Annotated in this window: 55 protein-coding genes and 1 pseudogene (2 of these 56 running past the window's edge); 34 read left to right on the plus strand and 22 right to left on the minus strand. The window is 73.5% G+C overall.

All coding sequences use genetic code 11. The annotated features are described in order from the left end of the window. Nucleotides 1–161, plus strand: the end of a protein-coding gene (locus ABD944_RS01130; protein ID WP_345171356.1) for an NYN domain-containing protein. Its footprint begins 1,174 nt before the window's first position; 161 of the gene's 1,335 nt are visible here — the last part of the coding sequence; its start codon lies beyond the left edge, outside the window; it ends in the stop codon at nt 159–161. Nucleotides 162–242: 81 nt separating this feature from the next. Next, a complete protein-coding gene (locus tag ABD944_RS01135; RefSeq protein ID WP_345171358.1) occupies nt 243–890 on the plus strand; it encodes a tetratricopeptide repeat protein in 648 nt (215 codons plus the stop codon). A gap of 38 nt (nt 891–928) precedes the next feature. Here the strand turns inward: ABD944_RS01135 and ABD944_RS01140 are convergent, their stop codons facing one another. Further along, nucleotides 929–1,453, minus strand: a complete 525-nt coding sequence (locus ABD944_RS01140; protein WP_345171360.1) for a lipase family protein — start codon at nt 1,451–1,453, stop codon at nt 929–931. 59 nt (nt 1,454–1,512) lie between these two features. On the opposite strand from ABD944_RS01140, the gene pyrE reads away from it, so the two are divergent. Continuing rightward, nucleotides 1,513–2,049 (plus strand): orotate phosphoribosyltransferase, encoded by a 537-nt coding sequence (gene pyrE / locus ABD944_RS01145; protein ID WP_345171362.1) that lies wholly within the window; start codon nt 1,513–1,515, stop codon nt 2,047–2,049. Here pyrE and ABD944_RS01150 read toward each other — a convergent pair. Continuing rightward, on the minus strand, nt 2,046–2,447 hold the full coding sequence (locus tag ABD944_RS01150) for a RodZ domain-containing protein (RefSeq protein ID WP_345171829.1): 402 nt from the start codon (nt 2,445–2,447) through the stop codon (nt 2,046–2,048). The two genes, pyrE and ABD944_RS01150, sit on opposite strands and share 4 nt — an antisense overlap. A 72-nt stretch (nt 2,448–2,519) precedes the next feature. After that, nucleotides 2,520–3,245: a DedA family protein gene (locus ABD944_RS01155; RefSeq protein ID WP_345171364.1), complete on the minus strand. Its 726-nt coding sequence runs from the start codon at nt 3,243–3,245 to the stop codon at nt 2,520–2,522. Between the two features lie 169 nt (nt 3,246–3,414). On the opposite strand from ABD944_RS01155, the gene fbaA reads away from it, so the two are divergent. The 7 genes from fbaA (at nt 3,415) to ABD944_RS01190 (ending at nt 8,911) form a co-directional block, all read left to right on the plus strand. Beyond that, nucleotides 3,415–4,437, plus strand: a complete 1,023-nt coding sequence (gene fbaA / locus ABD944_RS01160; RefSeq protein WP_345171366.1) for a class II fructose-bisphosphate aldolase — start codon at nt 3,415–3,417, stop codon at nt 4,435–4,437. A gap of 72 nt (nt 4,438–4,509) precedes the next feature. Beyond that, nucleotides 4,510–4,959: a winged helix-turn-helix transcriptional regulator gene (locus tag ABD944_RS01165; RefSeq protein ID WP_345171368.1), complete on the plus strand. Its 450-nt coding sequence runs from the start codon at nt 4,510–4,512 to the stop codon at nt 4,957–4,959. Nucleotides 4,960–5,171: 212 nt separating this feature from the next. Beyond that, nucleotides 5,172–6,206 (plus strand): carboxymuconolactone decarboxylase family protein, encoded by a 1,035-nt coding sequence (locus tag ABD944_RS01170; protein ID WP_345171370.1) that lies wholly within the window; start codon nt 5,172–5,174, stop codon nt 6,204–6,206. Nucleotides 6,207–6,298: 92 nt separating this feature from the next. Then, entirely contained in the window at nt 6,299–7,150 is an 852-nt protein-coding gene (locus ABD944_RS01175) for a maleylpyruvate isomerase N-terminal domain-containing protein (RefSeq protein WP_345171371.1), read from the plus strand. Nucleotides 7,151–7,267: 117 nt separating this feature from the next. Further along, the gene (locus tag ABD944_RS01180; protein WP_345171373.1) at nt 7,268–7,873 is read left to right on the plus strand and encodes a TIGR03086 family metal-binding protein; all 606 of its coding nucleotides are present in this window, start codon (nt 7,268–7,270) and stop codon (nt 7,871–7,873) included. Between the two features lie 51 nt (nt 7,874–7,924). Beyond that, nucleotides 7,925–8,449 (plus strand): GNAT family N-acetyltransferase, encoded by a 525-nt coding sequence (locus tag ABD944_RS01185; RefSeq protein WP_378188085.1) that lies wholly within the window; start codon nt 7,925–7,927, stop codon nt 8,447–8,449. Between the two features lie 39 nt (nt 8,450–8,488). Continuing rightward, nucleotides 8,489–8,911: a DUF3151 domain-containing protein gene (locus ABD944_RS01190; protein WP_345171377.1), complete on the plus strand. Its 423-nt coding sequence runs from the start codon at nt 8,489–8,491 to the stop codon at nt 8,909–8,911. On the opposite strand, the gene ABD944_RS01195 is transcribed toward ABD944_RS01190, so the two are convergent. After that, on the minus strand, nt 8,898–10,334 hold the full coding sequence (locus ABD944_RS01195) for an FAD/NAD(P)-binding protein (RefSeq protein WP_345171379.1): 1,437 nt from the start codon (nt 10,332–10,334) through the stop codon (nt 8,898–8,900). The two genes, ABD944_RS01190 and ABD944_RS01195, sit on opposite strands and share 14 nt — an antisense overlap. A gap of 121 nt (nt 10,335–10,455) precedes the next feature. Here ABD944_RS01195 and ABD944_RS01200 point away from each other — a divergent pair, with 121 nt between their 5' ends. From ABD944_RS01200 to ABD944_RS01210, 3 genes are all read left to right on the plus strand, one after another. After that, entirely contained in the window at nt 10,456–11,547 is a 1,092-nt protein-coding gene (locus ABD944_RS01200) for a response regulator transcription factor (RefSeq protein WP_345171381.1), read from the plus strand. 119 nt (nt 11,548–11,666) lie between these two features. Then, a complete protein-coding gene (locus ABD944_RS01205; protein ID WP_345171383.1) occupies nt 11,667–12,950 on the plus strand; it encodes an adenylosuccinate synthase in 1,284 nt (427 codons plus the stop codon). 68 nt (nt 12,951–13,018) lie between these two features. After that, a complete protein-coding gene (locus tag ABD944_RS01210) occupies nt 13,019–13,861 on the plus strand; it encodes a glycerophosphodiester phosphodiesterase family protein (RefSeq protein WP_345171385.1) in 843 nt (280 codons plus the stop codon). 1 nt (nt 13,862) lies between these two features. Here the strand turns inward: ABD944_RS01210 and ABD944_RS01215 are convergent, their stop codons facing one another. Then, nucleotides 13,863–14,948 (minus strand): magnesium and cobalt transport protein CorA, encoded by a 1,086-nt coding sequence (locus ABD944_RS01215; protein ID WP_345171387.1) that lies wholly within the window; start codon nt 14,946–14,948, stop codon nt 13,863–13,865. A 369-nt stretch (nt 14,949–15,317) separates the two neighbouring features. Between ABD944_RS01215 and purD the strand changes: the two genes are divergently transcribed. The 6 genes from purD (at nt 15,318) to ABD944_RS01245 (ending at nt 23,610) form a co-directional block, all read left to right on the plus strand. Next, nucleotides 15,318–16,568: a phosphoribosylamine--glycine ligase gene (gene purD, locus ABD944_RS01220; protein WP_345171389.1), complete on the plus strand. Its 1,251-nt coding sequence runs from the start codon at nt 15,318–15,320 to the stop codon at nt 16,566–16,568. Between the two features lie 34 nt (nt 16,569–16,602). Then, nucleotides 16,603–17,745: a low temperature requirement protein A gene (locus tag ABD944_RS01225; protein WP_345171391.1), complete on the plus strand. Its 1,143-nt coding sequence runs from the start codon at nt 16,603–16,605 to the stop codon at nt 17,743–17,745. Then, entirely contained in the window at nt 17,738–19,048 is a 1,311-nt protein-coding gene (purB, locus tag ABD944_RS01230; RefSeq protein ID WP_345171393.1) for an adenylosuccinate lyase, read from the plus strand. Before ABD944_RS01225 ends, purB begins: the two co-directional genes overlap by 8 nt. A gap of 8 nt (nt 19,049–19,056) precedes the next feature. Beyond that, nucleotides 19,057–19,845: an MOSC domain-containing protein gene (locus ABD944_RS01235; protein ID WP_345171395.1), complete on the plus strand. Its 789-nt coding sequence runs from the start codon at nt 19,057–19,059 to the stop codon at nt 19,843–19,845. A 269-nt stretch (nt 19,846–20,114) separates the two neighbouring features. Next, complete coding sequence (murA, locus tag ABD944_RS01240; RefSeq protein ID WP_345171831.1) at nt 20,115–21,401, plus strand: UDP-N-acetylglucosamine 1-carboxyvinyltransferase; 1,287 nt, start codon at nt 20,115–20,117, stop codon at nt 21,399–21,401. A gap of 880 nt (nt 21,402–22,281) precedes the next feature. Next, a complete protein-coding gene (locus tag ABD944_RS01245; protein WP_345171397.1) occupies nt 22,282–23,610 on the plus strand; it encodes a transcriptional regulator in 1,329 nt (442 codons plus the stop codon). A gap of 55 nt (nt 23,611–23,665) precedes the next feature. Here the strand turns inward: ABD944_RS01245 and ABD944_RS01250 are convergent, their stop codons facing one another. Next, nucleotides 23,666–24,469: an SDR family NAD(P)-dependent oxidoreductase gene (locus ABD944_RS01250; RefSeq protein ID WP_345171399.1), complete on the minus strand. Its 804-nt coding sequence runs from the start codon at nt 24,467–24,469 to the stop codon at nt 23,666–23,668. Between the two features lie 101 nt (nt 24,470–24,570). Between ABD944_RS01250 and ABD944_RS01255 the strand changes: the two are divergent. Both ABD944_RS01255 and ABD944_RS01260 read left to right on the plus strand, forming a co-directional pair. Next, nucleotides 24,571–24,693 (plus strand): annotated as a pseudogene (locus tag ABD944_RS01255) (helix-turn-helix domain-containing protein); the annotation flags it as partial. 36 nt (nt 24,694–24,729) lie between these two features. Further along, nucleotides 24,730–25,179 (plus strand): hypothetical protein, encoded by a 450-nt coding sequence (locus tag ABD944_RS01260; RefSeq protein ID WP_345171401.1) that lies wholly within the window; start codon nt 24,730–24,732, stop codon nt 25,177–25,179. Between the two features lie 60 nt (nt 25,180–25,239). Here ABD944_RS01260 and hisC read toward each other — a convergent pair whose 3' ends face one another. The 7 genes from hisC to ABD944_RS01295 form a co-directional block, all read right to left on the minus strand. Beyond that, nucleotides 25,240–26,319: a histidinol-phosphate transaminase gene (gene hisC / locus ABD944_RS01265; protein WP_345171403.1), complete on the minus strand. Its 1,080-nt coding sequence runs from the start codon at nt 26,317–26,319 to the stop codon at nt 25,240–25,242. 38 nt (nt 26,320–26,357) lie between these two features. Continuing rightward, nucleotides 26,358–26,651 (minus strand): DUF6401 family natural product biosynthesis protein, encoded by a 294-nt coding sequence (locus ABD944_RS01270; RefSeq protein WP_345171405.1) that lies wholly within the window; start codon nt 26,649–26,651, stop codon nt 26,358–26,360. 57 nt (nt 26,652–26,708) lie between these two features. Continuing rightward, on the minus strand, nt 26,709–27,383 hold the full coding sequence (locus tag ABD944_RS01275) for an NUDIX hydrolase (protein WP_179831702.1): 675 nt from the start codon (nt 27,381–27,383) through the stop codon (nt 26,709–26,711). Between the two features lie 77 nt (nt 27,384–27,460). Beyond that, nucleotides 27,461–28,807 carry an SPFH domain-containing protein gene (locus tag ABD944_RS01280; protein ID WP_345171408.1) on the minus strand — a complete coding sequence of 449 codons (1,347 nt, stop codon included), beginning with the start codon at nt 28,805–28,807 and terminating at the stop codon, nt 27,461–27,463. A 141-nt stretch (nt 28,808–28,948) separates the two neighbouring features. Next, on the minus strand, nt 28,949–29,131 hold the full coding sequence (locus ABD944_RS01285) for a hypothetical protein (RefSeq protein WP_345171410.1): 183 nt from the start codon (nt 29,129–29,131) through the stop codon (nt 28,949–28,951). 115 nt (nt 29,132–29,246) lie between these two features. Then, nucleotides 29,247–29,945, minus strand: a complete 699-nt coding sequence (locus tag ABD944_RS01290; RefSeq protein WP_345171412.1) for a hypothetical protein — start codon at nt 29,943–29,945, stop codon at nt 29,247–29,249. 52 nt (nt 29,946–29,997) lie between these two features. Continuing rightward, a complete protein-coding gene (locus ABD944_RS01295) occupies nt 29,998–30,669 on the minus strand; it encodes a lysophospholipid acyltransferase family protein (RefSeq protein WP_345171414.1) in 672 nt (223 codons plus the stop codon). A gap of 411 nt (nt 30,670–31,080) precedes the next feature. Between ABD944_RS01295 and ABD944_RS01300 the strand changes: the two genes are divergently transcribed. Beyond that, nucleotides 31,081–31,431, plus strand: coding sequence for an STAS domain-containing protein (locus tag ABD944_RS01300; RefSeq protein WP_345171416.1), 351 nt, complete (start codon nt 31,081–31,083; stop codon nt 31,429–31,431). A gap of 15 nt (nt 31,432–31,446) precedes the next feature. Here ABD944_RS01300 and ABD944_RS01305 read toward each other — a convergent pair whose 3' ends face one another. Genes ABD944_RS01305 through ABD944_RS01330 form a run of 6 tightly spaced genes read right to left on the minus strand, consistent with a single transcriptional unit; the run spans nt 31,447 to nt 39,095 of the window. After that, on the minus strand, nt 31,447–32,274 hold the full coding sequence (locus ABD944_RS01305) for a glutamate ABC transporter substrate-binding protein (RefSeq protein WP_345171418.1): 828 nt from the start codon (nt 32,272–32,274) through the stop codon (nt 31,447–31,449). Nucleotides 32,275–32,304: 30 nt separating this feature from the next. Next, entirely contained in the window at nt 32,305–33,819 is a 1,515-nt protein-coding gene (locus ABD944_RS01310; RefSeq protein ID WP_345171420.1) for a hypothetical protein, read from the minus strand. Next, nucleotides 33,816–34,592: an FHA domain-containing protein gene (locus tag ABD944_RS01315; protein ID WP_345171422.1), complete on the minus strand. Its 777-nt coding sequence runs from the start codon at nt 34,590–34,592 to the stop codon at nt 33,816–33,818. The genes ABD944_RS01310 and ABD944_RS01315 overlap by 4 nt, the downstream gene beginning before the upstream one ends. Nucleotides 34,593–34,597: 5 nt before the next feature. Then, nucleotides 34,598–35,917, minus strand: a complete 1,320-nt coding sequence (locus ABD944_RS01320) for a VWA domain-containing protein (protein ID WP_345171424.1) — start codon at nt 35,915–35,917, stop codon at nt 34,598–34,600. Further along, nucleotides 35,914–37,044, minus strand: coding sequence for a PP2C family protein-serine/threonine phosphatase (locus ABD944_RS01325; protein ID WP_345171426.1), 1,131 nt, complete (start codon nt 37,042–37,044; stop codon nt 35,914–35,916). Before ABD944_RS01325 ends, ABD944_RS01320 begins: the two co-directional genes overlap by 4 nt. Nucleotides 37,045–37,046: 2 nt before the next feature. Continuing rightward, nucleotides 37,047–39,095 carry a serine/threonine-protein kinase gene (locus tag ABD944_RS01330; protein ID WP_345171833.1) on the minus strand — a complete coding sequence of 683 codons (2,049 nt, stop codon included), beginning with the start codon at nt 39,093–39,095 and terminating at the stop codon, nt 37,047–37,049. Between ABD944_RS01330 and ABD944_RS01335 the strand changes: the two genes are divergently transcribed. After that, nucleotides 39,031–39,348 carry a hypothetical protein gene (locus ABD944_RS01335; protein WP_345171837.1) on the plus strand — a complete coding sequence of 106 codons (318 nt, stop codon included), beginning with the start codon at nt 39,031–39,033 and terminating at the stop codon, nt 39,346–39,348. The two genes, ABD944_RS01330 and ABD944_RS01335, sit on opposite strands and share 65 nt — an antisense overlap. A gap of 325 nt (nt 39,349–39,673) precedes the next feature. On the opposite strand, the gene ABD944_RS01340 is transcribed toward ABD944_RS01335, so the two are convergent. Continuing rightward, nucleotides 39,674–40,888, minus strand: a complete 1,215-nt coding sequence (locus tag ABD944_RS01340; RefSeq protein ID WP_345171427.1) for a hypothetical protein — start codon at nt 40,886–40,888, stop codon at nt 39,674–39,676. 343 nt (nt 40,889–41,231) lie between these two features. Between ABD944_RS01340 and ABD944_RS01345 the strand changes: the two genes are divergently transcribed. The 4 genes from ABD944_RS01345 to ABD944_RS01360 all read left to right on the plus strand — a co-directional run bounded on the left by ABD944_RS01345 (nt 41,232) and on the right by ABD944_RS01360 (nt 47,707). After that, on the plus strand, nt 41,232–42,581 hold the full coding sequence (locus ABD944_RS01345) for a hemolysin family protein (RefSeq protein WP_345171429.1): 1,350 nt from the start codon (nt 41,232–41,234) through the stop codon (nt 42,579–42,581). Then, nucleotides 42,569–43,585, plus strand: coding sequence for a hemolysin family protein (locus ABD944_RS01350; RefSeq protein ID WP_345171431.1), 1,017 nt, complete (start codon nt 42,569–42,571; stop codon nt 43,583–43,585). Before ABD944_RS01345 ends, ABD944_RS01350 begins: the two co-directional genes overlap by 13 nt. Before the next feature lie 74 nt (nt 43,586–43,659). Continuing rightward, nucleotides 43,660–44,676: a cation diffusion facilitator family transporter gene (locus ABD944_RS01355; protein WP_345171433.1), complete on the plus strand. Its 1,017-nt coding sequence runs from the start codon at nt 43,660–43,662 to the stop codon at nt 44,674–44,676. 82 nt (nt 44,677–44,758) lie between these two features. Next, entirely contained in the window at nt 44,759–47,707 is a 2,949-nt protein-coding gene (locus tag ABD944_RS01360; protein ID WP_345171435.1) for a hypothetical protein, read from the plus strand. On the opposite strand, the gene ABD944_RS01365 is transcribed toward ABD944_RS01360, so the two are convergent. Both ABD944_RS01365 and ABD944_RS01370 read right to left on the minus strand, forming a co-directional pair. After that, nucleotides 47,704–48,087 carry a phage holin family protein gene (locus ABD944_RS01365; protein ID WP_345171437.1) on the minus strand — a complete coding sequence of 128 codons (384 nt, stop codon included), beginning with the start codon at nt 48,085–48,087 and terminating at the stop codon, nt 47,704–47,706. The genes ABD944_RS01360 and ABD944_RS01365 overlap by 4 nt on opposite strands. A 102-nt stretch (nt 48,088–48,189) precedes the next feature. Further along, on the minus strand, nt 48,190–48,639 hold the full coding sequence (locus ABD944_RS01370) for a hypothetical protein (RefSeq protein ID WP_345171439.1): 450 nt from the start codon (nt 48,637–48,639) through the stop codon (nt 48,190–48,192). 191 nt (nt 48,640–48,830) lie between these two features. Between ABD944_RS01370 and ABD944_RS01375 the strand changes: the two genes are divergently transcribed. The 7 genes from ABD944_RS01375 to ABD944_RS01405 form a co-directional block, all read left to right on the plus strand. Beyond that, complete coding sequence (locus tag ABD944_RS01375) at nt 48,831–49,493, plus strand: HAD family hydrolase (protein ID WP_345171441.1); 663 nt, start codon at nt 48,831–48,833, stop codon at nt 49,491–49,493. Nucleotides 49,494–49,537: 44 nt separating this feature from the next. Further along, the gene (gene recQ, locus ABD944_RS01380) at nt 49,538–51,364 is read left to right on the plus strand and encodes a DNA helicase RecQ (protein ID WP_345171442.1); all 1,827 of its coding nucleotides are present in this window, start codon (nt 49,538–49,540) and stop codon (nt 51,362–51,364) included. A 102-nt stretch (nt 51,365–51,466) separates the two neighbouring features. Further along, nucleotides 51,467–51,931, plus strand: coding sequence for a hypothetical protein (locus ABD944_RS01385; protein WP_345171443.1), 465 nt, complete (start codon nt 51,467–51,469; stop codon nt 51,929–51,931). 781 nt (nt 51,932–52,712) lie between these two features. Next, entirely contained in the window at nt 52,713–53,174 is a 462-nt protein-coding gene (locus tag ABD944_RS01390; RefSeq protein ID WP_345171444.1) for a hypothetical protein, read from the plus strand. An 80-nt stretch (nt 53,175–53,254) separates the two neighbouring features. Continuing rightward, nucleotides 53,255–53,938 carry a response regulator transcription factor gene (locus tag ABD944_RS01395; RefSeq protein ID WP_345171446.1) on the plus strand — a complete coding sequence of 228 codons (684 nt, stop codon included), beginning with the start codon at nt 53,255–53,257 and terminating at the stop codon, nt 53,936–53,938. Then, a complete protein-coding gene (locus tag ABD944_RS01400; RefSeq protein ID WP_345171448.1) occupies nt 53,935–55,263 on the plus strand; it encodes a sensor histidine kinase in 1,329 nt (442 codons plus the stop codon). The genes ABD944_RS01395 and ABD944_RS01400 overlap by 4 nt, the downstream gene beginning before the upstream one ends. Before the next feature lie 78 nt (nt 55,264–55,341). Beyond that, nucleotides 55,342–55,745, plus strand: the start of a protein-coding gene (locus ABD944_RS01405; RefSeq protein ID WP_345171450.1) for an alpha/beta hydrolase. Its footprint extends 565 nt past the window's final position; the window shows 404 of its 969 coding nt (coding positions 1–404); it begins with the start codon at nt 55,342–55,344; the stop codon falls past the right edge of the window.

The raw sequence follows: 55,745 nt of genomic DNA on the forward strand, positions 1-55,745 counted from the left end.
GGCTGGAGGCGGTCCTCGCCCGCAAGCCGCGCATGCCGTCCGACCTCGAGGCCCGGCTCCTGCAGGGCTCCTCGCTGCCCATAGACTTCCTGCTGCACGACGAGGTCCGCCACGCCCTGCGCCGCGGCTTCTGGGACGCGCTCGAACGTTCCCGCAGGTGACCTGACGTCGTTAGCCCCGGTATTCCACGATCATCATCGATTCGCCCGCTTCGGCCGGGCGGCGCCGGGTAGCGTTGAACCGTGACGCATGTGACGGAAGACGATCTCGACGACCTGGAGTTCGACACCCTGCGCACCGGCGATCACATCTCGGCGGCCCGCAGGCTGTCCGAGCTGGCCGAGTCGGTGTCCGGCGGAGTCTCACGCGCCAACGTCCTGCTGCGGGCGGGCGAGCAGTGGCAGCACGCCGGCGACCACGCCCGGGCCGCCGACCTGTACCGCCGGGCCATGGAGGACGGCGGCGAGACCTACGGCGACCCGCGCGCCTACCTCGCCGACGCGCTCTTCGAGCTGGGCCGCGGGGACGAGGCCCGCGCCCTGGTCGACCAGATCCGCGCCGACAAGCCGCGCGACCCCGAGGTGTACCGCGCCGTAGCCGAGGTGCTCTACGCCCAGGGCGACGCCACCGGTGCCCACGAGTGGGCCACCAGCGGGGCCGACGTCGTCCTCGAACTCCGCGACCGCGCCGTGGGCACGGGCATGGGCGGCGGCCCCGACGAGGCGCCGTCCCCGGACGCCGACTCCCTCACCCCCGGCCCGGACGACGTCGCCTTGGCCGAGGACAGTCTTGAGGCCCTCCTGCGCCTCCGCTACCGAGCCCGCATCGACCTGGGCCGAAGCGAAGACGACTACGACGCCCTCCTCGACGACCTTCTGAAGAACGGGTAACTCAGGGCCCTGTCACGAGCCGCCCCGTTCAGGCTTCCTCACAAGCGGGCTATGAGTTCGCTCAGGGATTGGGCGGCGGCGGTGGGGGGTTCGTGTTCGGTCACGGGCCAGCCGCGTAGCCGAGCCTCTCTGACGGCCTGGTCGTGCTCCGGGGAGGCGGAGCGGTCCGCATGGGTCCGGAGGTACCCGCAGGGCGCCTCCGGCCAATCTGGGGCCGTGGGGAGGTCGTCCTGCGGGGCGTCGTGGTCGTGCCGGGCCGGGCGGGGCAGATCGGCGTCGACGAACACGTAGCCGCCCACGGCGCGGTGGGCGGCGCGCTGCGCCAGGCCGATGCCGGGCAGCAGGGGGCCGGCGGCCCCGTGCGCCACGAGGACGAGCGGCGGCACCGGGGCGGTCGCGGTGATGGTGAGCGAGACGCGGGCGATGTAGCGGGGGCCGGAGTCGTCCGGGACGTCCGGCGCCACGACGTCCAGGCCGTACGAGCGGAGCATCTCGGGAAGGTCGCCCCAGGAGGCCGCGGTGGCGCCGGGGGCGTGCAGCAGGACGACGGTTCCGGGTGTCACCCCGCGAACCGTACACGGCGGGGACGGAGCGCGTACGCAGGGTCAATAGGGTTCTGCACGTGAGCGATCGTGATGAGCTGCTGCAGAAGATCAAGGACAAGGCCGTGGTGCACGGCGACTTCGTGCTGTCCTCCGGGAAGCGGGCGTCCTGGTACGTGGACCTGCGCCGGGTGACGCTGGACGGGGCCGCGGCCCCGCTCGTGGGACGGGTCATGCTGGACGCGACCGCGGACCTCGACTACGAGGCCGTGGGCGGGCTGACGCTCGGGGCGGACCCGGTGGCCGCCGCGATGCTGCACGCGGCGGCGGCCCGCGGCCGGGCCCTGGACGCGTTCGTCGTCCGCAAGGCGGGCAAGGCCCACGGGCTGCAGCGCCGGATCGAGGGGCCGGACGTGGCGGGGCGCCGGGTCCTCGCCGTGGAGGACACCTCGACCACCGGAGGCTCCGTCCTCACGGCGGTGGAGGCGCTGCGCGAGGCGGGGGCGGAGGTGGTGGCGGTCGCGACGATCCTGGAGCGCGGCGCGGCCGGCCGGATCGCCGAGGAGGGCCTGGAGTACCGGCACCCCTACGAGGTCGCCGACCTCGGTCTCGGCTAGCGGGCCTTGACGAGCCACTGGGCGCGCTGGCCGTTCGGCTCGCGCGGCTGGACCTTGCCGTAGATCGCGACCTGCAGGGAGCCGCCGTTGAGGGCGACGACCTGCAGGGGCGCCTCCTTGAACTGGAGGGTGTCGCCGGTGTTGAGCGTGCTGTTGGCGAGCACCTTGCCGCCGGCGTCGGCCACCCGGACCACGACGGTCGTCGGCTGGCCGGTCACGCGGATCACCAGGGGGAGCGGCGCCGTCGGCGAGGTCGTGGTCTCGTTGCTGCTCGGCGTCGTCCGCCCGCCGTCACCCGATGGCGATGCACCCGTCGCGGGTCCCTTCTTGTCGGGCTCGCTCATGATCGCGTTGACCAGGGCCATGCCCCCGACGATGAGCAGGGCCAAGGCGGCCATCACGGCCAAGGCCGCGATCAGTATGCGCGCGAGACCCCTAGGGTCCGACCGGTGACGTCCCACATGGGGAGGTTAGCGATAACTGTCACCGCTGAGCGACGGACGGGACTCTTCCGGACCATTCTTATTCGGACCGTGGTCCGCTTTGCGCCCCTTCAGGACCTCCCGAATGATCGGAATGACCGAGAGAACCAGGATGACCGCTACGCCCGGGAGGATGTATTTCTCAACGTCGGGCACTTCGGACCCGAGGAAGTGGCCGAGGAGGAACAGCGCGTCCGTCCAGACGATGCCGCCGATCGCGTTCCAGACGAAGAACTTCTTCGCGTCCATGCCCAGCATCCCGGCGAGCGGGTTGAGGAACGTCCGGACAATCGGGATGAACCGGGCAAGGACCACCGCCTTCGCGGGGCCGAACCGGTTGAAGTAGTACTCGGCCTTCTCCACCCACTCCTGTTTGAAGATGCGCGAGTCCGGCCGGTCGAAGAGCTTGCGGCCGTAGCGGGCGCCGAGGAAGTGGCCGAGCTGGGCGCCGGCGATCGCCGCCACCGGCCCGCCGATCAGCAGCCAGGGCAGCGACAGCGGCTGGAAGTCCTGGCCGTTGACGGTCGAGACCGCCGTGAGGATCCCCGCCGTGAACAGCAGCGAGTCGCCCGGAAGGATGCAGCCGATCAGCAGGCCGGTCTCCGCGAAGATGATGGCGAGCACGCCGATCGTCGCGAATGTGCCGAAAAGCTGCAGCCATGCGGTCGGGTGCAGCCACTCGGTGATGTCAAGGGGAAGGGCAGTGAGATCCACACAGCGAGCGTACCTTTCCCCACGCTCCGATTAGGCGAGATACTGGGCGCGGACGGCATGCCCGACCCGGAAACCGCGTGACCTGGGCAGTCACTGGGTACGCGGACGTCCGGGAGCTACCGCCCGGCCGGATGCCCGGCGGCACCCTGCGTATGAAAGGACGCTGACAATGCCCATCGCAACGCCCGAGGTCTACGCGGAGATGCTCGACCGTGCGAAGCGCGACGGCTTCGCCTTCCCCGCGATCAACGTGACGTCCAGCCAGACGCTGAACGCCGCGCTGCGCGGTTTCGCGGAGGCCGAGAGCGACGGCATCGTGCAGGTGTCCACCGGAGGAGCCGAGTACCTGTCCGGCTCCACGGTGAAGGACATGGTCACGGGCGCGACCGCGCTGGCGGAGTACGCCCGGGTCGTGGCGGCCAAGTACCCGGTGAACATCGCCCTGCACACCGACCACTGCCCGAAGGACAAGCTGGACGGCTTCATGCGGCCGCTGGTGAAGATCTCGCAGGAGCGGGTGGCGCGCGGCGAGGAGCCGCTGTTCCAGTCGCACATGTGGGACGGGTCCGCCGTCGAGCTGCACGAGAACCTGCGGATCGCCGCCGAACTCCTGGAGGAGTGCGCCAAGGCCCGGATCATCATGGAGATGGAGATCGGGGTCGTGGGCGGCGAGGAGGACGGCGTCGCCAACGAGATCAACGAGAAGCTCTACACGACGCCCGGCGACGCGCTCGCGACCGCCGAGGCCGTCGGCGTGGGCGAGAAGGGCCGCTACATCCTGGCCGCGACGTTCGGGAACGTGCACGGCGTCTACAAGCCGGGCTCGGTCAAGCTGCGTCCCGCGGTGCTCAAGGAGATCCAGGACGCGGTCGCCGCCAAGTACGGCAAGGACAAGCCGTTCGACCTGGTGTTCCACGGCGGCTCGGGCTCCACGCTGGAGGAGATCCGGGAGGCGGTGTCGTACGGCGTCGTCAAGATGAACATCGACACCGACACCCAGTACGCCTTCACCCGCCCGGTCGCCGATCACATGTTCCGCAACTACGACGGCGTGCTGAAGGTCGACGGCGAGGTCGGCAACAAGAAGCAGTACGACCCGCGCTCGTGGGGCAAGGCGGCGGAGGCCGCGATGGCCGCCCGCATCGTCCAGGCCGCCGAGAACCTCCAGTCCGCCGGCCAGAAGCTGAAGTAGCGGAGCGGGCCGGGGGCCGCAGGGCCCCCGGCCATGCCCGTTGCCTGACGAAACGCGGGTAGGCTCCGAAGCGTGGCACTGCCCCGCACGTACGACTCGCAGAACTGCTCGGTCGCCCGCTCGCTGGAGGTCGTCGGCGACCGCTGGACGATGCTGGTGATCCGCAGCGCGTTCCAGGGCGTGCGGCGCTTCGACGACTTCCAGCAGGCCCTGGGCGTGGCCCGCAACGTCCTCACCGACCGGCTCAACCGGCTCTGCGACGAGGGCATCATGCGCCGCGTCCCGTACCAGCAGCGGCCGGAGCGGCACGAGTACCGGCTGACCCGCAAGGGCGTGGAGCTGTGGCCCGCGGTCATGACCCTGATGATGTGGGGCGACCGCCACTACGCGCCGGAGGGCCCGCCGCTGATCATCGGGCACCGGGGCTGCGACGGCGCGCTGACCCCCGCGTTCACGTGCGGCTCCTGCGGCGCGCACCTCGGCCCCGCCGACGTCGCCCCCCGCCCCGGCCCGAGCGCCTAGGCCGTGTTCCGGAGTCCGGGCCCCCTTCGAGCCGGGCCCTAGTTCCGCCGGACGCCCCCGAGCCGGTCTCCCGTCATGGCGGTCCCTTTCCGGACGGCCCGAGATGCTCCCGGAGTGCTCGCGGCGGTCGCGGGAGCGGCTGTGCTTCCCGGTCTCCGTCGGTACCATCCGAGCCCAGGCGCGCACCGAGGACGGCAGGGCGTGGTTCGGCGATGAACAGCAGTCTGGTCCGGGCGGCGCGGCGCGGGGCGGAAGCGCAGGTCGCGCACGTCTCAGTCGTCCGGCACGCGGCCGCCCGGGGGCTGGTCGCGCGGGTCTACGGCCAGCTCGAACGGGACTTCGGCATCCTCGCGCCGCCGGTGATCCTGCACTCCCCCGTCCCCGACCTGCTCGCCGCCGTGTGGACGATGCTGCGCGAGACCCTGGTCGTGCCGGGGGAGGCCGACCGCGCGGCCAAGGAGGCCGCCGCCGCGGCGGTGTCGCTCGGCAACTCCTGCCCCTACTGCGTGGCGGCGCACAGCACCACGCTGCACGGGCTCGTGCGCGGGCGCGACGCCGCCGCGATCGCCGCGGGCAGGCTCGGCGAGGTGCGCGACCCGCGCATCCGCGCGATCGCCGAGTGGGGCGAGCGGTTCGGCACGCCCGGGGCGCCCGGGCGCCCGTTCCCGCCCGAGCAGGCGCCCGAGATCGTCGGCACCGCCTTCGCCTTCCACTACTACAACCGGATGGTCAACATCTTCCTGGGCGACTCGCCGTTCCCCCCGAAGGCCCCGGCACGGGCGCACGGCGCGATCAGCCGGGTGGTGGGCCGCCTGATGGCCGCGAGCTCGCGCGCCCGGCACGCGCCGGGCGACTCCCTCGGCCTGCTGCCGGCCGCGCCGGCGTCCGGCGCGCCGCCCTGGACGGCGGGCAACGAGGTGATCGCCGATGCGCTCGCGCGCGCGTCGGCCGTCATCGACCGGGCGGGCGAGCGGGTGGTGCCGGCGCCCGTCCGGGACCTGCTGGCCGCCGAGCTCGCCGGGTGGGACGGGCGCACGGCCGAGCCCGCGCGGATCGACGCGGCCGTGGCCGGGCTTCCGGCGGCGCACCGTCCCGCCGGACGGCTCGTGCTGCTGACCGCGCTCGCCTCGCACCGGGTCGGCCCGGCGGTCATCGCGGAGTTCCGCCGCGACGACGGTGCGGACGCCCGCCTGCTGGAATGCCTGGCATGGGCCGCGTTCACCGCCGCGCGGGCGGCGGCGGCCTGAGCCGGGCCGCCGGAGTTACGGGCCGTTTCGCGGAATTCGGTCCCCCTTTTTGAAAGCTTGCCGGGCTCGATGGAAATTGCGACCATCTGGCCATGGTGGTTCGGCTTACGGAAGAGAACTGGGCGGCGACCCGGACGTTTCTGCGCGAGACCGGCGACCGGTTCGCCGAGCTGCTGACCTCGCCCGGTTCGGACGCGAATGCCACCGCCACCTGGACCGTCACCGATACGGCGGCGCACGTCGCCACTCTCGCGCGGTTCTATCACCAGATGGTCGATCCCGCCGGGTGCGACGATCCCCTGGCCGTGCCCGATGAACTCGTCCGGAGCACGATCGTCGATACGGTCGACGCCGCGAACGAGGAATTGCTGCGCCTTTTCCCCGAGCGCGATCCGCGGGCGCTCGCCGACCTCCTGGTCCGCGATGTCGACCGGATCCTGACGGCGACGCGGGACGCGGATCCGACGACGGCGCTGCCCTGGCTGGGCGGCTCGCGCGTCCCGCTCGGCGGGCTGCTGGCGCACCTCCTCAACGAGCTCCAGATCCACGGACGGGACATGGCCCGGCCCCTGCGCAGGCCCTGGCACGTCCCGTCACGGGAGGCGGCCCCCTTCTTCGAGATGTTCCTCGTCGGGGTGACCGAGTACGGGTACGGACGGCTGCTGGACGGCCACGGCCCCGCGCCCGCCGGGCGGATCTCCGTCGAGTTCCGCTCCGACCACACCGCCCCCGTGGTGATGGCGATGACCGACGGGTTCGTCACCGTGGAGGAGCCGGACGGCCGCCCCGACGTGCGGCTCTTCTTCGATCCGACGGCGCTCAACCTGATGCTGTTCGGACGGATCGGCAGGGCGCGGGCGGTGCTGAGCCGCAAGGTCGTCATCCGGGGCCGGCGGCCCTGGGTCCTCCCCGCATTCCTGCGGATCGTGCGTCTTCCCTCGTAAACGGCGACGCCGCGCTTTTCACCGCCCCTCACGAGGTGGACCGGCAACGGCCGCCGATGATTTCTCGCCGCCGCGCGGGTCTGTACATGTGATCATCCCGGCGAGGTGAGGAGCCGAATGCGTGAGGCGACCGGCGCATCGGCGCCCCTGCGATCCGACGCGTGCATCCTGGAGCGCTCGATCGGTTATCTCCTGACCACCGTCCAGCACGTCGCGCGGCCGATGCTCACGCACCCGACGCCGTGCGCGGCATGGAATCTCAACACGCTGCTGCTGCACATCGGCGACTCCCTTGCGGCGGTGCACGAGGGCTTGGCCGCGGGCCGGGTCGGCATCCGTCCGGCCCCGGTCGAACCGGCCGGCGACCCGGTCTCGGCGCTGCGCGTCCACGCCGTCCGGGTGCTGCGCCACACCATGGCCTCCTCCCGCCGCCCCGACGGCGCCGCGGGGACGGCGGCGATCGGCGACCGCTGCCTCCCCGTGGAGGCGGTGGTCGGCGCGGGGGCTCTGGAGGCGGCCGTGCACGGCTGGGACGTGGCGCAGGCGACCGGCGCGGCGCGGCCCATTCCTCCGGACCTGGCCACCGATCTCCTGGACGTGTGGCGGACCCTGGCGCCGCCCTGCGGCCGCCTGCCGCTGTTCGGCGACCCGGTGGACCCCGGCCCGCACGCGATGCCCGGCGACCGTCTCGTCGCCTTCCTCGGCCGCCGTCCGGCGACCTGAGAACGCGCGCCGAGGTTGCTTCACACAACTTTCTGCGATCCAATGAGTTGTGTGAAGCAACTCGATGGGCGCACCGTCGCCCGGATGGACACCGTGCTCGACGACGTCCGGATCCGCCCGTACGGCGTCACCGACCGCGACCGCGTCCGGCGCATGTCCGACCGCCTGTCGGCCGCGAGCCTCTACATGCGCTTCTTCTCCGGCACGCCCCGCCTGCCCGACCACTACGTCGGCCTCCTGGAGGGCCTCGACCACTGGGACCGCGAGGCCCTCGTCGCGCTGGACGGGGACGAGATCCTCGGCATCGCCGAATACGTCCGCGACGCGACGCGGGCCTGGCGCGCCGACCTCGCCGTCCTGGTCGCCGACCCCTGGCAGCGCCGGGGCCTCGGCCGCGCCCTCGTCGGCTGCCTGTCCGAGCTCGCCGGACGGCGCGGCGTCACCGAGTTCGGCGCGGACGTCATCCTCACCAACCGGCAGGCGCTCATGTTCGTCCGGAGCGGCTGGCCGGCGGCCCGCTCCTCCAGGGACGGCGGCTCCGCCCGCTTCCGCCTGCCGCTTTCCGTGCCCGCCTGACCCCGGCCGGTTGAATCCGGTGGGGGGCGCCCGCTTACCATGACCGGCATGACCCAGAACCTGCTCGGCGGCCCCGCTCCGACCGAACTTCCGGACAACCCCGAAGCCCGGACGGCCCTGGAGGAGGGCGTCGACCCGTTCGAGGTCGCCGCGCGCCACCCGGACCACCCGGGCGCGTGGGCCGAGCTGGCCGACCGCTCCTTCGCCAAGGGCAGCGTCATCGACTCCTACGCGTTCGCCCGCACCGGCTACCACCGCGGGCTGGACCAGCTGCGCCGGGCGGGCTGGAAGGGCCACGGCCCCATCCCGTGGGAGCACGAGCCGAACCGCGGCTTCCTGCGCGCCCTGCACGCCCTCGCCCGGGCCGCCGCCGCCATCGGGGAAGACTCCGAGGCCGAGCGCTGCAGGACGTTCCTCCGCGACAGCAGCGCCGAGGCCGCCGACGCCCTCAACGGCTCCTGACCCCACCGATCGAGCGCGCCGCCCGGGACGCCTGGGCGGCGACGCCGGGGATGCCCGACACCAGGAAGGGTCCGCCGCCGGCGAGGTCGCCGGCCACGTGCAGGCGGTGATCGGGCCGTCCGCCGACGAGGACCCGTCCCGTACCGGGGTCGACGGCGAGGCCGCCGTCCGGGTCCAGCACCGCGCCCTGGGCCAGGAGCGACGAGACGAGCGGCTCGGCCGCCCGGGGGATCGCGTGCGGCGGCGGGTTGACCGCGTTGATCACGATGTCGGCGGTGCGGACGCCCGCCGCATGCGTGATCTCGAACGCGGACCCCGCCTCGATCTTCTCGACCCCGGACAGCGCCTCCAGCGTCCCCGCCTCGAACAGCTCCAGCAGCAGCGCGGCATTGCGGGGCACCATCGGCGAGGCCGCGCTCGTGATCGTCCGGAAGTGGCGGCCGCGGAGCCGCTCCCGGTCACTCGCCGGGAGCAGCCGCCACGCGACCGGACCGGCGGTGTGCGCGGCCTCCTGCACGATCCGCCGGCCGAGCCGCGGCGCGTCCACCATGGCGAGCTGCTCGCGCAGGCTCGCAGCCGGGTCCCGTCCCGGCGCCTCGGCGATCCAGGCCGCGAGGGCGTCCCAGCTCTCGCCGTGAGCCGCCAGTTCCATGCGGATCAGCTCGGTGAACTCCGCCAGCCGGACCGGCCCCTCCAGGGACCGCAGGCGGTCGGGCGCCAGGTACCGGAGGTCGGTCGGAAGGGGACGCTGCCAGACGAACGGGAGGGTCCCGCTCCGCGAGACCATGCTGATCCTGCCGGCGTGCCCGCGCGCGGCCAGTGACGCCACGATGTCGACCGCGGTCAGGCCGGTCCCGATGACCGCCACGTTCTTTCGGGGCGGGACGCCGGCGAGGGTCCGCCGCAGGGGATACGGGTCGGCGACGAAGCCGGGCGCGCCCGCCAGCCCGTAGCCGTCCCGAGGGACGCCCCCGCCGACGCACAGGACGACCTGGTCGGCGGGGTGGCTGCGTCCGTCCGCCGTTCGCACGACCGGGCGGCCCGCGAGGGACACCCCGGTCACCACCGCGCCGACGAGCTCCGTCCGGGCGAACCGGGCGAGCGCGGCCTCCGCCGTGTCCGCCAGGTACCGCCCGTACACGGCGCGCGGCGGGATCGGGCGGCCGAGCCGCTCGTCGGTGTGGGCTCCGGCGTGCGCGTCCCCGTCCAGCCAGCGCGCGTAGTGCTCCCGGTCCCCGTGCCGGATCGACATGATCTCGGGTGGGGCGTTGACGAGCACGGAGTCCAGGTCCGGCTGGTAGGGACGGCCGCGCCAGGGCGACGGCGAGGGGTCGAACACGGTGACGGAGCGGATGTCCGAGGGGTCGAGGGCGTCCAGCAGCGCGACGGCCGCCGCACCCGCCCCGATGATCGCGATGTCCATGCCGCCGAGCCTCGCCGCCTGGCCGAGCCCGCCCCATCCCCCGCCGGCAGGGGATCGCTCCGGACCGCGATCCCCCATCTGAGGGGGTCCGCCCGCCGCGCACGGCGGGCAGACTGGAGCGGTGATCGACCAGCGGGAACGGCGGGCCCTCCTCGACCGGGCCGCACGCGCACGGGACGCGGGCGGCCTGTTCGCGGGCGCCTCGTCGCGGCTCGGACGGCTGCTGGGCTTCCAGGCCGCCGCGTGGTCGGCCACCGACCCGGAGACCGGGCTGATCACCGCGCCGATGCTGGTCGAGAACCTCGGACGGGGCGAGCAGTGCTTCGCCTACTGGGAGTGCGCGCTCCTGGAGGAGACCGTGCTGCCCTACCGCGACCTGGCCCGCGCCCCCGTCCCGGCCGCCGGGCTCGTGGCGAGCACCGGCGGACTGCCCGCCCGCAGCGCGCAGTACCGCAGGCTGCTCGGCCGCCAGGGGATCGGGGACGAGCTGCGCGCCGTCCTGCGGACCGGCGGCCGGCCCTGGGGCGTCGTCAGCCTGTTCCGCGAGAAGGGCCGGGAGCCGTTCGGCCCCGCGGAGGTCTCCCTCGTCGCGGGCCTCTCCGCGCCCCTCGCCGACCGCCTTCGCGAGCTGGCCCGGCCCGTCCGGCCGCCGGCCGGGGCCGCCGGGCAGGACCCGGGGCTCATCCTGTTCGACCCGGCCGGCACGCCCTTCTCGATCAACGACGAGGCGCGCGACCTCCTCTCCCGGCTCCCGGACGGCCCGTCCGTCCCGTCCCCGCTGGGCCCGCCCCTGCCGGTCTGGCTCGCCGCGACGGCCGCGCAGGCCCGCGCCGTCGCCGCCGGCCGCGACCGCGGAGCGGCCCGCGTACGGATCCGCACCCGCGACGGCCAGTGGCTCGTCGTCCACGCCTCCTGCATGGACGGGGTCCCCGGCTCGCCCGGCCCCACCGCCGTGGTCGTCCAGCCGGCCGCCGGCTCCGACATGGCGCCGGTCATCGCGGAGGCGTACGGCCTGTCCGCCCGCGAGCTGGAGATCACCCAGCTGATCGCGCGCGGGCTGACCACCGGCGGCATCGCCGCCGAACTGGTCATCTCCCCGCACACCGTCCGCGACCACGTCAAGGCGGTGTTCGCCAAGACGCGCGTGTCGAGCCGCGGCGAGCTGGTCGCGAAGCTGTTCGCAGAGAACTACTGGCCGCGCCGAGGCCGGTGACCGGCGGCCATCGGCCGCCTCCGGTTTCTTTGTCGCCCGCCTGCGGGTACGCTTTGATCGCAAGAGGCCCCTTCGCGCTTGCGGCGACCGGGGCCTTCGTCGTGGGAAGGGAAAGTGGCATGCCTGCCATCGTTCTTGTCGGTGCCCAGTGGGGAGATGAGGGCAAGGGCAAGGCGACAGACCTGCTCGGTGGGGACGTCGACTACGTCGTCCGCTACCAGGGCGGCAACAACGCGGGCCACACCGTGGTCATCGGCGACAAGAGCTACGCGCTGCACCTGCTGCCGTCCGGAGTGCTGTCGCCCGACGTTGTCCCCGTGATCGGCAACGGCGTGGTGATCGACCCCGCCGTGCTGCTGCAGGAGATCGACGGCCTGCGGGACCGCGGCATCGGCTGCGAGCGGCTGCTGATCTCGGCGAACGCGCACCTGATCATGCCGCACCACCGCGCCCTCGACAAGGTCACCGAGCGCTACCTCGGCAAGGCCCGGATCGGCACCACCGGCCGCGGCATCGGCCCCACCTACGCCGACAAGATCAACCGGATGGGCATCCGCGTCCAGGACCTGTTCGACCCGAACATCCTCACGCAGAAGCTCGACCTGGCCCTGCGCGAGAAGAACCAGGTCCTGACGAAGGTCTACAACCGCCGCCGCATCGAGACCGGGCCGATCGTCCAGGAGTACCTGGCCTACGGCGAGCGCCTCAAGCCGTTCGTCGCCGACACCACCCTCGTCCTGAACAAGGCGCTGGACGACGGCAAGGTCGTCCTGCTGGAGGGCGCGCAGGGCACGCTGCTGGACATCGACCACGGGACGTACCCGTTCGTGACGTCGTCCAGCCCCACGGCCGGCGGCGCCTGCGCGGGCTCCGGAGTCGGCCCCACCAAGATCACCCGCGTGATCGGCATCCTCAAGGCCTACACGACCCGGGTCGGGTCCGGCCCGTTCCCCACCGAGCTGCTGGACGAGCAGGGCGAGTACCTGCGCACGACCGGCGGCGAGTACGGCGTGACCACCGGCCGCGACCGCCGCTGCGGCTGGTTCGACGCCGTGATCGCCCGCTACGCCACCCGCGTCAACGGCATCACCGACTACTTCCTGACCAAGCTGGACGTCCTGTCCGGCCTGGACCGGGTCCCGGTGTGCGTCGCCTACGAGATCGACGGCGTCCGGGTGGACGAGCTGCCCACGACGCAGACCGAGTTCCACCACGCCAAGCCCGTCCTGGAGTACCTGGACGGCTGGCAGGAGGACATCACCCGCGCCCAGAAGTTCGAGGACCTGCCCGCCAACGCGCAGGCGTACGTCCGGGCGCTGGAGCAGATGTCCGGCGCTCAGATCTCCGCGATCGGCGTGGGCCCCGGCCGCGACCAGACCCTTTCGCTCAGGCCCCTGGTCTGACCTCGCGTTTCCCTCCCGCTCACCCGTTCCTCACTGGGCGTTCGGTCACGGGCGGTAGCGTGCGTTCGGTGATCTCTTCCGTCGAGGTGCACGGACATCGCGGGGCGCGCGGCCTCCGTCCGGAGAACACCCTGCCCGGCTTCGCCCACGCCCTCGACCTCGGCGTCGACGTGATCGAGCTGGACGTGGGCCTGTCCTCGGACGGCGTGGTCGTCCTCGGCCACGACCAGGTGGTCTCCCCCGCCGTCCTCGCCGACACGGGCCCCGCCTGGCCGGACGACCCCGCCTACCCCTACGTCGGCAGGCCCGTCCGCGAGCTGTCCCTCGCCCAGCTGCGGACGCTCGACGCGGGCCTCAGCTGCGCGGCCGCCCCGATGCCCGGCACCCGCATCCCCACGCTCGCCGAGGCGTGCGCCCTGCTGGCCCCCACGGGCGTCGGGCTCTCCGTCGAGCTGAAGACGGACCCCTCCTGGACCGACGAGGAGGTGGAGCTCCTGACCGCCTCCGCGGCGGCCGTCCTGAAGGCCTTCGGCTGCACCGGACGCTCCCAGCTCCTGGCCTTCGACTGGCGCGTCCTGGCCGAGGCCCGCCGCCACTACCCGGACCTGGGCCGCGTCGCCCTGATGGAACGCAAGACCCTCGCCCCGGAAACCGCCTGGCTCGCAGGCCACTCCCCGGCCGACCCGGTGGCCGCCGCCTTCGCCCTGGGCGCCACCGCCGTCTCCCCCGAACACAAGATCGCCACCCCCGCCCTGATAGACCAGGCCCACTCCCTGGCCCTCCCGGTCATCGTCTGGACGGTCAACACCCCCGAGGACATGACCCGCTTCATCCACGAAGGCGCAGACGCGATAGTCACCGACCACCCAGACGTCCTGCTAGCCCTCCAAACACCAACCCCCGCTGTCTAGCTCACAACCATCCGTTGCGGCGGAAGCCTCGGTAGAGGGCGAAGCAGGCGAGGGAGATGACGCTGAGGATCATGGGGTAGCCGTACTGCCAGCGGGTCTCGGGCATGTGGTCGAAGTTCATGCCGTAGACGCCGGCGATGGCGGTGGGGACCATGAAGATGGCGCCCCAGGCGGAGATCTTGCGCATGTCCTTGTTGTCGGCGACGGTGACCTGGGTCATGTGCGCCTGGAGGATGGGGTTGAGGAGTTCGTCGTAGGACTCGACCTGCTCGCGGACGCGGGTGAGGTGGTCCTCGACGTCGCGGAGGTACTCCTTGATCTCGGCGGGGACGAAGCGGCGGCCGGTCAGGTTGCGCAGGGGGCCGGCGAGCGGGCCGACGGCGCGCTTGAGCTGGATGACCTCGCGCTTGAGCCGGTAGATGCGGCGGGACTCGTCGGTGCGCTCGGGGGAGAAGACGGCCTCTTCGACCTCGTCGATGTCCTCCATGACGGCGTCGGCGACGCCGACGTAGCCGTCCACGACGCGGTCGGTGACGGCGTGCAGGACGGCGGCGGGGCCGAGGGCGAGGCGGGCGGGGTCCTTCTCCAGGTCGCGGCGGACGGGGCCGAGCGCGCCGTGGGCGCCGTGCCGGACGGTGACGACGAAGTCGGGGCCGCAGAACAGCATGATCTCGCCGGTCTCGACGACTTCGGCGCCGCCGGGGCCGCTGGAGACGTAGCCGACGGTCTTCATGACGACGAAGTGGACGTCGTCGTAGCGTTCGAGCTTGGGGCGCTGGTGGGCGTGGATGGCGTCCTCGACGGCGAGGGGGTGCAGGCCGAAGACCTCGGCGAGGTCGGAGAGCTCGCCGGCGGACGGCTCGTGGAGGCCGACCCAGACGAAGCCGGCGCTGTCGCCCTCGGGGGTGAGCCGGCCGTCGCGGACGAGGCGGACGGCGTCGGGGATGGTGTCGGTGCAGACGCGGTGGCCGTCGATGTAGGCGGCCCAGTCGATGACGGCGGAATCGCGGTTCGGAGCCTGCACGCCGCTGGGGCGGCCGCGCGTCTTGAACAGAACGCGGCCGGGGCGGACTCGTGTCATGGCCATGGAGGTGCTCCTAACCCGCCGGCCACGCACGCAGCGCGCGCTCAACCCAGGCTGGTCAGCGAAGGGAGCGCGCGAGAGCGTCGGCCGGGCGCCAGATGGAGGCGGACGGTGGAACAGTCCGGTTCGGACTGTGAGGGTTCTCCGGCGAACTGCAAGTATCACCAGGACTCATCCCGACCACCTCCTTTCGGGGCACCTCGACAGCGGGCGGTCAAGCCCGTGGCAGCCTACCAGCCGATATGTAGGACGCCGCCCGTATCGGTCAGGTTCACACGTCCCGGTGTGACGGCCGCCTCACCGGGCCGCATGCCCCTTCGCGCAGGGGTTACGCGCGCCCGGCGCGGGGTGGGGGACCAGTAAGCTCGCGACGTGCGAGTACTCGTCCTTGGATCGGGTGGCCGCGAGCATGCGCTCGTCCGCGCCCTGCACCGCGACCCTGCCGTCACCGCCCTCCACTGCGCCCCGGGCAATCCGGGCACGGCAGAGATCGCGGACAATCACCAGCTCGATCCGACGAACCGCACGGCGGTGGTGGAACTGGCCGCGCGGCTCCGGGTGAGCCTGGTCGTCATCGGGCCGGAGGCGGTGCTGGTGGCCGGGGTCGGCGACGCCCTGCGCAAGGCGGGCATCCCCTGCTTCGGGCCGGACCGCGCCGCCGCGAAGATCGAGGCGTCCAAGGCGTTCGCCAAGGAGATCATGGCCGCGGCGGGGGTGCCGACCGCCGACTCGCGGGTCTGCGAGTCGAGCGGGGAGGTCGAGGAGGCGCTCGACGCCTTCGGCCCGCCGTACGTGGTGAAGGACGACGGGCTCGCGGCCGGGAAGGGCGTGGTCGTCACCGAGAGCCGCGACGAGGCGCTGCGGCACGCCGACGCCTGCGACCGCGTCGTGGTCGAGGCGTACCTGGACGGTCCCGAGGTCTCCCTTTTCGCGCTGTGCGACGGGCAGCACGCCGTCCCGCTGCTGCCCGCGCAGGACTTCAAGCGCGCCTACGACGGCGACGAGGGTCCGAACACCGGCGGGATGGGCGCGTACACGCCGCTGCCCTGGGCGCCGCCCGGACTGGTGGACGAGGTCATGGCCACCGTCGTCCAGCCCACCGTGGACGAGTTGCGCCGCCGCGAGACCCCGTACGTCGGCGTCCTGTACGCCGGGCTCGCGCTGACGTCCCAGGGCGTGCGGGTGGTGGAGTTCAACGCGCGCTTCGGCGACCCCGAGACCCAGGTCGTGCTGGACCGGCTGGCCACCCCCGTCGCCACGCTGCTCCAGGCCTGCGCGATCGGGGGCCTCGACCCGAGCCTGCGCCTCGAATGGCTGCCGGGCGCGGCCGTGACGGTGGTCGTGGCCGCCGAGGGCTACCCGGCCGCCCCGGCGAAGGGCGACGAGATCACCGGCCTGGAGGAGGCCGCCGCGGTCGAGGGCGCCTACGTCCTGCAGGCGGGCACCGCGCTCGGCGGCGAGGGGCGGCCGGTCGCGAGCGGCGGGCGCGTCCTCAACGTCGTCGGCACCGGGCCCGACCTCGCCGCCGCCCGGGCCGCCGCCTACGAGGCCGTGTCCAGGATCGGCCTGCGCGGGTCCCACCACCGGACCGACATCGCGCTGAAGGCCGTCTCCCTGCCATGATTACCTGATTACACAGATACAAGGCAGGTCAGGCATGGCATCACCTTCGCCCGCGGGCGAGGAGGTCTACCGCGTCACGACGCTGGAGCTCTTCTTCGACCTGGTGTTCGTCTTCGCGGTGACCCAGCTCAGCCACGTCCTGGTCAAGGAACTGAACGCGCTGGGCCTGGCCCAGGTCGTGCTGATGTTCGGCGTCCTGTGGTGGATGTACGGCGGCTACGCCTGGCTGACCAACACCCTCACCCCCACGACGGCGGGACGGCGCCTGCTGCTCCTGGTCGGGATGGGCGGGTTCTTCATGGTCGCCCTGGCCACCCCGACGGCGTTCAAGGGCGGCGGCGTGCTGTGGGGCCTCGGGTACCTGGTGCTGGTGCTCGCCCACGTGACGCTGTACGCGCAGGACAACCCGAACATCCTGCGCGTCCTCCCGGCCAACCTCCTCGCGGCCGCGCTCATCATCGTCGCCGGGATCCTCGACCACGGGCCGGCCGTGTACGTGCTGTGGACGCTCGCGCTCGTCGTCCCGATCGTCCAGCCGTACATCGTGCCGGCGGGCGGGCTGTTCACCATCCGGGCCGCGCACATCGTCGAGCGGCACGGGCTCCTCGTCATGATCACCATCGGCGAGTCGGTGATCGCGGTCGGGGCGGGCGCCGAGCACGCCCACCTGGACCCGGGCCTGGTCGTCGCCGTGCTGCTCGGGCTGGCGCTCGCGGCGGCCGTCTGGTGGAGCTACTTCGCCAGGGACGACGAGCGCGCCGAGGAGTCGCTGGCCGCCGCCGACGACGTGCGCCGCACGCAGATGACGATGTTCGGCTACTTCTACGCCCACATCCCGCTGGTCATCGGGATCATCGTCGCGGCGGCCGGCATGGGGACGGCCGTCGGGCACGCCTGGGACGGCCTGCACGCCGGCCCCGCGCTCGCGCTCGCCGGCGGCGTCGCGCTCTACCTGGCGGGCGACGCGGCGTTCCGCCGGGCCGTGCGCATCGGACCGTCCCGCATCCGGCTCGGCGCCGCCGCGGCCGCGCTCGCCGTCACTCCGCTGGGCCTCTGGGTGGCCGCCGCCGAGATCACCGCCCTCGTCCTGGTGGTCGCCGCCGCGCTGGCGCTGGAGCACGCGGCGACCCGGCCGGACGCGGCGGTTCCCGGCCTGGGACAATCGTCGGGTGATTGAGCGCTACACCCTTCCGGAGATGGGACGCGTCTGGAGCGACGCGCACAAGTACGAGCTGTGGTGCCAGGTGGAGGTCCTCGTCGTCGAGGCCCACGCCGAGGCCGGCACGATCCCGCCGGAGGTGGTGGAGCCGGTGCGCAAGGCGCCGCCGCCGACGCCGGAGGCCGTGCACGCCATCGAGGCCGTGACGCAGCACGACGTCATCGCCTTCCTGTCGGCGTGGGCGGACAACACCGAGCCGCGGGAGGCCGCGCGGTTCGTCCACTTCGGCATGACGTCGTCCGACCTGCTCGACACGGCGCTCGCGCTGCAGCTGGTCGAGGCCACCGACATCCTGCTGGAGAAGGCGGACGCGCTCGTCGCGACGCTGCGCGACCACGCGCTGGCGCACCGGGCGACGCTGCGGGTCGGGCGCACGCACGGCATCCACGGCGAGCCGGACGTGTGGGGCCACCGCGTCGCCGACTTCGCGTTCGCCATGGCCCGGTCCCGCGACCGGCTGCGGCGCGCCCGCGAGGCCGTGGGCGTGATGGCCATCTCCGGCGCGGTCGGGACGTACTCCAACATCGACCCGGCGATCGAGCTGCACGTCGCGCGCAAGCTCGGCCTGAGGGCCGCGGACGTGTCGACCCAGGTCGTCCTGCGCGACGGGATCAGCGAGTGGGTCTCGTCCCTGGCGATCATGGCGACGGTGTGCGAGGCCATCGCGCTGGAGGTGCGGCACGGGCAGCGCACCGAGGTCCGGGAGCTGTGGGAGCCGTTCGGCAAGGGCCAGAAGGGCTCGTCGGCGATGCCGCACAAGAAGAACCCGATCATCTCCGAGCGGCTGGCGGGGATGGCGCGGATCGTGCGGGCCCAGATCGTCCCGGTGCTGGAGGGCATCCCGCTGTGGCACGAGCGCGACATCTCGCACTCCTCCACCGAGCGGATCGCGCTGCCGGACGCCTCCATCGCGCTCGACTACATGCTGAACCTGACGAACCGCCTCATGTCCGGGCTCGTGGTGGACGAGGCGCGGATGCGGGAGAACCTGGACTCGACCGGCGGCCTCATCTACACCTCGACCGTCCTGCTGGAGCTGGTCGAGGCGGGCATGTCGCGCGACGACGAGGCGTACCCGCTCGTCCAGAAGGCCGCCATGGCGACCTGGGAGACCGGCACGCCGTTCCGCGAGACGCTGCGCGCGCACGCCGCGGAGGCCGGCCTCACGCTGGACGAGAAGCGCCTGGACGAGGTGTGCCGCCCGGAGCGCTTCGTGGCGCGCCTCGGCCCGATGTTCGACCGCCTGACCGCTCTCAGTTAGGAGGGGCCGTGCAGGGGACCCTGACCGAGCTGAACGTCTACCCGCTCAAGGGCGGCGGCGGGACGGCGCTGCGCAGTGCGGAGCTGACCCCGCGCGGCCTGCCGTTCGACCGCGAGTTCATGCTGGTCACCCCCGAGGGCCGCTTCCTGTCCCAGCGCGACCACGCCCGGATGGCGCTGATGCGCCCGTCCTACGACGGGACGGTCCTCACGGTGGACGCCCCCGGCGCCTCGCGACTCGTCCACAAGGCCGCGGACGAGGGCGAGGTGCGGGAGGTCTCCGTCCAGCGGTCGCAGTGCCGGGGCGTCGACCAGGGCGACGAGGCCGCGGCCTGGTTCGGCGACCTGCTCGGCGCCGGCTGCCGCCTCGTGCGCTTCACCGGCCTGCGTCCGACGGCCCGCGGCGGCGGCGAGGTCATGTTCGCCGACGGCTACCCGCTCCTGGTCATCTCGGCCGAGTCCCTCGCCGACCTCAACGCGCGGCTGGACGAGCCCCTCCCGATGAACCGGTTCCGCCCGTCTCTCGTCGTCGAGGGCCTCGGCCCCTACGGCGAGGACGAGGTGCGCCTGCTGCGCGTCGGCGAGGCCGTCATCGAGATGGTCAAGCCGTGCACCCGCTGCGTCGTCACCACCACCGACCAGCGGACCGCGGAGCGCGGCCGTGAGCCGCTGCGGACGCTCGCCTCCTACCGCACCCGGGACCGCGGAATCCAGTTCGGCCAGAACTGCGTCCCGCGCGTCCTCGGCACGCTCAGGGTGGGCGACCCGGTCGAGGTCGTGGCCCCCCGCACCGAATGATGATCTTCAAAACCCCGGCGGCGGGGGGCCGCCGCCCCTAGGCTCGCCGGGGGAATTTCCTCAGGGAACGCGAACCTTTGGCGTGTTCCGGAAGTCTCAACGAGCAGACTGACGCCCGCGGGGCCCGGGCCGGACGCCACACCTCCGGCCCGATGGTTTACTGGGGTCGCGTCGGCAGCGGGGGGACACCGTCAGGCACGCTCGGCCCTCGTGCTCCCAACTGGATCGCACACGCAACCGCACCCGAGAGGAAGTTAGGCGGCATGAGCATGGGCCACGAGGTTCGCTACCGCATGCGCGGCGGCCGGCAGCTGCACGGCACGGTCTTCATCCAGGGCGCGAAGAACGCCGTCCTCCCGATGATCGGCGCCTCGCTGATGGCCTCCCGGGGACGCACCGTGCTGCGCAACGTCCCGATCATCGAGGACGTGCGGCGGGCGGTGGAGCTGGCGCGGGCCATCGGCGCCAAGGCCGAGCTGCACGAGACCGAGCGCACGCTGGTGATCGACGCCTCGACGCTGAGCAGCCCCGTGCTGCCCGCCGAGATCGCGTCCCGGTTCCGCGGCTCGTTCCTGTTCGTCCCCGCCCTGCTGCACCGTTTCGGCGAGGCGGTCATCGAGGGCGTCGGCGGCTGCAACCTCGGCAGCCGCAACCTGGACTTCCACTACAACGGCTTCAAGCGGATGGGCGCCACGGTCACCGAGCACGTGGCCGACAACGGCGACGGCATCATCCACATCAAGGCCGGCGACCTGCGCGGCGGCACGCTCTACTGCGACACCCCCTCGCACACCGGCACCGAGAACCTGATCATGGCGGCGGCGCTGGCGCACGGCACCACGCTGATCAAGAACGCGGCGCTGGAGCCGGAGGTGCTGGACAACATCGCCATCCTCCAGGCGATGGGCGCCCGGATCAGCGGCGGCGGCACCGGCTTCATCACGGTCGAGGGCGTGGACGAGCTGACCGCCGTCGAGCACACCGTGATGCCCGACCGGATCGACGCCGGCGTGTTCGTGATGGCCGCCGCGATCACCGGCGGCGACCTCAGCCTCGTCGGCGCCTCGCTGGAGCACCTCGGCGTCGCCGCCGACAAGCTGGAGCAGATGGGCGTGGAGTTCCACCAGCAGGGCGCCGTCCTGCAGGTGCGCCGCGACCGGACGCTCCGCCCGATCAACGTCATCACCGACGAGTACCCGGGCTTCGCCACCGACCTGCAGTCGCCGATCATGGCGGTGTCCTGCCTGGCCGAGGGCCCCTCCTACATCTACGAGCGGATCTTCGACGGCCGGTTCAAGCTGGCCGGCGAGCTGGCGAAGATGGGCGCCGACATTGAGGTGGACGGCAACCGCGCGAAGGTCAACGGCCCGCGCGGCCTGCGCGGCGCCGAGGTCGAGGCGCACGACCTGCGCTGCGGCAGCGCCCTGGTGCTGGCCGGCCTCGCCGCCGAGGGCGAGACCACCATCACCTCCGCCTACTACCTCGACCGCGGGCACGCGCACACGGCCGAGCGGCTCTCCCAGCTCGGCGCCGAGATCGTCCGCGAAGTCGGCTAGCGCCGGGCGCACTCGCGGCACGGCGCCATCCGAACCGCGGCGCGGCGCCATCCGAACCGCGCCGCCGCGCCGTCCGAAGCTCAGCGCCGCGCGTCCGGTCGCCGTTGGTCGATCGGCCGAATGTGGCCTCGGGCCTGACCAACTCCTGGTTGATCCCTGACGAGCCGAGTAACGGTCCCCGGCAAATCCGTTGAGCCGTGCGTTACCGCGCGGTTACGCACGGCTCGGACGGAGCTTCCTTACCGGTCGAACGCCGACTCTCTGACCTGCGAAGTCATGCGTGGAACGGTCCGATTCGACCGGACCGTAACGCGGTAAAAATTCACCAACCGCCCCCGATCACGCGCTCTGGACGGATCACTCGTCTTTCCGGAGCAGGCGAGATCGGGTCGCCTGATTTCGGCCGCCGCGTAAACCAAACGGACACCGCAGGGGTCCCTCCAGTACGTAGGAGCGTCAGGAAGGGGCCCTCGCCATGGTTTCGGGTCTTGTTTTTCAACTTCGGACATCCGAAGATGCAGGATCAAGGCTGGCCGATTGGTGACAAATTACTGACCAGGGGGTCGCGTAGGTTACTTTTTCGCCGCACTCTTGATTCGATTTCGCGTCTGGGTGTCACATCGCGTCGCCCTGACCCGATCTGCCAGCTAGAAGGAGATCCTCTCCGCTTCGCCGAGGCGGGTGGGAGCTCGGGCAAGACGGCCCTCCTCCACTTTCCGGAGGCGGGTTCGCGGGAAGTCGAATCGCACGGGAAGTGCGGGTGCTGGGTCAGAAGGCAGGGGCGTCAAGCCATGAGTCAACCGTTGGGCGGAACGTGCGCGATCAGATGGCCGGGGCGGTGCCCCCGCCGAGAGGCCGGATGGGAAGCGAGCGATCATCGATGACGGCGGCGCGAACGGGGTCCGTCACCCCCGACCTCACGATCGGGGTCGTGGGCCCCCACGACCTCGTCGAACGGGTCATGCTCATGGGCCACGGCCCCACACCCGTACCGAGCAGGCTGGTGGCCGCCGCGTACCGCGACGAGCAGGAGGCGGCCGACAAGGTCGTGCGCCTCGGCTCGGGCGTGGACGTGTGCCTGTTCGCCAGTCCCGTCCCGTACGACTTCGCGCGCAAGGCCGGCGTCCTGACGATGCCCGCCACGTACGTGCCGCTGAACGGCGCCGCCCTGCAGGGCGCGCTGCTGCGGGCGTCCCTCGACGAGCGCTTCGACCCGTCCCGGGTCAGCATCGACGTGCTCGGCCGCGCCGAGGTCGAGGAGGCCTACTCCGAGATCAGCCTCGGCACCGAGCAGGTGCACCTGCGCGAGGAGGCCGCGGGCCCCGGCACGCTCGCCGCGTTCCACGAGCGGCTCTGGCGGCGCGGCGCCACCACCGTCGCGATGACCTGCGTGCACGCGACCGCCGAGCGCATGGAGATGGCGGGCGTCCCGACCATCCGCGTCCGGCCGACCGGCGCCGCGATCCGCAGCTCCCTGCAGACCGCCGCGCTCCTCGGCGCCCACCACCGCCTGGAGGAGTCGCAGCTCGTCGTCGTGCTGGTGGACGTCCCGACCCTCCGCGAGACCCCGCGCCGCGTCACCCCGCGCTACTGGCGCGACGAGCTGAAGCTGGCCCTGCACCGGGTGCTCCTCCAGGAGGCGCACCGGATGAACGCCTCCGTGTGGCCCGTCGACGACCACAGCTACCTCGTCATCGCCACGCGCGGCTCGGTCACCGCGTCCACCGAGGGCTTCCGGACGCCGCCGTTCGTCGAGCGCGTCCGCGAGGAGCTCGGCCTGGCCATCGAGGTCGGCATCGGCATGGGCCGCACGGCCCACGAGGCGGAGAACCACGCCCGCGCCGCGTTGGCGCGCTCCCAGAGCTCCCAGCGGGCGCAGGGCTTCGCGCTGGACCGCGACGGCCGCGCGCTCGTTCCGGCACCGCGCACGCCGCCGCGCACCCAGCCGCAGGCCAAGCCGAAGGGCCTGGAGATCCTGGCCCGGCTCGCCGACAAGCTCGGCGACCAGGAGCAGCCCCTCATCGTCGACGCGGAGAACGCCGGCAAGATGCTCGGCGTCACGCCCCGCACCGCCCGCCGCCTCCTGCGCACGCTGGTCGAGGAGGGCCTCGCCTGGCCGCTCCCCCCGAACCGCACCCCCCAGCCGGGCCGCCCCCGCCAGCTCTACCGCCTGATCGTGGAGAAACTCGGCCCGGCCAAGGCCGGCTGACCGCGACGCGAGCGTGTACCGGCACGTCCGGCCGTATCGCGGTCCCCTCCGCTCGTCACCGCCGCGGTACGAGAACGCCGCCGGTGTCGATGCGCCGGGCGGCGACGGGGGCGACCAGACGTCCGATGACCGGGAGTTCGAGCGGGAGGAGCGAGTAGGCGGGGTGCACGACGCGCCGCCTGCCGCTCTTCAGCGCCCGGACGGTCGCCCGGGCGACCGACTCCGGCGGGACCGGCGGCGGTGTCCTGGTCGGCGCGCGCCAGGGAAGCCGGTCGACGTCCCGCAGGGGCGTGTCGGTGGAGCCCGGCACGACCTCCAGCACGCGGATCGGGGTATGGCGCAGTTCGTGCCGGAGTGAGCCGGTGGCCTGCGCGAGGGCCGCCTTCGCGGCGCCGTAGTAGCCGAGCAGCGGCAGCGGGACGGCCTGCACGGTCGACGTGACGTTGACGATCGTGCCGCTCCCGGCCTCGCGCATCCCGGGCAGGACGGCGGCGGCCAGCGCCAGCGGGGACCAGAAGTTCGTCTCGAAGCTCGCGCGGGCGCTCTCGTCGTCCCCGAGGTCGGCCTGGGCCTCGACCAGGCTCACTCCCGCGTTGCTGACGAGGACGTCGATGCCGCCGAGGGCGTCCCGCGCACGGGCCGCCAGGTCCGCGGCGGCACCGGGCACCGACAGGTCGCAGGCCAGCACCGTCGGCACCGGGTGCCCCCGCTCGCCGATCTCCGCCGCCAGCGCCCGCAGCTCTCCCTCCCGTCGCGCGGCCACGGCGAGCCGGGCGCCCTCGGCGGCGAGCGCGAGGGCGAGGGCGCGGCCGATGCCGCTGGACGCGCCGGTGAGCAGGATCCGTGCCGCGGAGATCATCGCACCCTCCTTGACTGATTATCAATCAATGCGGGATCGTAGGCAGCGCCAGGGCGGAACGTCAACCACCGGAGGCGGCCATCGACAGAAGAGCGGCGCTCATCCGGGCCGCCGGTGAGCTGTTCACCGAGCGCGCCTACGACGAGGTCACGACCAGCGAGATCGCCCGGCGGGCCGGCGTCGCCTACGGGCTGATCGCCCACCATTTCGGCAACAAGCGGGGCCTCTACCTGGCCACCGTCCGGGCGGCCGCCGACCGGGTGCGCGCGGTTCGCGACGCTCCGGCGGGCGGCGCGTCACCCGGTGAGCGGATCCGCGCCACGATCGACCGCCACATCCGCTTCATCGACGACAACGCCGCCGGGTACCTCGCTCTCATGCGCGGCGGGATCGGCTCCGACCCCGAGGTCCACGCGCTCGTGGAGGAACTGCGCTGGGAGGGCGCCGAGCGGATCCTGCGCGCACTGGGCGCGACCGGCCCGGTCCCTCCCGTCCTGCGCAGCACGATGCGCGGGTGGGTCGGTTACCTCGACGAGCTCATCATCGACCACCTCGCGCACCACGACGTCCCCCGCTGGCAGCTGGTCGAGCTGGCGGTGGCCGCGCTCGCCACCGCGCTCCAGACGGCCGAGAGCCTCGCCCCGGGCACGGGCATCGACGTCGAGACCGCCGCGGCCGCGGCCCGGAGCCCCGGCCCCCGGCCCGGCTGACGCCGGAGCGAGGACGTGCCCCCGGCCCCGACGGGCCGGGGCCGGCCGCGCCGCCGACGGTCAGTTGCGGTGGGGGAAGGAGCTCGCGACGTTGAGGAAGGCGTCGTTCTCCTCGGGGGAGCCGATGGAGACGCGGGCGCCCTCGCCGTCGAAGGGCCGGACGCTCACGCCGTGGGCGTCGCAGGCGGCGGAGAACTCCATCGTGCGGTCGCCGAGGCGCAGCCACACGAAGTTCGCCTCGGTCGGCGGGACCGTCCAGCCGTCGGCGAGGAGGGCGGCGCGGACGCGGTCGCGCTCCTTCACCGTGCCCTCGACGCGCTCCATCAGCTCGTCGGTGGCGTCCAGGGACGCGATGCCGGCGGCCTGCGCGACGGAGTTCACGCTGAACGGCAGGAACGTCTTGCGGATGGAGCCGGCGACGAGCGGGTGCGCGACGAGGTAGCCGATGCGCAGGCCCGCCAGGCCGTAGGCCTTGGAGAACGTGCGCAGGATCGCCAGGTTGGGGCGGTCGCCGTAGAGGGTGAGGCCGTCCGGGACGTCGTCGTCGCGGACGTACTCGCGGTACGCCTCGTCCAGGACCACCAGGCAGTCGGCGGGAACGCGGTCGAGGAGCTCCTCGATCTGCGCGCGGCCCACGGCGGTGCCGGTGGGATTGTTCGGGTTGCAGACGAAGACCAGCCGCGTCTTCTCGGTGATGGCGTCCGCCATCGCGCGCAGGTCGTGGGTCTCGTCCCGCAGGGGCACCTGGACGCTCGTCGCGCCCGACAGCGACACCAGCAGCGGGTACGCCTCGAACGACCGCCACGCGTACACGACCTCGGCGCCCGGCTCGGCGACCGCCTCCAGCAGCATCTGGGTCATCCCGACGGAGCCGCAGCCCACCGCGACGTGGTCGGCGGGAACGCCGCAGAACGACGCGATCGCCTCGGTCAGCGCGGTCGCGTTGTTGTCCGGGTAGCGGTTGATGTTGCGCGCCGCCTCACCGATCGCCTCGACGACCGAGGGCAGCGGCCCGTGCGGCGACTCGTTGGACGACAGCTTGAACGAGCGCCCCTCGGGCGACACCACGACCTTGCCGGGCTTGTAAGCCACGAAGCGGTCGAGAACGGAGCGGAAGCGGGGTGTGGGTGCCTCGGACACCGTTGTCCTCCAGATTGCACAGGGGTGATGGGCCCAGCCTACGCAGCGTTCCTCATCATCCAGCAAACGGCCACGATCCGGACGAACTCCCAGTCCTGGGTGTCCTGCGGCCACCAGCCCCGGTTGAAGGCGTCCTCCGCGAAGCCGTGCAGATAGCCCATCAGCTCGTCGGCGCCGGGCGGTTCGCCGGGCGCGCCGAGCTCGTCGCGGAGGCTGGCCACGTGCTGGTCGACGGCCGCCGCGAGGCCCGGGGAACCGGCCATCTCCGCGACGCCCGCCTCACCGATGTCCCGGACGAGCAGGCCGAGCACTTCGGGCGAGTCACCGTTCATAGGGGGTGAAACTAGCAACGGTCCGGCGCTGCTCGGAACATCACCCCAGGTAAAAGCTCATCCGCGCGGCCGCAGCATGGGCGGCCGCAACTGCTCGGCATCGCCCCGGCGGTAGAGGCGCGCGGGGCGCCCTCCGTCGCGGGTCGTGGTCTGGTCGGTCGGGATGAGGAACCGGTCGGCGCCGGTCACCTTCCGGTGGAAGTTCCGCGGGTCGAGGGTGGTGCCCCAGACGATCTCGTAGACGCGCCGCAGCTCCGCGACCGTGAACTCGGGCGGGCAGAACGCCGCCGCCAGCGAGGTGTACTCCAGCTTCGCCCGCGCCCGCTCCATCCCGTCGCCCAGGATCCGCCGGTGGTCGAACGCGGCCCGGTCGTGGTGGAGGAGGTCGTCGACGGCGGTCCACAGCACCTGGGCGCGGCTGGAGGCGGGCAGGTCCGGCGCCAGCCCCAGGTAGGCGACGCTCACCACCCGCTGCCGGGGGTCGCGGTCCGGGTACCCGTAGGTGGCGAGCTGCTCCAGGTGGATCCGCACGTCCGCGAGCCCCGCGCGCTCGGCCATCAGCCGGGCCGCGGCCACCGGCAGGTCCTCGTCGAGCTGGATGAACCCGCCCGGCAGCGACCACGCCCCCTCGTACGGCGGCCGGTCGCGCCGCCACCGCAGGGCGCACAGGCGCTGCTCCCGGACGGTGAGCACGACGAGGTCGACGGAGACGGCGAGCCGGGGCACGGGCATGCAACGAACTTAGCGGGACCGGCCCCCCGCTGACGCCAGGAAGGCCCGGCGGGGCCGGGCCTTCCGCGCATCGGCGCCTAGTCTTCCTTGGGGATCTCGACGGGGACGGTCGCGGCCGGGGCCCCGTTGTGGCCGTTGACTCCCGCCGGGGCGCTCGGGGAGTTCAGCCCGGCGAGCAGCTGGCGGGCGACGCCGAGGCCGGTGCCGCCGAGCGTGAGGGCCTTGGCGAGCATGTCCTCGACGCCCTGGGCGCCGTTCAGCACGACCATGTTGTCGACGTTGCCGAACACGCCCGCGCCCGCCTCGACGATCTGCGGCCACTGCTCGGCGAGCTGCTGGGCGATGACGGCGTCGGTGTTCTCCGCCAGCGCCTCCGCGCGGGCCTTGATCGCCTCGGCCTCGGCCAGGCCCCGGCGGCGGGTCGCGTCCGCCTCGGCCTCACCGATCAGCCGGATGGCCTCGGACTCGCGCTGCGCCTTGAGCTGGACCTCGGTCGCGGCGGCCTGGGCGTAGGAGATGCGCTCCTCGCGCTCGGCCTCGGCCAGCTTGACCTGCTCGTAGGCGCGGGCGTCGGCGGGCTTGCGGATCTCGCTCTCCAGCCGCTTCTCGGTGCGCTCGGCCTCCAGCTCGGCGTTGCGGGTCTCCTTGAGGATGACCTCCTGGCGCGCCTGCTGCGCGGCCTGCTGCACCTGGCCCTGGTACTCGGCCTTCTTCATCTCGGTGTCCCGGATGACCGCCGCGTTCTGCCGCTCGGTCTCCTGCTCGCGCTCGGTGGCCTCCTGGTTGCGCTCGGCCTCGGCGATGCGGGCGGCGGCGGCGACCCTGGCGGCGTGCGGGCGGCCGAGGTTGGTGATGTAGCCGGTCTCGTCGTCGATCTCCTGGATCTGGAGGGAGTCGACGACCAGGCCGAGCTTGCTCATCTCGTCGGCGGCCGAGCCGCGGGTCTCGGAGGTGAGGCGCTCGCGGTTGAGGATCAGGTCCTCGACGGTGAGGTTGCCGATGATGGAGCGCAGGTGGCCGGTGAACAGCTCGTGGATCGCGCCGTCCATCGAGTTCTGCTGCTCCAGGAAGCGCCGCGCGGCGTTGGCGATCGACACGAAGTCGTCGCCGACCTTGTAGATGACCACGCCGCGGACCTTGACCGGGATGCCCTGCTGCGTCACGCAGTTGACCTCCAGGTTCGCGGCGCGGCTGTCGAGCCGCAGGCGGCGCGCCGTCTGGAAGCCGGGCAGGACGGACGTCCCCTTGCCGGTCACGATCTTGAAGCCGAGGCTGTCCACGCCGTCGATCGGCTTGGACTTGGCGCCCAGCCCGGAGATGATCAGGGCCTCGTTCGGCTCGGCCACCCGCCACACCATCTTGAACAGCACGATCAGCACGATGATGGCGACGACGACGCCGATCGCAACGGCGATCACGGGCATACGGGCCTCCTCCTCCGGTCGGGCGGCCGGCCGAAGTGTCAGGCCCGTCCGCGTTTCCCATCAGACGCGGCGGAGGCGTGTCCGGTTCGGTCTGCGAACCGGAAGTTCACGTCCGCATCAGGCCAGGCCCGGCGGGACGCCTCAGCGGGCCAGCGCGGGCGCCACGTACACCGTCCGCGGCGGGTGGTACTCGACCACGACGACGATCGAGCCGACGCCGATCTCGTCGCGCGGGTCGACGGGATGGGCGTAGAACGCCTCCGAGCCGCCGCGAACCGCGATCATGACCTCGCCGACCAGCCCGGGCCCGATCCGGCCGGTCACCCGGCCCTCCTTACCGATCAAGGAAACCCCCTGGCCCGGTGCGCCCGGAGCCGTTCTCCGCGCCGCGTAAGGCGAACGCTATCCGCTGTGCCGCGGGGACGGCGAGCCGCGGGGCTCAGGACAGGACCCGGTCGGCCTGGGCCAGCGCCTCGCCCGCGAGGCGTTCGGCGTCGGCCCGCGTGGCGCCGGGCCCGAAGACCGTGATCGTGGCGAGGAAGCGGCGGCCCCGGAACACGACGTACCACGTGCGGGTGCTCGCACCCCCGCCGACGGTGGCGACGCCGACGGTGCGCGAGCCCTCGCCGATCTCCCCCTTCGGCGCCTCGGCCACCCTGTGCGCGGCCCAGGCGGAGCCGACCCTGGTGCGGAACCTCAGGCAGCCGGGAGGGACGCGGGCGTTGACCTGCTTCTCCGCGTCGGCGGCGGGCATGCTCATGAGGGTCTCGGTCGCGGTCAGGCCGCGCTCGCCGGCGAACGAGACGAGCGCCGCGGGCACGCCGCCGGCCACGTCGCCGCCCGGACGGGACTTCCCGCAGGAGGGTTTGTCGAGGACGGCCTCCCGCTGGAGCCTGGAGGCGTTCTGGATGGCCTTCAGCGAGCCGTACTCGCCCCAGTCGGGCTCGCCCGCGCGCCGGTAGCCGGACGGCTGCTGGAGCAGCGCCTGCGCGAGCTGCGCGGAGGTGTAGCCGATGCCCGCCACCTCGGCGCGGGCGGTGCCGCGCACCTGGGTGGCGCGCTCGGCGTCGCCGCCGCACGCGGTGGCCGCGACGGCCGTCGACAGCAGCAGCGTGACGGGGAGGAGCCTGTGCGCCATGGCGGCGACACTACGGCGCGAAAGGGGCGCACCGCCCCCGACGACACGCGGGTCAGCCCTTTTCGGCCCGCTCGTTGTACTCCGCGGCGTACTCCTGGCCGGACATCTTCTGGATCGTCTCGACGATCTCGTCGGTGATGGCGCGGCGGGCCTTGGCGGGCGGCAGGTCCCTGTAGTGGGAGAAGTCCATCGGCGGGCCGATCCGCACGGTGGGGCGCGGGCCGAACACGCGCGGGAACGCCGCCCCGATCGGCTGGATCTTCTCGGTGCCCTCCAGCGCGACCGGCAGGACGCGAGCGCCGGACTCCAGCGCGAGCCAGCCGATGCCCGTCCGGCCGCGGTAGAGGCGCCCGTCCGGGGAGCGGGTGCCCTCGGGGTAGATCGCGAACGCGCCGGCGTTGTCGAGCACCTCGGCGGCCTGCTCCAGGGCGCCCATGGCGGCCCGCCGGGCGCCGCGCCGCACCGGGACGTGGCCGAGGTTGGTGAGGAACCAGCGGACGAAGCGGTTCTTGAGGCCGCCGCCCTCGAAGTAAGCCGCCTTGGCGATGTAGGTGACCGGGCGCGGGACCGCCAGCGGGATGATGAAGCTGTCGATGAACGACAGGTGGTTGCTCGCCACGATGAGCGGCCCGTAGCTCGGCACGTTCTCGCCGCCCACGACCCGCGGACGGAAAAGCAGCCAGAGGATCGGACGCACCACGCGCGTCATGAACGTGTAGAACACCCAGCCTCCCGAATTTCGCCACAGCCACTGTAACCTCTGCACCGATCCGGGCCCCGGTCAGCATCCTCCTTTCCCGCCCCGGAGAGGGCCATAAATGGTCCAAGGCCTGGTCAAACGCCGGGTGGACGAGATTCGCGGCCATTCCTTACCGCCAAGTAAGTTTCTCTTCGGTAAGTTATTACCCCGTTTACCGGATCTCCTGGGAGGCACCCGGATGCCCCGGGCGCATCGTCAGGTACAGTCGGGACCGGGGAGCAGACGGGCGTCCGGGCCCTCGTTACGGTCCGGGAGCCGGGCGGGCGACCTGGTCCTTAACCCGGGAACTACTTGGAATGCGGGCACGCGTGCGCGATCCTGAGGAGTCACCTGAGATGGCCGGGGACCACCACCGGAGTGGGGCGTGAGGTGACGATGGACTTCGACATCAGCCTGATGCGGGACGACCGCTGCACGCTCGTCCGCGTCAAGGGCGACATCGACGTGGTGTCCCGCGCGCGCTTCGAGGAGGCGCTCTTCGAGGTCGTCGAGTCGGGCGAGCCGATGGTCGTCGACATGCGCGAGGTCACGTTCTGCGACTCCACCGGCCTGAACGCCATCGTCGCCGCGAACCGCCGCGCCGGCGAGCACGGCACGCACCTCGCGCTGGTGGCGCTGCCGCCGCGCGTCCAGCGGGTCTTCCGCATCACCGGGATCGACAAGTTCATCCCGATCCACGAGACGCTGCGGGAGGCCATCGTCGCCTTCCCGTCCACCACCCCGTAGGCCCGGCCGGCGGGGTCAGGTACAGCCCTCGAACTGCGGCACGCTGGTCGTCAGCTTGAGCCCCGACCCGCCGAACCACCTGTTCAGCAGCCGCTGCGCGGTGCCGTCCTGGTACATGTCCGTGATCGCCCGGTTGACCTCCTCGCAGCCCCTGAGGTCGCCCTTCTTCAGGCCGACGCCGTACTTCTCGTCGGTGAACGGCGCGTTGATCATCCGTCCGGGGCGGCCGGAGGCGAACCCGGCGAGGATCAGGTCGTCGGTCGACACCGCGTCGAGCCGGCCGCCGGCGAGCGCGTCCATGCAGGCGCCGTAGGTGTCCACCGTGACCGGGCGCGCGGCCACCTTGCGCTCCTCGATCACGCGGCGCCAGGAGTTGGACCCCTTCACCTCGCAGATCCGCTTGCCCTTGAGGTCGCGCACGTCCCTGATCGCCGCGGCGTCGGCGCGGACGAAGGTGTCCTGGTGGGCGACGTAGTACGGCCCGCCGAAGGTGACCTTCGTCTTCCGCTTCGCCGTGATCGAGTACGTCGCGACCACCATGTCGACGTCGCCCTTGGCGAGCGCGTCCTCACGGACGGAAGAGTTCGTCGTCTTGAACGTCAGCCGGCTCTTCGGGACGCCCAGCTTGCCCGCGACGTAGGTCGCGACGTCGACGTCGAAGCCCTCGTACGTGCCGTCCGGGCGCTTCACGCCGAGGGCGGGCTGGTCCTCCTTCACGCCGATGACGAGAGAGCCCTTGTCCACGATGGACTGCTCCTTCTCGGCGCCGAGGCCGCAGGCCGACAGCAGCGCCGCCGCGGCGAGGACGGCCCCCGGGGCGGCGATGGCACGGGTCGCGCGCATGGCTTGATCTCCTTGATCAGGCGAACTCGGTCAGCGGAACTCGGCCAGCCGGGGACGGACCCCCGCGATGATCAGCGCGGCGATGACGGCGGCCGCCACGGGCGGCACCGCGTTCCAGCCGCGCAGCCCGCCGTCGGCGTCCCGGATGGCCTTGTCGAAGGCGTCCTGGTGGACGGCGGTCAGCGAGCTCAGCGCCGCGTCGTAGGCGTCGAAGTCGCGGATCGCGTTGGACGTGCGGCCCATCCGCAGGTCGACCGCGCCCGCCCGGTTCCCCGCCGACGCCAGCTGCCGCATCCGCGCGTCGTTGCGCTGGACGGTCCGGTACGCGGTGAGCGTCCTGGCCAGCGCGTCGCCCTCGCGGCCCTTGTCCACCGTCCGCGCCTCGTCCCCGAAGAAGCCGAGGAACGGGGAGGTCTGGCCGGGCCGGTACGCGCCGGCCTTCTCCTCCAGGCCCGCGTAGTAGTTCTCCAGGTTCACCGGCCTGTCGCCGAGGTCGGGGTAGATCACCGACAGCGACTTGTCGAGGTAGGTCTGCTCGTAGGTGTCGGCGCGGCCGGGGTCGAGGAGGTAGCGGCTCTCGTCCCCGAAGGCGCTGTGGCTGATCGCCCGGGCCCGCGACAGCTGGAGGATCGAGTCGAAGCCGTCCTCCTTGGCGGTCCTGATGTGCCCCGCGTGGGCGGTGAGCAGGCCCGCCCCGACCGCGGTGAGGACGACGGTCCCGAGCGTCGCCAGCACCAGCGCCGGGTTCAGCACCCGCCGGAACGTCCGCACCAGGTACAGCTGCGTCGCGACCAGCAGCAGCAGCGCGATCAGTCCGGTGAGGGCGACCCAGGTGCGCCCGGTCAGCACCGCCGACCGCTTCGTCTCGTACGACTGCCGGACGTTCGCGCCGGTGTCGAGCGTGATGTTGTACGCCTTCGGCAGCAGCTGCAGCTTCATCAGGTCGGTGGCCTGCCGGTAGGCGTCCAGGACCTGCGCCGGCGTCTCGCCGGGCGCGTGGTTCGACTGCGCGTCGAGCTGCATGGCCTGGCCGACGAGCCGCTCGTACTTGCCGAGGCCGTCCAGCACCTCCTGGACGGTGCGCCGCAGCGCGGGGTCGCGCCCGGCGAGCTGCGCGGCCTGCACCGCCGCCGCGTCGGCCTCCCCGCGGCGCTTCTCGTACACCCGCAGGGTCTCGTCGTAGCCGATGCCGAGGCCGTGCTCGCGGCCGATCAGCAGGATGCTGGAGACCTGCGCGTCCATGTCGCTGAGCGCGAAGTACAGGGTGCCGGTCGCGACGACCTGCGGACCGGCGTCGTGCCCGATCGTCTCGACGGAGTCGCGCGCGTTGCCGACGGCCACGGTGAGGACGGCCAGCAGCGCCACGAGCGCGGCCACGCAGAGCACGACGTGCGCCCGGATGCGGCCCGGGATCGTCTTGAGCCACCGGCCGCGCACGAACGTCCTCAGGCGGCCGCCGCGCCCGGGGTCGGCGGGCTTCCTGTCCGAAGGCGGCGCGGGCGGACGCGGGGCGGGAGCCGCCGGGGGTGCCGGACTCATCGTCATGACGTGCCCTCCTGCAGGGACAGCGTGATGGTCGTCCAGGCGCCCACGTGGATGCGGTCGCCGTCGCCGACCGGAACGGGCACGTTCACCGGGATCGGCTCCGTTCCGCCGTTCACCGTGGTGCCGTTCGTCGAACCGGGGTCGATCAGGTGCCAGGCGCCGTCCGGCCGCGCGAGCAGGACGGCGTGCAGATGCGAGACGCCCGGGTCCTCGGGCGGCGCGCTGAGGTCGATCTCGGGCAGCAGCGCGCGGGAGGCGCTGCGCCGCCCGATCCGGATCTGCGGGCCGGCCAGCGGGACGCGGCGCTCGGGGCAGTACGGCGGGAACGCGAGCCCTCCGCCGTCCGGCCCCATCTCCGCGACCACCGAGTCGAAGTAGGCGCGGTCGGCGATGACCAGCGCGTGCGGGCCGGGCGCCGGGGCCGGGCGCGGGACGACGGGCACGCCGCCCTCCCGCTGCTGCGGCACCAGCGGCACCGCGCGCGCGGTGCCCGCCGGGGTGAACTCGACGGTGTAGACGGTGCCGGTCTCGAAGTCGTACCCGTCCTCCTCGCAGAAGCGGCCGGAACGCGGCGTCCCGCAGCGCGGGCAGGCCGGCTCCTCCGCGGGCTCGGCGGCCGGGGCGGGTCCCGGGGCGGGTCCCGGCGCGGCCCCGGGCGCGGACTCGGGCTCCGGCTCGGCGAACTCGGCGCGCCGCGCGCCCTCCATGAGGTCACCGCAGACGTCGCAGTAGTCGGTGGACTGGGACGCGTGCCCGCTCGGACAGACCGGCATGGGCCTCAGCCCCCTGCCTCGTCGCCGTGCCGCGTCCGCACGGTCCGGACGGAGCGGGTGTCGAGCGACATCTCGTCCGCCTTCGCCACGTCCCGCTTCAGCCGCACGGTGCCGCGCGCCGGGTCGACCACGTCCACGACCTTGTCGAGCAGGCCGGAGATCTGCTGGTTGCCGACCTCGCGCGCCAGCACCACGGCGCGTCCGAGCCGGGCGGTCGCGGTGTCCTCGTCGCCCTCCCGCCGCGCCTCCAGGCCCTGCTGGATCGCCTCGGCGAGCTCGGACTGGCCGGTGTGGTGCGCGACGCGGCCGTTGATGCGCGTCGACCTGGCCTCGTCGTCGGTCCACTCGGCGATGACGTTGCCGGACGCGAGGACCTGGTCGCCCGCGACGAGCTTCACCCACGCGGCCCGCATCTGCCGCCCCACGTCGCCGGGCTGCACCTCCACGCACAGGTGGTACTCGCGGTTCTCGGCGCCCCACGCGCCGAGCGGGTAGTCGCCGGTCTGCGGGCCCGACTCGGCCCGCCGGCCGGTGAGGTCCTCCACGGCGGGGACCATCTGCTTGATGAACCGCAGCCGCGCCTGCTGCGGCGTCCACACGCGCAGCGTCACGTCCGCGACCTGCTTGCCCATCGCGGCCCGCGTCATCGCCAGGAAGTCGGCCTCCAGGTCGGCCGGGTCGGGGACGTCGAGGAACCCGCCCAGCAGCACCGAGGTGATCTTGCGGAGCTCGGCGACGTTCCAGTCGGTGCCGACGCCCCGCGCGTCGCACAGGAAGTGGCCGGCGCACACGCGCAGCGCCGCGTCCAGCTCCTCCTCGGACTCGTGCTGGTTCTTCCCGTCGGTGAGCAGGATCGCGTGCTTGACGGCGCCCTCCGCGACGGCGTCGTGCCCGGTGAACAGCCGGTCGGCGAGCCGCAGCCACGACCCGATCGCCGTGCCGCCGGCCGCCTCCAGCCGCCCCACCGCGTCCACCGCGGCACGCCGGGACGCCGCGTCCGCCCGGACGAGCCGCTCCCCCTGCGGGTACACCATCCGCGGCCGGTTCGCTCCCGCGACCACCGCGAAGTGCACGCCGTCGCGCAGCACGTTCACCGCCGCCCGCGCCGCCCGCTTCGCCGCGGCCATCTTCCCCCGGTACGACATCGACCCGGAGGTGTCGATCATGATGATCTCCGCGGCGGGGGCTCGGCCGCCGTCCGCCACCGGGGCCGGGCCGCCGGACGAGCGCGCCTCCACCGAGACGATCGCGTGCATCTCCCGTCCGCCGGCCGGGAGGTAGGGGTTCTGGTCCACCCGCACGGTGAACTCCGGAAATTCGCTCATCTGGCCCGCTCCCTGCTCGGTCCTGGCGGCGGGTAGCGAAGGACCGCCACCGTCACGTTGTCGTGCCCGCCCGCGTCCAGCGCCGCCCGCACCAGCCGCCGCGCCGCGTCCAGCGGCCCGTCCCGGCCGGTGAGGGCCACGGCGGCGAGGTCGGACGGCTCCGGCAGGTCGTTCCACAGCCCGTCGCTGCACAGCACCACCAGCCCCGGACCCGTCGGCCGGAACGCCGCCACGTGCGGGTCGAGCGGGCCCGCGTCCGCCCCCAGCCAGGCGGTCAGCACGTGCGCGCGCCGGTCGGCCCACGCGTCCTCGGCGCTCATCGCGCCCTGCTCGATCATGGACGAGGCCCACGAGTCGTCCGTGGTGAGCCGGCACGACCCCGCCGGGGACAGCCAGTAGGCGCGGCTGTCGCCGACCCATCCGACGGTGATGCCGCCCGCGTCCACGACGGCCGACACGAACGTGCACGCGGGGGAGGCGTCGGGGTCGCCGGGGAGCGCCGCCACGGCCTCGCCCGCCCGCGCCACCGCGTCGCGCATCGCGCCCCGGGGGTCCATGCCAGCGGTGACGCGGTCCGTCAGGACGGCCAGCGCCGCCTCGGCGGCCAGCCGCGACGCCTCCTCCGACCCGGGCGCCGTCGCGACCCCGTCGCAGACCACCGCGCACACGCCCGCGGGCAGCGCCGCCAGCGCGAACGCGTCCTCGTTGCGGCTGCGCCGCAGCCCGAGGTCGCTCACCGCCGCCCCGAACCGCCCGGCCTCCGCCTCGACGTGCTCCCGCCCGCTCGGCTGCCGCAGCCCGCACTGCTCGCAGTACCCGTCGGCCCCGACGGCCCCGCCTCCGCAGTCCACGCAGGCGCCCGCGGCACCGCCGCCCTCACCCGGAGGCGGGGGCGGGCCGGACGGCCGCTCCGGCGAGCGGGCCTGGCGCGGCACGGGGCCGGGCGCCGGCGGGACGCCCCGCGAAGCCGGGTTCGCCGCGCCGCCCGGAAGTGCGGTGCCGAGCGGCGGCGTCCTGGGCGTGGTCGGGTCGGGGCGCCCGCACTCCTCGCAGAAGCGGTCGCGTTCGTTGACGGGCTCGCCGCAGGTACGGCAGAGCGCGACGGGGGTGTGCTGGTCCGCGTTCATGGTCAGAAGAGCGTCCTCGGACGGACGGCGTTGGCCCGTTTGACCATCGCGTGGCGGTGCTCGGCCCCGTCGGCGAGCTTGGCGAGCACGCGGTAGACCTCCTCCAGCCTCTTGCGGAGGGCCTGCTCGTCCAGGGCGGTGCCGAGGATCTGCTGCCGCACCCCGGGCGGCGCCGAGCCGCGGTCGGCGCGGACCCAGGCCAGCGCCGCCTCCAGCACCTCGGCGGCGAACGCGGCCGACCGCTCGGTGTCGAGGCGCAGCGACGACAGCCGCCGTCCCGCCTCGACGAGCGCGGGCGCGTCCAGCTCGGTGGGGCCGCGCCCCCGCACGGCGGTCGCGACGGCGGCGAGCTGCGCGGCGAGGTAGTGGCTGGAGATGCGGGGGACCGAGTCGAGGACGCGTTCGGCGGACGCGCGATCGCCCGCAGCGAGCCGCGTGCGCGCCAGCCCGAACGCGGCGCTGACGTGGGTGGGATCGGTGCGCCAGACCGTCTCGTAGTAGTAGCCGGCGGCGGCCGTCTCGCCCAGCGTCTCGTGGCAGAACGCCAGCGCCAGCTTGGGCGCCTGCTCGCCCGGCGCGAGGTCGTACAGGTCGTTGAACACCGCGACGGCCTCGGTGCCGCGCCCGCCGGCGAGGGCGCGCGCGCCCCGGTACCAGTCGACGCGCCAGTCGTCCGGGGCCTCGGCGGCGATGTCCTCCAGCAGGTGCGCGGCGCCGTCGAGGTCGCCCAGCCCGATGCGGACGCGCACCAGCGCGAGCCGCACCTCCCGGGACGCGACCGGCGCGGACGCCAGCGCCGCGGCCAGGTCGGCGGGGTCGCGGGCGGTGAGCCCGGCGAGGAACGCCGCGGCCGGGTCGGAGGCGTACACCAGCGGGACGGGCAGCGCGGCCGCGGCGGCGGCCGGCTCCACCGGCGCCAGGATCGGCGGGGCCCCGCCGCTCCCCCGGGCGCCGTCCAGGCCGCCGACGATCTCGGTTCCGGCCGTCTGCTGCTCGGGCCCGAACAGGGGCGACGGCGCGGGGCGCGGGCGCCCGTCCTCGGCCGACAGGACCTCCCGCAGCACGCCGGTGAGCTGCTCGGCCATCTCGGCGGCGCTCTGGAACCGGCGGGCCGGGTCGGGGTGCGTGGCGCGGCGCAGCAGCCGGTGGTAGGACTCGTGCCGCTGGAAGAGCGGCACCTCCTCGCGCGGCGGCAGGCTGCGCAGATGCCGCCCGGTGTAGCCGCGGAACGGGAAGCTCAGCACGGCCAGCGTCCGGCCGACGGTGTAGAGGTCGGAGCTCACCGAGGGGCCCTGCGAGCCGATCTCGGGGGCCTGGTAGCCGGGCGTGCCGAAGATCGGGCTGTCCGCGTCGAAGGCCCGCCGGACGCCGCCGAGGTCGATCAGCTTGAGCTGCTCCTCGGACTGGATGGCGTTGTCGGGCTTGAAGTCGCAGTACAGCAGCCCGACGCCGTGCAGGTAGCCGAGCGCGCTCAGCACCTCCAGGCCGTAGGCGATGACCTGGCCGAGCGGCAGCGACGCCTGGTCGCCCTGCGCCTTGCGGGCGCTGAGCAGGATGTCCTTCAGCGAGCGGCCCCCGACGTACTCCATCACGATGTAGCCGGAGTCGCCGTGCCGCACGAAGTTGTAGATCTTGACGATGTTGGGGTGCTCGACCTCGGCGAGGAACGCGCGCTCGGCGGTGGCGGCGGCCAGCGAGTCGGCGTCGCCGGTGTCGAGCAGGCCCTTGAGGACGACCCACCGCTCGCTGACGTTGTGGTCGCGGGCCAGGTACACCCAGCCGAGCCCGCCGTGCGCCAGGCAGCCGAGCACCTCGTACTGCCCGCCGATCATCTCGCCGGGCCGCAGCTTCGGGGTGAACGAGAACGGGTGCCCGCAGTTGCGGCAGAAGCCCTCGGTGCGCCCCGGGCGCCCGCCCCGGCTGCGCCCGACCTTCTCGTCGCACTTGCTGCAGAAGCGCCGATTCTCCGGCACCTCCGGATTCTCCATGATCGCCGAGGCGGGGTCGCGGGCCGGCACGGGCGGCACCTCGACGAGCCCGGCGCCGAGCATGCCGCGCCTGGCCGAGCCGCTGGAGCCCGTCCCCCGGGTGCCGCCGCGCGAGGCCGTCCGCCCGGACCCGACGCTGCCCGACCCGCTCGTCGGCGCGCTGCCGTACGACGCCCCCTGGCCGCTGCGCCCGCTCTGGCCGGACGAGCCGGGCGGCATGCCCGCGGGCGGCGAGGGCGTCGCCGGGGTCGTCACCGGCGCCGGGCCGGGGGCGGCCGGAGCCGAGCCGGGAGGGCGCCCGTACGCGCCCGGATAGCCGGGCATCGCGGGCGCGGCGGGCCGCACCGGCGCCGCCGTCCGCGCGGGCGGCGGCGGCCCGGCGGGCGACGGGCCGATGGGCGCCGGACCGGTGTGCGCCGGGTTGAACGCCGCAGCGGGACGGGACGCCGACTGGGGCGCGGATTGGGGCGCCGACTGAGGCGCGGACTGGGGCGGCGGCTGGGGCGCCGGGGGCGCCTGCTGAGGCGTCTGCTGCGGTGACGAGTTCGCCGCGGGCGGCGCGGCGGCGGGAGCCATGCCGCAGACGTCGCAGAATCCGTCCGCCTCCACCTCGCCCGTGCAGCCGGGCTGGGTGCATCGGTTCATCGCCGGGTCCCCGTCTCGCTCTCGCACGCCCTGATCGCTCGCTGGTACTCCGCCAGCACCGCGGTCGCCCTGCGCAGATCGCAGGGCGCCGTCCACAGCACCTCGCGCGCCTCCCCGTACAGCACGGTGAGCCGCTCGTCCTCGGCGAGGCCGAGCCGCGCCGCCTTCGCCCGGTACGCCTCCAGACGCCCCCGGAGCTCGCCCCGCCGGTCGAGCAGCCCGGCGCTGAGACGCAGGTCACCGCGCGCCCGTTCCAGCGCCTCCTCGGCGGCGTGCTCCAGTTCGGCGAAGCGCCCCGCCATCTCCACCCAGCGCCCGGCCTCGCGCAGCCGTTCGAGGGCGGCGAGCCGGTCCCGCAGCGCGGCGCCGAGGCCCCGCGCGGGATCCGGGAGGTTCGGGGAGTGGATCTTGTCGAGGGCGCTCGCGTGGGCGTCGTGGGCCTGCCGCTCCGTGTCCTCGACCTCCTCGACGCGGGCCGCGACCCGCGCCACGAGCTCCTCGTAGTCCTCGCGCATCCTGGCGACGCCGGCGAGCTCGTCGCCGAGCGAGGTCAGTATGGCGCAGACGCGGTCCAGCCGCGCGGTGTCGGCGCGGCCGTCCCTGACCAGCGACAGCGGGTCGGTGCGGACGAGCCGGCCGAGCGCGGTCAGCTCGCGGCCGACCCGGTCCAGCTCGGGATGCCGGGTGCCGTCCAGCGAGTGCGCCAGCCGGGCCGTCCTGCGCCAGCTCTCCTCGGCGTCCTCCAGCGGCTGGAGCAGCGCCGACCAGGCGGCGTCGGCGGCGGCGATCTCGCCCGCGACGAACTCGTAGGCGTCCGACATCATCGCGACGGCCTCGTCCAGCGTGATGCGGCGCTCCTGCGGGCCGAGCAGCGTCCGGTGCTCCAGCGGGATCTGCCCGTCGGGCAGCTCGACCGACGGGCCCGCCAGCAGGCCGGACAGCTCCGTCAGCGTGGCCGGGTCCGGCCGGGGCGACCGTTCGCGCAGCTCACCGGCCGCGTCCAGGACGCGCTGGTAGGCGTCGAACAGCCGCCACAGCGTCGCCAGCCGGGCCTGCGCCGCGTCCCAGCGCCGCCACGTCTCGCCGGTGAGCCGGGCGCCCTTGAGCAGGCGGCCGCCGTCGTGGCGCTCCAGTTCGAGGAGGTTCGAGGCGATGCGGTCGCGCTCGTCCCGCAGCGTGCGCAGGGCATGGTCGACGCCTTCACGGCTCATGGGCGCGGCGGCCCCTGCCCCGCTCTGGTCCAACGTCTGCCCCGCGATCGTCTTCTCCGGTCCCCCCTGAGCATGCCCGCAGAGCCGGTCTGGGAGCACGGACCGGTCCACTATCGGACGTACGCTCTCATACAAGTGTGATCCGTGACACTAACCGAGACAAGGCGCTTTCCGTCGGGTCAGGTCCGCGTCGCGAGACCGCCGCTCTCCGCCGATCCTCACGTGCCCGTACCCTGTGCAGGGGGAACCTCGTTGTTCCTGGTGACGTTACGACAGATACGTCATTTAACGAGAGGAGTGGTGAGTCCGCGGTGTCGGACCCCAGTCATAGACCCGGTGCCCCATGCTGACCGCCGCACTGGGCGTTCTCGCGGTGATCGTCCTCACCGCCGCCACCGGTTACTTCGTCGCCCAGGAGTTCGCCTACGTCGCCGCCGACCGCGCGACCCTGGAGCAGGCCGCCGAACGCGGCGACACCTCCGCCCGCAGGGCCCTCAAGGTCATCGGCCGGGTCTCGTTCATGCTGTCGGGCGCGCAGCTCGGCATCACGATGACGACGCTGGTCGTCGGCTTCATCGCCAAACCGGCCCTCGCCGAGCTGATCGAGCCGCTGCTGGGCCTGGTGGGAATCCCCGAGGGGGCCACGGGCGCGATCGCCCTCGCCACCGGCTTCGTCCTGGCGACGCTCATCCAGATGCTCCTCGGCGAGCTGTTCCCGAAGAACCTCGCCCTGGCCCGCGCCGAGCAGCTGGCCCGCGTGCTGGCCGCCTCCACGCTCGTCTACCTGACGGTCGCGGGGCCGCTCATCCGGCTGTTCGACCGCGCGGCGGAGCGGCTGCTGCGCGCCGTGGGCGTCGAGCCCGTCGAGGAGCTGCACAGCGGCGCGACGCTGGAGGAGCTCGGCGACATCATCGGCAAGTCGCACAGCGCCGGGCACCTGCCCGCCGACCTGTCCGGCCTGCTCGACCGCGCCCTGTCGTTCGGCGACCTCACGGCCGACGAGGTCATGGTGCCGCGCCCGCACGTCCGCGCGCTGCCGTCGACCGCGCCCCTCGCCGACCTGGTCGCGCTGATCCGCGAGACCGGCCACAGCGCGTACCCCGTCTACGGGCAGGAGGTCGACGACGTGGTCGGCGTCGCGGGCGTCCGCGAGGTCGCCGACGACGCGCTCGACCCGTCCACGCCGGTCGGGTCCGTCGCCCGGCCCGCGCTGCTGGTGCCCGGCAGCCAGCCGCTGTACGGCGTCATCGAGCACATGCGCGACTCCGGCGAGGAGTTCGCCTGCGTCGTGGACGAGTACGGCGGGCTCGCCGGGATCCTCACCTTCGAGGACGTCGCCGAGGAGCTCGTCGGGGAGATCGCCGACGAGACCGACGGCCCCGAGGACGCCCCGACGTCCGGGCCGGACGGGTCCTGGGTGGTCGACGCCGGCATGCGCATCGACGAGGTCGGCCGCCTCACCGGCCTCGACCTGCCCGAGGGCGACGCCTACGACACCCTCGGCGGGCTGGTCATGGCGGAGCTGCGCCGGCTGCCGAGCCCCGGCGACCGCCTCACCGTCGCACTGGACGGCGGCGCCGTCGAGCTGGAGGTCGTGAGCGTGGCCCGACGGGTCGCCGAGAAGATCCTGATCCGCGCGGCGCACCCCGCGGACGTCCCGTCCGGCGAGGAGGAGGTCGCGTGGACCCGCTGACCTCGCTGCTGGTCACCGTCGCGCTGCTGCTCGGCAACGGCTTCTTCGTCGCCGCCGAGTTCGCGCTGGTCGCGGCCAACCGCCCGCAGCTCGAACGCGCCGCCGCGAAGGGCAGCCGCCCCGCCGTGGCCGCCCTCGCGGGCGTCCGCGAGCTGTCGCTGATGCTCGCCGGCGCGCAGTTCGGCATCACGATGTGCTCGCTCGGCCTCGCCATCGTCACCGAGCCCGCGTTCGAGCACTTCCTCGAACCGCCGCTGCACGCGCTCGGCGTCCCCGAGGCGGGCTCCAAGGCGATCGCGCTCGGCTGCGCGCTCGCCGTCGTGACGTTCCTGCACATGGTCGTCGGCGAGATGGCCCCGAAGTCGTGGGCGATCGCGCACCCGGAGCGGTCGGCGATGATCCTCGCCCTGCCGTTCCGCGCGTTCGCGAAGGTGTCCCGCCCGATCCTGTCGGCGCTGAACGCGGTGACCAACGCGCTGCTGCGGCTCATCCGCGTCACGCCGAAGGACGAGCTGGACAGCCACACCGACCCGGCGCGGCTCAGCCACCTGGTCGGCGAGTCCCGCCGCCTCGGCCTCATCGGCCGCCGCGACCACGAGCTGCTGCACCGGGCGATCTCCGCGCGGGAGGCCACGGTCGGGCACCTCGTCGTGCCCGCCACGTCCGTCACCACGATCGACGCGGACGCGACCGCCGCGCAGATCCGCCGGACCGCCACGGCCAGCGGCCACAGCCGCCTGCTGGTCCGCGACCTGAACGGCGCGATGACGGGGATCGTCCACGTCCGGGCCGCCATCATCGAGCCGGGCGACGAGCGCCGCGCGGGCGAGCTGGCGCACCCCGCCCCCGTCCTCACGGCGAGGACGACCGTGCTGGACGCGGTCAGCCGCATGCGCCGCGGCCGCGCCCAGCTCGCCGTGGTCAACGACGACCGCGAGGAGTTCGCCGGAATCGTCACCCTGGACGACCTCCTGGCGGAGCTTCTGGCCACCAACCCGCACTGACGCAGGCCGCGTACCTGCGACAACGCCGCAGGTGTCGAGGTGCTGCAACGGGTTTTCCGGTCCATCATCGGAGGATGAGCGGACAGGGTCACGGTCATGGGCACGGTCACGGGCACTCGCGGAAAGGGCGCCTCGCCCACCTGGTGCGCCCGCACTCGCACGAGGCGGCCGACAAGGTGGACTCGGCCATGGAGGCGAGCTCCCAGGGCATGCGCGCCCTGTGGATCTCCCTGGCGGCCCTGGGCGCGACCACGGCGCTGCAAGCCGCCGTGGTCGCGTTCACCGGATCGGTGGCGCTGCTGGGCGACACGCTCCACAACGCCGCCGACGCGCTGACGGCCGTCCCGCTGGGCGTCGCGTTCCTCCTCGGCCGCCGCCCGCCGTCCCGCCGGTACACCTACGGGTACGGGCGCGCCGAGGACCTGGCGGGCGTCGTCATCGTCCTGACCATCGCCGCGTCCTGCGCCGCCGCCGGGTACGCCGCCGTCCACCGCCTGGCGCATCCACAGCCTGTGGACCACGTGGCCGCCGTCGCGGGCGCCGCGCTGGTCGGCTTCCTGGGCAACGAACTCGTGGCGCGCTACCGCATCCGCGTAGGCCGCCGCATCGGCTCCGCCGCGCTCGTCGCCGACGGCCTCCACGCCCGCACGGACGGCTTCGCGTCCTTGGCCGTCCTCATCGGGGCCGCCGGTGTCGCCCTGGGCGCCCCCTGGGCCGACCCGGCCGTCGGCCTGCTCATCACGGTGGCGATCCTGACCGTCCTGTGGCAGACGGCCCGCGAGGTCTGGCGCCGCCTGATGGACGCCGTGGACCCCGCCCTGGTCGACCAGGCCGAAGCCGCCCTCGGCGCCACGCCCGGCGTCCTCGCGGTGGGCGACGTCCGCCTCCGCTGGATCGGCCACAGCCTGCGCGCCGAGTGCGACGTGGTCGTCGACCCCGCCTCCACCGTCGTCCACGCCCACCGGATCGCCGTGGACGCCGAGCACAGCCTCCTGCACGCCCTCCCCCGCCTCACCGGCGCGGTGGTCCACCCGGACCCCGAACCCCGGCCCGGTGAAGATCATCACGCGGCCCTGGCGGGTCACCGCTGAGTCGGCTGCCTGTGAGACGTTAGTCCGGAGCAGAAGGGGAACATACAGGCCCCGGACGATCGATCTGGGACGGGATGGCGTCGTGAACCAGCCTTCGGAAATCAACGGACCCGACGAGAACACCGGCCCCCCCTACGTCCCGGACTCCGACCTGCCGACGGTGACCGTCCCCCTGCCGGGCGCGGTCGAGCAGGAATCGTCCGCCGAGGCCACCCAGGCCCTCCCGGCCGTCACACCATCCCCCACCGAGACCGCCCCCCTCCCGCCGGCCGAGGCCCCGCCGACGCCACCCGCCCCCGAGCCGGACGTCGAGTTCGCGGACGCCCAGGCCGATCCAGGAACGACGCAGCCCGTCCCCCCGGAAGCCGTGGACCCCGCAGGCGGCGTGGTCCTTCCGGAGACGGTGGAAGACGATCTGCCTGCCAGTGCCGTGCCGGCCGCAGACACGACGGCCGTCGATCTGCCCGACCTCGGCGCGGTGGCGGACGGCGACGAAGCCAGCGAGGGCGCCTCGGCACGGCACGAGGCACCACCGCCGGCAGAGGACCATGCAACAACGGACGCGGTGGTCGCCGAGAGCACGGAGGCGGGGCAGGACGTTCCGTCGGAGGACGCTGCGAGCGGCATCGCCTCCCCCGAACCGGTCGCGGGCGAGGGGATCGATCCGCGGGCGGCGTTGGGAACCGTGCCGATCGAGGTCGGCGAGCCGACGCCCCCGTTGGGGACGGAGACGGGCGACGGGGGCTGGCGCGAGCTGGTCGAGAGCGTCTACGGGCCGCTGAGCGAGTTCTACGAGGGGCTCGACGCGCGGCTGCGGGAGGTGCCCGAGGACGTCCCGCCGGTGGGGTGGGCGCCGCACATCGCGGCTCTCCGAGCGCTGCGGGACGGTCGGGTCGCGGGGGAGTGGGACGTGCTCGCCCGGTTCCTCGTCGCGCCCGCGACGCTGGAAGGCGCGGAGGGGCTGCGGCTCGTCCAGGCGGACGAGGGCGACGAGGCCCGGGTCGTCCGGGACGCGGTCAAGGAGCTCACGGAGGCGGACGGGCGGGCCCTGCTGATCGCCCCCACTCCGGAGCGGGCCGCCGAGCTGCTGCGCGCCGTGGAGGACGACCCCGATGTCTTCTCGCTGCTGATCGAGACGCGGCCGGAGACGGCGGAGGCGCGGTCGGTGCGGACGCAGGCGCTGCCCCCCGTCGAGGAACGGCCGGCCGAGGAGCCGCCCGCCGAAGCGCCGCCGCCGCTGCGGGAGCCGGGGTCCAACGGGACGGTCGAGTTCAGGCCCGTGGGCGACGCGCTCCCGGAGCCTGAGGCCGTCGTGACCAGGGCGGAGCCCCTGCCCACGCTGCCGCCCGAGGACGCCGTGGAGCCGGTGGAGCCCGAGGAGGGCCCGTCGGCGCCGGAGGCGCGGGTGCGGTCGGCGGCGCTCCGTCCGGTCGGAGAGGCCTGGCGGCTGTCGTGGCAGACCGAGGCGCGGATGCTTCAGCGCGGGCTGATGTCGCTGGAGCAGTGGCCGCGCGACGCGGCGGCGCTCCAGTCCGTCCAGGCGGAGAACCTGCGGGCGGCCGAGCAGCTGGAGGCGGAGAAGGCGGACCTGGCCCGCGCGATCGAGGACGCCCGGGACGCGGCGGCCGCCGCTGAGGAGGCGGCGGCCGGCGCCGACGCCGAGGCGGAGCGGCTCTCCGGCGTCCAGGAGGAGGCCGAGGCGGAGCTGGCGGGGCCGCGGGCGGAGGCGGACCGGCTGAAGAGGACCGCGGACGAGGCGGGCGCCGAGGCGGCCGCGCTGACGCGGACGGCCGACGCCACCTACGCGCGCTGCGTCCAGATCGACGAGCGGGCCAAGACGGCGCAGTCGGAGTTGCAGGGGGCGCGGCAGGCGGAGGCGTCCCTCACCGAGGAGCTGGCGCGGGCGCGGGAGGCGCTGCCCGGCGCGGCGGAGGAGGCGCACCGGCTGGCGGCGGCCGACGCGGACGCCGCGGCGGAGGGCCACGCCGCGTACTACCGGCTGGTGTCGGCGGAGTCGGCGCTGTCGGCGCTGCGCCGCAAGATGACGCTCGGGCAGCGGCTGCACGTGGCGTCGCCGCCGTCGGAGCTGCGCGGCCTGCGCGCCGAGGTCAAGGCCCGGACGCGGGAGGCGGACGAGGCGGCGACGCGGGCGCGGGAGGCCAAGGAGGCGGCGGAGCACGCGGAGCGGGTGCGGCGCGGGCTGGCGTCGTTCGTGTCCGAGGGCGGGGCGCGGCTGAAGGCCGCGCAGGAGGCCCAGGAGCGGCTCGGGACCGAGCTGGCCTGGCTCGCGACGGAGCGGGAGAAGGTCGGCGCCGAGCACCAGGAGCAGGCCCTGCGGGCGTCGGAGGCGGTCGAGCGGGCCACCGAGGCGGGCCTGCGGGCGCGCGCGGCGCACCAGGTCGCGCAGGCGATCGAGGAGCGGGCGAACGCCGCGCGGACGTCCCGCGAGGAGGCGCTGGCGGCGGCGGCGCGGGCCCGGTCGGACGCGGAGGCCGCCACGGCGCGCGCGGCGCAGACCGCGTCCGAGCTGGCGCGCCGCACGGAGGAGGCCGCGGCGGAGACCGCCGCGCGGGAGGCCGAGCTGGAGACGGTGGCGGCGGCCGAGGAGCGGTCGCGGGAGAGCGTCCTGGAGATCTGCGGCGCCGACCCCGCCGACGGCCCGGAGGCCGTCCCCGCGCACCAGCGCCGCGCGATGGCCCGGATCGAGGAGCTCACCGGCTTCCTGGAGGGCGGCCGGGCGGCGGGGGGCGAGGTCCTGCTCCGCACCGCCGACCTCGTCGTCGGGACGCCGGCGGGCGCCGGGCTGACCGTCCGCGACGAGGAGTTCGACGCGCTGATCGTCGCGGACGCGGGGACGGTGACCGACGGCGAGTTCCTCATCGGGGCCGTCCGCGCGCGCCGCTGGATCCTCGTGGGGGCGGCCGGGACGCGCCCGCCGGGCTACCGCGAGTACGCGGGCTCGCCGGCGGGGCGGCTGGAGCTGAGCCCGTTCGAGCGCGCCGCGACGGCCGCGCCCGGCCTGGCGGGCTAGTCGTCCTCGTCGTCGTCGGGCAGGAACAGGTGGAGCAGCCAGCCGACGACGCCGACGACGATCGCGCCCCAGAAGGCCGGCCAGAACCCGGTCACGTGGAACGGCAGGTCGAGCCCCTCCGCCAGCTCGCTCGTCAGCCAGAGCAGCAGCGCGTTCACGACGAGCCCGATGAGCCCGAGCGTGACGACGTAGAAGGCGCAGCCGAGGGTCTTGATGAGCGGCTTGAGGACGGCGTTGACCAGCCCGAAGATGACGGCGACCGCGACCAGCGTGAGGATCCGCCGGGAGGTGGTCTGGTCGCCGAGCGTGATGCCGTCGATCAGGACCGTGGCGACCCACAGGGCGACCGCGGTGGCGCCGACCTTGAGAAGTATTCGCACGCCACGCATCATGCTGGCCGGGACACGGCCATGTCATCCCACTGCGAGACCATCCGGGCGGACGCTCCCGTCATCACCGCGGATGACCCGTCCGGCGGCGTCCTACTCGGCGCGGTCGAAGAACGGGGAGGTGGCGGCGGCCTGGGAGCGGGCGTCGGACCGCCGGCCCGCCACGGGGGCGCCCTGCACGGCGGGCTCGCGGGGGGCGGCGTCCCGGCGGGGCGCGCTCCTCTGCCGCACGCGGGCCAGTTCGCGCTCCAGGCGGCGCTTCTCCATCTCCAGCGTGGTCAGCGACTCCTCGTGCTCCTCCCGCAGGTCGCGCAGGTCGCGGCGGGTGCGGATGCGGCGGGCGGCGCCCTTGAAGGTGAACGCCATGCCGCTGAGGAAGACGAGGGCCACTCCCGCGCCGGAGAGGAACACCTGCCATTCGCTCTCCAGGCCCGGGACGGCCTGGCCGAAGACGACGAGGTCCGCCGGGCCGGTGTTGTCCATGACGACACCGGCGCCGACCGTGATGGCGGCCGCGACCAGGAGAAAACCGAGGAACACCATGGGCAGATCTCCTCTGCAGTGACTCCGGAGGGGGAACGGAGGGCCCCCACCATGCCAGACCCGAAGACGATCATGTCGGTTTCGCCGGGTAAATCCTGGTCAGAGGCTTTCGTCCGAACCGATCGCGCCGGGTTCCGACGTGATCGCGGCGGGTAGTGAGGGGACGTCGCGACGAGATCCGTGGAGGGGCCATGTCCGTGCAGGCCATCGTGTTCGACCTCGACGGCGTCCTGATCGACTCCGAGCCGGTGTGGGAGGAGGTGCGGCGCGGCTACGTCGCCGAGCGCGGCGGCCGGTGGCTCCCCGACACCCAGGACCGGCTCATGGGCATGAGCACCGAGGAGTGGGCCGGCTACATCGCCGCCGACCTCGTCGACGGCGTCACCGCCGAGGAGGTCGCCTACGAGGTGGTCGACCGGATGTCGCAGCGGTACGCGGACGGGCCGCCGCTGCTGCCGGGCGCCGAGGACGCCGTCCGCCGGATGGCGGAATACCGCCCGCTGGGGCTGGCGAGCTCGTCCCCGCGCGCCCTGATCGACCTCGTGCTCGGGCATCTCGGGGTGGACGGCCTGTTCCTCGCCACCGTGTCGACCGAGGAGGTCGAGAGGGGCAAGCCCGCGCCGGACGGCTACCTCACCGTCGCGGCGCGGATGGAGGTCGCGGCGCGCAACTGCGTCGCGGTCGAGGACTCCGGCAACGGGCTGAGGTCGGCGCACGCGGCGGGGATGGCCGTGATCGCGGTTCCGCGTCCGGCGCACCCGCCGGCGGCCGACGCGCTCGCCCTGGCCGCGCACGTCGCGGGCGGTCTGGACGAGCTGACCCCCGAGCTCGCCGAGGCCGTCGTCCACAGGTGAAGGTTCGGGGGACGGGTGTCCGCGGCGGTTCATAGTATGGCCCGGTGACTTCCCCTGAGACCCCGGAGACCCTCGACACCCTGCGGCGCGTGTTCGGCTACGACGCGTTCCGGGACGGCCAGCGGGAGATCATCGAGCATGTGGTCGCCGGCGGGGACGCCCTCGTCCTGATGCCGACGGGCGGCGGCAAATCGCTGTGCTACCAGATCCCGGCGCTCGTCCGGAAGGGCACCGGCGTCGTCGTCTCCCCCCTCATCGCCCTCATGCAGGACCAGGTCGACGCGCTGCGCGCCCTCGGCGTCCGCGCGGGCTTCCTCAACTCCACCCAGGACTTCGACGAGCGCCGCGTGGTCGAGGCCCAGTTCACGGCGGGCGAGCTCGACCTGCTGTACCTGGCGCCCGAGCGGCTGAAGCTCGCCGCGACCGTCGAGCTGCTCGACCGGGGCGACGTCTCCCTGTTCGCGATCGACGAGGCGCACTGCGTGTCGCAGTGGGGGCACGACTTCCGCCCCGACTACCTGACGCTGTCCGGCCTGCACGAACGCTGGCCCGACATCCCCCGCATCGCGCTGACCGCGACCGCCACCGAGGCCACCCGCGGCGAGATCGCCTCCCGCCTCCGGCTCGAACAGGCCCGCCACTTCGTGGCGAGCTTCGACCGTCCCAACATCCAGTACCGGATCGAGCCGAAGACCGACGCCAAGCGCCAGCTGCTGCGCCTCCTCCAGAACGAGCACCAGGGCGACGCGGGCATCGTCTACTGCCTGTCCCGCAACTCGGTCGAGAAGCACGCGGCGTTCCTGACCGAGAACGGCATCGAGGCCCTGCCCTACCACGCCGGCCTCGACGCCGGGATCCGCGCCGCGAACCAGGCGCGCTTCCTCCGCGAGGACGGCCTCGTCATGGTCGCGACCATCGCCTTCGGCATGGGCATCGACAAGCCCGACGTCCGCTTCGTCGCGCACCTCGACCTCCCCAAGTCCGTCGAGGGCTACTACCAGGAGACGGGCCGCGCCGGACGCGACGGCCTCCCGTCCACCGCCTGGCTCGCCTACGGCCTCCAGGACGTCGTCAACCTCCGCAAGATGATCGACGGCGGCGAGGGCGACGCCGCGCACCGCCGCCGCCAGGCCATGCACCTCGACTCCATGCTCGCCCTCTGCGAGACGGTCGAATGCCGCCGCGTCCAGCTGCTGAACTACTTCGGCCAGTCCGGCGAGCCCTGCGGAAACTGCGACACCTGCCTCACGCCGCCCGAGACGTGGGACGCCACCGTCCCCGCCCAGAAGGTCCTGTCGACCGTGGTCCGGCTCGACCGCGAGCGGCGCCAGAAGTTCGGCGCGGGCCACATCGTCGACATCCTCCTCGGCAAGAAGAACGCGAAGGTCATCCAGTTCGACCACGACTCGCTGAAGGTCTTCGGCATCGGGACCGAACTGCGCGACACCGAGTGGCGCGGCGTCGTCCGCCAGCTCCTCGCCCAGGGCCTGATCGCGGTCGAGAGCAACCACGGCACGCTCGTCCTGACCGACGAGAGCGCCGGCGTGCTGCGCGGCGAGCGCAAGGTGATGATGCGCCGCGAGGCCGAACGCCCCGTCGCCAAGGCCGCGAAGACCGCCAAGTCGGCCAAGGCGCAGGTCGAGCTCCCCGCCGAGGCGATGCCGCTCTTCGAGCGCCTCCGCGCCTGGCGCGCCGCGACGGCCAAGGAGCAGGGCGTCCCCGCCTACGTCATCTTCCACGACGCCACCCTGCGCGAGATCGCCACCGCCCTCCCCACCTCCCTGGCCGAACTGGGCCGCGTCAACGGCGTGGGCGAGAACAAACTCGCCAAGTACGGCGACCAGGTCCTCGAAACCCTGGCCGCCGAGTAGACCCCGGAGAGCACCAGGCGACACAGCGGCCACACTGCTGTGTCGCCGCCGAGGCAATCGACTTGCCTTTACTCTGTGTTATCAGTTGATTACCATATGCACATGACAACCCTGAACAAGATCGCCTTAGGCGGTGCGCTCACCGTCGCGTCGCTCTTCCCCGGCCTCTCCACCACGGCGCACGCCGCCGCTCCGGCGACGTCCCACGCCAGGCCCGCCTCCACCGAACGGGCCGCGCCCGCCGCGTGGAGCGTGAAGTGGCGGGCCAAGATCTCTGCGAGCTACTTCAACGCCCACGCCCACCGATGGGTGTCCCAGCCCTTCATCGCCAGGGGACGGCTCCAGGGCCGGTTCATCTGCTGGAACAACAGGGACGGCGGAACGATGCGGCTGCAGATCATCAGGGAGAACGGGCAGATCCTCCGCGACACCGGCGTCCAGCCCTGCGACTGGCACTGGCATTCCACGGCCTCCCTCAGATTCCAGCGCGCCGGCATCGTCCGCTTCCGCCTCGAAGCCGGACGCCCCGCACACACCACCACGGTCCAAGCCCGTGCCTCCCGCTGACCCGCCCACGCGGCACCTTCACCCCCGAAGGTGCCCCAAGGGCGTCCGCCAAAGCACCCAAGCCCCCACCCCCCACACCACGTCCCCCTCCCCCACCACCACCCGAACCCGCCCCGGCACCAGCTGGACCTGCACCGCCCCCAGACGCAGCGCCCCCGGGACGACCTGGACCCGGCTCACCCCCGGCGGAACTCGTCCCCCCACCAGGTGGACCGGTCTCGCCCCAAATCAGACTCGCCCCGGCACCAGTTGGACCTGTATCACCACTAGGTGGAGCGGTCCCAAGACAAGCTGGGCCCGGGTTGCCACCAGCGGGACGCATCCGGAAACCAGACGGACCAGTCCCGCCTCAAGTAAGACCTTCCCCGGCACCAGTTGGACCTGTGCTGCCGCCAGATGGAGCTGTCTCGGCACGGGTCAGGCCCGCCTTGGCACCAGCTGGACCTGTATCGGGACCCGCTGGAGCGGTCCCGGTACCAGTTGGACTTGTCTCGGCATCAGCTCTTCCTGAGCCGACACCCACTGGACACGGGGCGGTACTGGTTGTCCCGTCTTGGCCCTGGTGGCGCGGCCCTCAGGGAGCGTCCTCGGTGGTGGGGTTTGTAGTGGTGAGCTAAGGCGGCTCTGGGGTGGACGGGCGCCGGTTCGTCCGGTGAAGGTTCGGAGCGGGCTTCCGGTTCATGGCTGGGTCGGTGTTGCCGGGCGGGGTTCGGGGAATTCTCAGGGTTCTCCCAGGATTCCGCGTGGGCTTCTGCCAGACGCGTCCGCTTCCATGTCCGGCATGGGAAACAACCGGAAGACGATCGCGGCCGGGGCCGGAGCCGCCGGGCTCCTCGGGCTCGGGCTCTACTTCTCCGTCCCCGCCTTCGCCGACGACCCTTCGCCCGCGCCCTCGCCCAGGGCCCACGAGGGCCACGGCCACCCTGGAAAGGGGCATCCGCTGCGCCGGGCGCGTGCGCTGCGCGGCGTCCACGGTGAGGCCACCGTCAAGGGCAAGGACGGGTTCCACCTCGCCACCTGGCAGCGCGGCAAGATCACGGCCGTCTCGGCGACGGGGGTGACCGTCCGCAGTGAGGACGGCGTCTCCTGGACGTGGACGGCCGACGGCAAGACCCACGTGCGCAAGAACGGTGCGAAGGCGTCCCTCCAGGGCCTGACCGGCGGCGACCAGGTGCTCGTCGCGGGAGAGCGCTCCGGCGGCACCCGGACGGCGCGCCTGGTCCGCGTCCCCCAGCACCGCTAGTCCACCGGCGCGGGTAGTTTCGGGCGGGTGAGTCCGATGTGCGGGCGCGAGGCCGGCGCGGGAGCGAGCAGCGGGAGCCGATGAGCGAGACCCGGCGGGTCCTCGTCGTGGACGACGAGGCCAACATCCGTGACCTCGTCGAGGTCGCGCTGCGCTTCCACGGCTTCGCGACCGCCACCGCCGGCACGGGCGAGGAGGCGCTCGGGGCCGTCCGCGAGGCGCGGCCCGACCTCGTCCTGCTGGACGTCATGCTGCCCGACCTGGACGGCTTCGAGGTGTGCCGGCGGCTGCGCGCGGACGGCGACCAGGTCCCGGTGATCTTCCTGACCGCGCGGGACACGCCGTCCGACACCGTCACCGGCCTCACGCTCGGCGGTGACGACTACGTCACCAAGCCCTTCTCGATCGATGCGCTGATCGCCCGGGTGCGGGCCGTCCTGCGCCGGGCGGCCCCACCGGAGCCGTCCGCCGGGCCCGTGCTGCGCGTCGCCGACCTCGAACTCGACGAGGCGCACTGGACGGTGCGGCGCGGCGGCGTGCCCGTCGAGCTGTCCCCGACCGAGTTCCGGCTGCTCGCCTACCTGATGCGCAACGCGGGCATGGTGCTGTCGCGCGCCCAGCTCCTCGACGGGGTGTGGGGCTGGGACCACGGCAACCCGCAGGTCGTCGAGACCTACATCAGCTACCTGCGCCGCAAGCTGGACCCGCTCGGCACCCCGCTCATCCACACCCAGCGCGGGGTGGGTTACGCGCTGCGGCCATGACGCTCAACGCCCGGCTCCTCACCGGCCTGCTCGCGGTCACCTCCGCCGGGCTGGCGATCATGGGCCTGGTCAGCGCGCTCGTCCTGAACGGGTACCTGATGCACCGCGTGGACGGCCAGCTCCAGGCCACCCGCGACCGCGCCGTGACCCGGCTCCTGCGCCCCGGCCTGCCCGAGCAGGGCGTCGCCCCCGCGCAGTTCGTCGTGCTGGCCGTCGGCCCGGCGGGGCGGGTCCGCGTCCTGAGCGGCGACGCCCCCGCGCCGGAGCAGGCCGTCCGCGAGGTGCAGCGGCTGGGACGGGACGAGCTGGCCGCCCGCGCGCGCGGCATGGAACCGTTCTCCCTTCCCGGGCTGCGCGCGGTGGCGCGCCCCTGGGGGAAGGGCGTCGTCGTCGTGGCGGCCCCCCTCACCGAGATCCACGCGGCCGTCCGCAACCTCGTGCTGTCCGAGGTCGCGACGGCCGCCCTGCTGCTCGCCGTCCTGCTCGTGCTCGGCCGGTGGCTCATCCGGCGCGGCCTGCTGCCGCTGGACCGGATGGCCGCCACGGCGCACGCCATCACCGCGGGCGGCGACCTGCGCGCCCGCATGCCCGGCCCCGGGCAGCGCACCGAGGCGGCCCGCCTCGCGTCCGCCATCAACGTGATGCTGGAGCGGATCGAGCAGGCGTTCTGGGCGCGCAGCCGCTCGGAGGCCCGCGTCCGCGAGTTCGCGGCGGACGCGTCCCACGAGCTGCGCACGCCGCTCACGACCGTCCAGGGCTACGCGGAGCTCTACCGGCACGGCGCGCTCGGGCCGGACGAGCTGCCCGACGCGATGCGCCGCATCGAGGAGGAGGCCCGCCGGATGAACAGCCTCGTCACCGACCTCCTCGAACTCGCCCGTCTCGACCGCGAGGCGTCCCTGCACCCCGTCCGCACCGATCTCGTCGCCCTCGCCCGGGACGCCGTGGCCGACGCGACCGCGGCCTCGCCCGACCGTCCCATCGTGCTGGACGCCCCTGACACTCTGGCCGCGACCGTCGACGAGGCCCGCATCCGCCAGGTCTTCGCCAACCTCCTGGCCAACGTGCGGGCCCACACGCCCCCCGGAACGCCCGCGACCGTCCGCCTGGCGCCGGGCCTGATCGAGGTGGCGGACGAGGGCCCGGGCATGGCCCCGGAGGACGCCGCCCGCGCCTTCGAACGCTTCCACCGGGGCACGCAGGGCGGCACCGGCCTCGGCCTTCCCATCGTCGCCGCCATCGCCGCCGCCCACGGCGGGCGGGCCGAGCTGCTGTCCGAACCGTCCAAGGGGACGATCGTCCGCATCACGCTCGATTCCCACTGAGCGGGACATCCCGGTGCCGCCGGGGGCGCCGTCCTGCACAGTCCGAAGGTCGGCTCCCCGAACCGAAGGAACCGCGGCATGGCGGGCTGGAGTCATCGGTACGCGCGCGTCAACGGCCTCGACGTCCACTACGTGGAGCAGGGCGAGGGGCCGCTCGTCGTCCTCCTGCACGGCTTCCCGCACCTCTGGTTCAGCTGGCGCCACCAGATCGGGCCGATCGCCGACGCCGGTTTCCGCGTCGTCGCGCCCGACATGCGCGGCATGGGGCACACCAGCGGCCCCCGGGACCACCGCGAGTACGACGTCGACCGGATCGTCGGCGACCTCACCGGCCTCCTCGACCACCTCGGCGAGGAGAAGGCCGTGTTCAGCGGACTGGACTTCGGCCTCTTCGCCGCCTACGACCTCGCCCACCACCACCCGGACCGCATCGCCGCGATCATCGCCCTGGAGAACCCGTTCTTCACCCCGAGCCGCGAGTC

Source organism: Actinomadura verrucosospora (assembly GCF_039540335.1).
Lineage (GTDB): Bacteria > Actinomycetota > Actinomycetes > Streptosporangiales > Streptosporangiaceae > Spirillospora > Spirillospora verrucosospora.

Excerpts from the sequence above, each read along its gene's own strand:
- ABD944_RS01150 (WP_345171829.1), bottom strand. The coding sequence starts at position 2,447 with ATGGCCGCCTTGGCCCTGCTCATCGTCGGGGGCATGGCCCTGGTCAAC.
- fbaA (WP_345171366.1), top strand. The coding sequence starts at position 3,415 with ATGCCCATCGCAACGCCCGAGGTCTACGCGGAGATGCTCGACCGTGCG.
- ABD944_RS01170 (WP_345171370.1), top strand. The coding sequence starts at position 5,172 with ATGAACAGCAGTCTGGTCCGGGCGGCGCGGCGCGGGGCGGAAGCGCAG.
- ABD944_RS01175 (WP_345171371.1), top strand. The coding sequence starts at position 6,299 with ATGGTGGTTCGGCTTACGGAAGAGAACTGGGCGGCGACCCGGACGTTT.
- ABD944_RS01180 (WP_345171373.1), top strand. The coding sequence starts at position 7,268 with ATGCGTGAGGCGACCGGCGCATCGGCGCCCCTGCGATCCGACGCGTGC.
- ABD944_RS01190 (WP_345171377.1), top strand. The coding sequence starts at position 8,489 with ATGACCGGCATGACCCAGAACCTGCTCGGCGGCCCCGCTCCGACCGAA.
- ABD944_RS01195 (WP_345171379.1), bottom strand. The coding sequence starts at position 10,334 with ATGGACATCGCGATCATCGGGGCGGGTGCGGCGGCCGTCGCGCTGCTG.
- ABD944_RS01205 (WP_345171383.1), top strand. The coding sequence starts at position 11,667 with ATGCCTGCCATCGTTCTTGTCGGTGCCCAGTGGGGAGATGAGGGCAAG.
- ABD944_RS01215 (WP_345171387.1), bottom strand. The coding sequence starts at position 14,948 with ATGGCCATGACACGAGTCCGCCCCGGCCGCGTTCTGTTCAAGACGCGC.
- ABD944_RS01225 (WP_345171391.1), top strand. The coding sequence starts at position 16,603 with ATGGCATCACCTTCGCCCGCGGGCGAGGAGGTCTACCGCGTCACGACG.
- murA (WP_345171831.1), top strand. The coding sequence starts at position 20,115 with ATGGGCCACGAGGTTCGCTACCGCATGCGCGGCGGCCGGCAGCTGCAC.
- ABD944_RS01245 (WP_345171397.1), top strand. The coding sequence starts at position 22,282 with ATGACGGCGGCGCGAACGGGGTCCGTCACCCCCGACCTCACGATCGGG.
- ABD944_RS01250 (WP_345171399.1), bottom strand. The coding sequence starts at position 24,469 with ATGATCTCCGCGGCACGGATCCTGCTCACCGGCGCGTCCAGCGGCATC.
- ABD944_RS01270 (WP_345171405.1), bottom strand. The coding sequence starts at position 26,651 with ATGAACGGTGACTCGCCCGAAGTGCTCGGCCTGCTCGTCCGGGACATC.
- ABD944_RS01275 (WP_179831702.1), bottom strand. The coding sequence starts at position 27,383 with ATGCCCGTGCCCCGGCTCGCCGTCTCCGTCGACCTCGTCGTGCTCACC.
- ABD944_RS01280 (WP_345171408.1), bottom strand. The coding sequence starts at position 28,807 with ATGCCCGTGATCGCCGTTGCGATCGGCGTCGTCGTCGCCATCATCGTG.
- ABD944_RS01290 (WP_345171412.1), bottom strand. The coding sequence starts at position 29,945 with ATGGCGCACAGGCTCCTCCCCGTCACGCTGCTGCTGTCGACGGCCGTC.
- ABD944_RS01300 (WP_345171416.1), top strand. The coding sequence starts at position 31,081 with ATGGACTTCGACATCAGCCTGATGCGGGACGACCGCTGCACGCTCGTC.
- ABD944_RS01305 (WP_345171418.1), bottom strand. The coding sequence starts at position 32,274 with ATGCGCGCGACCCGTGCCATCGCCGCCCCGGGGGCCGTCCTCGCCGCG.
- ABD944_RS01310 (WP_345171420.1), bottom strand. The coding sequence starts at position 33,819 with ATGACGATGAGTCCGGCACCCCCGGCGGCTCCCGCCCCGCGTCCGCCC.
- ABD944_RS01315 (WP_345171422.1), bottom strand. The coding sequence starts at position 34,592 with ATGCCGGTCTGTCCGAGCGGGCACGCGTCCCAGTCCACCGACTACTGC.
- ABD944_RS01320 (WP_345171424.1), bottom strand. The coding sequence starts at position 35,917 with ATGAGCGAATTTCCGGAGTTCACCGTGCGGGTGGACCAGAACCCCTAC.
- ABD944_RS01325 (WP_345171426.1), bottom strand. The coding sequence starts at position 37,044 with ATGAACGCGGACCAGCACACCCCCGTCGCGCTCTGCCGTACCTGCGGC.
- ABD944_RS01335 (WP_345171837.1), top strand. The coding sequence starts at position 39,031 with ATGATCGCCGAGGCGGGGTCGCGGGCCGGCACGGGCGGCACCTCGACG.
- ABD944_RS01330 (WP_345171833.1), bottom strand. The coding sequence starts at position 39,095 with ATGCTCGGCGCCGGGCTCGTCGAGGTGCCGCCCGTGCCGGCCCGCGAC.
- ABD944_RS01340 (WP_345171427.1), bottom strand. The coding sequence starts at position 40,888 with ATGAGCCGTGAAGGCGTCGACCATGCCCTGCGCACGCTGCGGGACGAG.
- ABD944_RS01345 (WP_345171429.1), top strand. The coding sequence starts at position 41,232 with ATGCTGACCGCCGCACTGGGCGTTCTCGCGGTGATCGTCCTCACCGCC.
- ABD944_RS01355 (WP_345171433.1), top strand. The coding sequence starts at position 43,660 with ATGAGCGGACAGGGTCACGGTCATGGGCACGGTCACGGGCACTCGCGG.
- ABD944_RS01370 (WP_345171439.1), bottom strand. The coding sequence starts at position 48,639 with ATGGTGTTCCTCGGTTTTCTCCTGGTCGCGGCCGCCATCACGGTCGGC.
- ABD944_RS01375 (WP_345171441.1), top strand. The coding sequence starts at position 48,831 with ATGTCCGTGCAGGCCATCGTGTTCGACCTCGACGGCGTCCTGATCGAC.
- ABD944_RS01385 (WP_345171443.1), top strand. The coding sequence starts at position 51,467 with ATGACAACCCTGAACAAGATCGCCTTAGGCGGTGCGCTCACCGTCGCG.
- ABD944_RS01390 (WP_345171444.1), top strand. The coding sequence starts at position 52,713 with ATGGGAAACAACCGGAAGACGATCGCGGCCGGGGCCGGAGCCGCCGGG.
- ABD944_RS01395 (WP_345171446.1), top strand. The coding sequence starts at position 53,255 with ATGAGCGAGACCCGGCGGGTCCTCGTCGTGGACGACGAGGCCAACATC.
- ABD944_RS01400 (WP_345171448.1), top strand. The coding sequence starts at position 53,935 with ATGACGCTCAACGCCCGGCTCCTCACCGGCCTGCTCGCGGTCACCTCC.